The 57,671-nt window shown below is 72.6% G+C and carries 51 protein-coding genes (2 of these 51 cut by a window edge); 25 read left to right on the top strand and 26 right to left on the bottom strand.

The window, feature by feature from the left end:
- Positions 1-836: the 5' portion of a hypothetical protein gene (locus AC0I8G_RS19465; protein ID WP_471731409.1), read on the bottom strand. It extends 1,450 nt beyond the left edge of the window; 836 of the gene's 2,286 nt are visible here — the first part of the coding sequence; its start codon is at positions 834-836; its stop codon lies beyond the left edge, outside the window.
- Positions 837-896: 60 nt separating this feature from the next.
- Here AC0I8G_RS19465 and AC0I8G_RS19460 point away from each other — a divergent pair, with 60 nt between their 5' ends.
- From AC0I8G_RS19460 to AC0I8G_RS19440, 5 genes are all read left to right on the top strand, one after another.
- Positions 897-2,174, top strand: a complete 1,278-nt coding sequence (locus AC0I8G_RS19460) for a glycosyltransferase 87 family protein (protein ID WP_471731408.1) — start codon at positions 897-899, stop codon at positions 2,172-2,174.
- 83 nt (positions 2,175-2,257) lie between these two features.
- The gene (locus AC0I8G_RS19455; protein WP_380159176.1) at positions 2,258-2,563 is read left to right on the top strand and encodes a WhiB family transcriptional regulator; all 306 of its coding nucleotides are present in this window, start codon (positions 2,258-2,260) and stop codon (positions 2,561-2,563) included.
- Between the two features lie 56 nt (positions 2,564-2,619).
- A complete protein-coding gene (gene pheA, locus AC0I8G_RS19450; protein ID WP_471731407.1) occupies positions 2,620-3,564 on the top strand; it encodes a prephenate dehydratase in 945 nt (314 codons plus the stop codon).
- 95 nt (positions 3,565-3,659) lie between these two features.
- Positions 3,660-6,503 carry an EAL domain-containing protein gene (locus AC0I8G_RS19445; protein WP_471731406.1) on the top strand — a complete coding sequence of 948 codons (2,844 nt, stop codon included), beginning with the start codon at positions 3,660-3,662 and terminating at the stop codon, positions 6,501-6,503.
- Entirely contained in the window at positions 6,500-7,939 is a 1,440-nt protein-coding gene (locus AC0I8G_RS19440) for a GGDEF domain-containing protein (protein ID WP_471731405.1), read from the top strand. Before AC0I8G_RS19445 ends, AC0I8G_RS19440 begins: the two co-directional genes overlap by 4 nt.
- Before the next feature lie 90 nt (positions 7,940-8,029).
- Here the strand turns inward: AC0I8G_RS19440 and AC0I8G_RS19435 are convergent, their stop codons facing one another.
- On the bottom strand, positions 8,030-9,136 hold the full coding sequence (locus AC0I8G_RS19435; RefSeq protein ID WP_471731404.1) for a diacylglycerol/lipid kinase family protein: 1,107 nt from the start codon (positions 9,134-9,136) through the stop codon (positions 8,030-8,032).
- A 108-nt stretch (positions 9,137-9,244) separates the two neighbouring features.
- Here AC0I8G_RS19435 and serS point away from each other — a divergent pair, with 108 nt between their 5' ends.
- Positions 9,245-10,519, top strand: a complete 1,275-nt coding sequence (gene serS, locus AC0I8G_RS19430; protein ID WP_471731403.1) for a serine--tRNA ligase — start codon at positions 9,245-9,247, stop codon at positions 10,517-10,519.
- Here serS and AC0I8G_RS19425 read toward each other — a convergent pair.
- Positions 10,503-11,189, bottom strand: coding sequence for a hypothetical protein (locus AC0I8G_RS19425; protein ID WP_471731402.1), 687 nt, complete (start codon positions 11,187-11,189; stop codon positions 10,503-10,505). The two genes, serS and AC0I8G_RS19425, sit on opposite strands and share 17 nt — an antisense overlap.
- Positions 11,186-12,079 (bottom strand): ROK family protein, encoded by an 894-nt coding sequence (locus tag AC0I8G_RS19420; RefSeq protein ID WP_471731401.1) that lies wholly within the window; start codon positions 12,077-12,079, stop codon positions 11,186-11,188. Before AC0I8G_RS19420 ends, AC0I8G_RS19425 begins: the two co-directional genes overlap by 4 nt.
- Positions 12,080-12,237: 158 nt before the next feature.
- Between AC0I8G_RS19420 and AC0I8G_RS19415 the strand changes: the two genes are divergently transcribed.
- The 3 genes from AC0I8G_RS19415 (at position 12,238) to AC0I8G_RS19405 (ending at position 15,219) form a co-directional block, all read left to right on the top strand.
- Positions 12,238-13,029 carry a DeoR/GlpR family DNA-binding transcription regulator gene (locus tag AC0I8G_RS19415; RefSeq protein WP_471731400.1) on the top strand — a complete coding sequence of 264 codons (792 nt, stop codon included), beginning with the start codon at positions 12,238-12,240 and terminating at the stop codon, positions 13,027-13,029.
- 102 nt (positions 13,030-13,131) lie between these two features.
- The gene (locus tag AC0I8G_RS19410) at positions 13,132-14,346 is read left to right on the top strand and encodes a Gfo/Idh/MocA family protein (RefSeq protein WP_471731419.1); all 1,215 of its coding nucleotides are present in this window, start codon (positions 13,132-13,134) and stop codon (positions 14,344-14,346) included.
- Positions 14,347-14,394: 48 nt separating this feature from the next.
- A complete protein-coding gene (locus AC0I8G_RS19405; RefSeq protein ID WP_471731399.1) occupies positions 14,395-15,219 on the top strand; it encodes an HAD family hydrolase in 825 nt (274 codons plus the stop codon).
- A gap of 21 nt (positions 15,220-15,240) precedes the next feature.
- Here the strand turns inward: AC0I8G_RS19405 and AC0I8G_RS19400 are convergent, their stop codons facing one another.
- The 12 genes from AC0I8G_RS19400 to AC0I8G_RS19345 form a co-directional block, all read right to left on the bottom strand.
- Entirely contained in the window at positions 15,241-16,194 is a 954-nt protein-coding gene (locus tag AC0I8G_RS19400; RefSeq protein WP_471731398.1) for a ketopantoate reductase family protein, read from the bottom strand.
- Positions 16,191-17,042, bottom strand: a complete 852-nt coding sequence (locus AC0I8G_RS19395; RefSeq protein ID WP_471731397.1) for an alpha/beta fold hydrolase — start codon at positions 17,040-17,042, stop codon at positions 16,191-16,193. Before AC0I8G_RS19395 ends, AC0I8G_RS19400 begins: the two co-directional genes overlap by 4 nt.
- Positions 17,030-18,772 (bottom strand): DUF885 domain-containing protein, encoded by a 1,743-nt coding sequence (locus AC0I8G_RS19390; protein WP_471731396.1) that lies wholly within the window; start codon positions 18,770-18,772, stop codon positions 17,030-17,032. The genes AC0I8G_RS19395 and AC0I8G_RS19390 overlap by 13 nt, the downstream gene beginning before the upstream one ends.
- A gap of 26 nt (positions 18,773-18,798) precedes the next feature.
- Positions 18,799-19,512, bottom strand: a complete 714-nt coding sequence (locus tag AC0I8G_RS19385; RefSeq protein WP_471731395.1) for an SDR family NAD(P)-dependent oxidoreductase — start codon at positions 19,510-19,512, stop codon at positions 18,799-18,801.
- A complete protein-coding gene (locus AC0I8G_RS19380; RefSeq protein WP_471731394.1) occupies positions 19,509-20,387 on the bottom strand; it encodes a MurR/RpiR family transcriptional regulator in 879 nt (292 codons plus the stop codon). Before AC0I8G_RS19380 ends, AC0I8G_RS19385 begins: the two co-directional genes overlap by 4 nt.
- A 36-nt stretch (positions 20,388-20,423) precedes the next feature.
- Positions 20,424-21,371, bottom strand: a complete 948-nt coding sequence (locus AC0I8G_RS19375; protein ID WP_380257556.1) for an isoaspartyl peptidase/L-asparaginase family protein — start codon at positions 21,369-21,371, stop codon at positions 20,424-20,426.
- Positions 21,371-22,204, bottom strand: coding sequence for a M55 family metallopeptidase (locus AC0I8G_RS19370; protein WP_328294171.1), 834 nt, complete (start codon positions 22,202-22,204; stop codon positions 21,371-21,373). Before AC0I8G_RS19370 ends, AC0I8G_RS19375 begins: the two co-directional genes overlap by 1 nt.
- A complete protein-coding gene (locus tag AC0I8G_RS19365; protein WP_471731393.1) occupies positions 22,201-23,328 on the bottom strand; it encodes an oligopeptide/dipeptide ABC transporter ATP-binding protein in 1,128 nt (375 codons plus the stop codon). Before AC0I8G_RS19365 ends, AC0I8G_RS19370 begins: the two co-directional genes overlap by 4 nt.
- Complete coding sequence (locus AC0I8G_RS19360) at positions 23,325-24,341, bottom strand: ABC transporter ATP-binding protein (protein ID WP_471731392.1); 1,017 nt, start codon at positions 24,339-24,341, stop codon at positions 23,325-23,327. The genes AC0I8G_RS19365 and AC0I8G_RS19360 overlap by 4 nt, the downstream gene beginning before the upstream one ends.
- A 2-nt stretch (positions 24,342-24,343) precedes the next feature.
- Entirely contained in the window at positions 24,344-25,228 is an 885-nt protein-coding gene (locus AC0I8G_RS19355) for an ABC transporter permease (protein WP_328294174.1), read from the bottom strand.
- Positions 25,225-26,184 carry an ABC transporter permease gene (locus tag AC0I8G_RS19350; RefSeq protein ID WP_471731391.1) on the bottom strand — a complete coding sequence of 320 codons (960 nt, stop codon included), beginning with the start codon at positions 26,182-26,184 and terminating at the stop codon, positions 25,225-25,227. Before AC0I8G_RS19350 ends, AC0I8G_RS19355 begins: the two co-directional genes overlap by 4 nt.
- Before the next feature lie 78 nt (positions 26,185-26,262).
- Entirely contained in the window at positions 26,263-27,831 is a 1,569-nt protein-coding gene (locus tag AC0I8G_RS19345) for an ABC transporter substrate-binding protein (protein ID WP_471731390.1), read from the bottom strand.
- 358 nt (positions 27,832-28,189) lie between these two features.
- Here AC0I8G_RS19345 and AC0I8G_RS19340 point away from each other — a divergent pair, with 358 nt between their 5' ends.
- From AC0I8G_RS19340 to AC0I8G_RS19320, 5 genes are all read left to right on the top strand, one after another.
- A complete protein-coding gene (locus tag AC0I8G_RS19340; RefSeq protein WP_471731389.1) occupies positions 28,190-29,515 on the top strand; it encodes an extracellular solute-binding protein in 1,326 nt (441 codons plus the stop codon).
- A gap of 49 nt (positions 29,516-29,564) precedes the next feature.
- Positions 29,565-30,581, top strand: coding sequence for a LacI family DNA-binding transcriptional regulator (locus tag AC0I8G_RS19335; protein ID WP_471731388.1), 1,017 nt, complete (start codon positions 29,565-29,567; stop codon positions 30,579-30,581).
- 151 nt (positions 30,582-30,732) lie between these two features.
- Positions 30,733-31,698 carry an aldo/keto reductase gene (locus tag AC0I8G_RS19330; RefSeq protein WP_471731418.1) on the top strand — a complete coding sequence of 322 codons (966 nt, stop codon included), beginning with the start codon at positions 30,733-30,735 and terminating at the stop codon, positions 31,696-31,698.
- A 12-nt stretch (positions 31,699-31,710) separates the two neighbouring features.
- Complete coding sequence (locus tag AC0I8G_RS19325) at positions 31,711-32,130, top strand: RbsD/FucU domain-containing protein (RefSeq protein ID WP_471731387.1); 420 nt, start codon at positions 31,711-31,713, stop codon at positions 32,128-32,130.
- A gap of 44 nt (positions 32,131-32,174) precedes the next feature.
- On the top strand, positions 32,175-33,671 hold the full coding sequence (locus AC0I8G_RS19320) for an alpha-L-fucosidase (RefSeq protein WP_471731417.1): 1,497 nt from the start codon (positions 32,175-32,177) through the stop codon (positions 33,669-33,671).
- Here AC0I8G_RS19320 and AC0I8G_RS19315 read toward each other — a convergent pair.
- Complete coding sequence (locus AC0I8G_RS19315; protein WP_471731416.1) at positions 33,616-34,719, bottom strand: LacI family DNA-binding transcriptional regulator; 1,104 nt, start codon at positions 34,717-34,719, stop codon at positions 33,616-33,618. The two genes, AC0I8G_RS19320 and AC0I8G_RS19315, sit on opposite strands and share 56 nt — an antisense overlap.
- A gap of 237 nt (positions 34,720-34,956) precedes the next feature.
- Between AC0I8G_RS19315 and AC0I8G_RS19310 the strand changes: the two genes are divergently transcribed.
- From AC0I8G_RS19310 to AC0I8G_RS19285, 6 genes are all read left to right on the top strand, one after another.
- Positions 34,957-36,540: an alpha-N-arabinofuranosidase gene (locus AC0I8G_RS19310; protein WP_471731386.1), complete on the top strand. Its 1,584-nt coding sequence runs from the start codon at positions 34,957-34,959 to the stop codon at positions 36,538-36,540.
- A gap of 87 nt (positions 36,541-36,627) precedes the next feature.
- Entirely contained in the window at positions 36,628-37,920 is a 1,293-nt protein-coding gene (locus tag AC0I8G_RS19305) for an ABC transporter substrate-binding protein (protein ID WP_471731385.1), read from the top strand.
- The gene (locus tag AC0I8G_RS19300) at positions 37,920-38,885 is read left to right on the top strand and encodes a carbohydrate ABC transporter permease (RefSeq protein ID WP_328294184.1); all 966 of its coding nucleotides are present in this window, start codon (positions 37,920-37,922) and stop codon (positions 38,883-38,885) included. The genes AC0I8G_RS19305 and AC0I8G_RS19300 overlap by 1 nt, the downstream gene beginning before the upstream one ends.
- Positions 38,882-39,757 carry a carbohydrate ABC transporter permease gene (locus tag AC0I8G_RS19295; RefSeq protein WP_380257582.1) on the top strand — a complete coding sequence of 292 codons (876 nt, stop codon included), beginning with the start codon at positions 38,882-38,884 and terminating at the stop codon, positions 39,755-39,757. Before AC0I8G_RS19300 ends, AC0I8G_RS19295 begins: the two co-directional genes overlap by 4 nt.
- A gap of 9 nt (positions 39,758-39,766) precedes the next feature.
- Positions 39,767-40,603 (top strand): phytanoyl-CoA dioxygenase family protein, encoded by an 837-nt coding sequence (locus AC0I8G_RS19290; RefSeq protein ID WP_380257584.1) that lies wholly within the window; start codon positions 39,767-39,769, stop codon positions 40,601-40,603.
- A gap of 38 nt (positions 40,604-40,641) precedes the next feature.
- Positions 40,642-41,505, top strand: coding sequence for an HAD family hydrolase (locus AC0I8G_RS19285; protein WP_471731384.1), 864 nt, complete (start codon positions 40,642-40,644; stop codon positions 41,503-41,505).
- Here the strand turns inward: AC0I8G_RS19285 and AC0I8G_RS19280 are convergent.
- The 7 genes from AC0I8G_RS19280 to AC0I8G_RS19250 all read right to left on the bottom strand — a co-directional run bounded on the left by AC0I8G_RS19280 (position 41,486) and on the right by AC0I8G_RS19250 (position 46,652).
- Positions 41,486-41,722 (bottom strand): hypothetical protein, encoded by a 237-nt coding sequence (locus AC0I8G_RS19280; protein WP_471731383.1) that lies wholly within the window; start codon positions 41,720-41,722, stop codon positions 41,486-41,488. The genes AC0I8G_RS19285 and AC0I8G_RS19280 overlap by 20 nt on opposite strands.
- Positions 41,719-42,702 carry a chymotrypsin family serine protease gene (locus AC0I8G_RS19275; RefSeq protein WP_471731382.1) on the bottom strand — a complete coding sequence of 328 codons (984 nt, stop codon included), beginning with the start codon at positions 42,700-42,702 and terminating at the stop codon, positions 41,719-41,721. Before AC0I8G_RS19275 ends, AC0I8G_RS19280 begins: the two co-directional genes overlap by 4 nt.
- A gap of 123 nt (positions 42,703-42,825) precedes the next feature.
- Complete coding sequence (locus AC0I8G_RS19270) at positions 42,826-43,155, bottom strand: hypothetical protein (protein WP_471731381.1); 330 nt, start codon at positions 43,153-43,155, stop codon at positions 42,826-42,828.
- A gap of 80 nt (positions 43,156-43,235) precedes the next feature.
- Positions 43,236-43,853 carry a bacterial proteasome activator family protein gene (locus AC0I8G_RS19265; RefSeq protein WP_471731380.1) on the bottom strand — a complete coding sequence of 206 codons (618 nt, stop codon included), beginning with the start codon at positions 43,851-43,853 and terminating at the stop codon, positions 43,236-43,238.
- A 15-nt stretch (positions 43,854-43,868) separates the two neighbouring features.
- On the bottom strand, positions 43,869-44,714 hold the full coding sequence (locus AC0I8G_RS19260; RefSeq protein WP_471731379.1) for a phosphatase PAP2 family protein: 846 nt from the start codon (positions 44,712-44,714) through the stop codon (positions 43,869-43,871).
- A gap of 79 nt (positions 44,715-44,793) precedes the next feature.
- Positions 44,794-45,726, bottom strand: coding sequence for an aldo/keto reductase (locus AC0I8G_RS19255; RefSeq protein WP_471731378.1), 933 nt, complete (start codon positions 45,724-45,726; stop codon positions 44,794-44,796).
- Between the two features lie 101 nt (positions 45,727-45,827).
- Positions 45,828-46,652, bottom strand: a complete 825-nt coding sequence (locus AC0I8G_RS19250) for an oxidoreductase (protein WP_471731377.1) — start codon at positions 46,650-46,652, stop codon at positions 45,828-45,830.
- 76 nt (positions 46,653-46,728) lie between these two features.
- Between AC0I8G_RS19250 and AC0I8G_RS19245 the strand changes: the two genes are divergently transcribed.
- Entirely contained in the window at positions 46,729-47,958 is a 1,230-nt protein-coding gene (locus AC0I8G_RS19245; protein ID WP_471731376.1) for a VWA domain-containing protein, read from the top strand.
- On the opposite strand, the gene AC0I8G_RS19240 is transcribed toward AC0I8G_RS19245, so the two are convergent.
- The gene (locus AC0I8G_RS19240; RefSeq protein ID WP_471731375.1) at positions 47,951-48,925 is read right to left on the bottom strand and encodes a carbohydrate kinase family protein; all 975 of its coding nucleotides are present in this window, start codon (positions 48,923-48,925) and stop codon (positions 47,951-47,953) included. The genes AC0I8G_RS19245 and AC0I8G_RS19240 overlap by 8 nt on opposite strands.
- 113 nt (positions 48,926-49,038) lie before the next feature.
- On the opposite strand from AC0I8G_RS19240, the gene AC0I8G_RS19235 reads away from it, so the two are divergent.
- The 4 genes from AC0I8G_RS19235 to AC0I8G_RS19220 all read left to right on the top strand — a co-directional run bounded on the left by AC0I8G_RS19235 (position 49,039) and on the right by AC0I8G_RS19220 (position 57,415).
- A complete protein-coding gene (locus tag AC0I8G_RS19235; RefSeq protein ID WP_471731374.1) occupies positions 49,039-50,400 on the top strand; it encodes a 6-phospho-beta-glucosidase in 1,362 nt (453 codons plus the stop codon).
- 66 nt (positions 50,401-50,466) lie between these two features.
- Positions 50,467-53,553 (top strand): alpha-mannosidase, encoded by a 3,087-nt coding sequence (locus tag AC0I8G_RS19230; RefSeq protein WP_471731373.1) that lies wholly within the window; start codon positions 50,467-50,469, stop codon positions 53,551-53,553.
- The gene (locus AC0I8G_RS19225; protein ID WP_471731372.1) at positions 53,550-56,411 is read left to right on the top strand and encodes a glycoside hydrolase family 2 TIM barrel-domain containing protein; all 2,862 of its coding nucleotides are present in this window, start codon (positions 53,550-53,552) and stop codon (positions 56,409-56,411) included. Before AC0I8G_RS19230 ends, AC0I8G_RS19225 begins: the two co-directional genes overlap by 4 nt.
- The gene (locus tag AC0I8G_RS19220) at positions 56,408-57,415 is read left to right on the top strand and encodes an alkaline phosphatase family protein (RefSeq protein ID WP_471731415.1); all 1,008 of its coding nucleotides are present in this window, start codon (positions 56,408-56,410) and stop codon (positions 57,413-57,415) included. The genes AC0I8G_RS19225 and AC0I8G_RS19220 overlap by 4 nt, the downstream gene beginning before the upstream one ends.
- Here the strand turns inward: AC0I8G_RS19220 and AC0I8G_RS19215 are convergent.
- A protein-coding gene (locus AC0I8G_RS19215; RefSeq protein ID WP_471731371.1) for a DeoR/GlpR family DNA-binding transcription regulator crosses the window boundary here: on the bottom strand, positions 57,403-57,671 show its 3' end. The gene runs 517 nt beyond the window's last position; only the last 269 of its 786 coding nucleotides appear in the window; its start codon lies beyond the right edge, outside the window; the stop codon is at positions 57,403-57,405. The two genes, AC0I8G_RS19220 and AC0I8G_RS19215, sit on opposite strands and share 13 nt — an antisense overlap.

Below are 57,671 nucleotides of genomic sequence, written 5' to 3'. Positions count from 1 at the left end.
CCGAGGGAGACGGCGAGGACGGTCGTGGCATCGGCGCCCGTGGCGGCGGCGACCGCCTGCTGGACCGCGGCGACGACGTCGTCGACGGCCTTCACCTGGTCGGCGCGGGACAGGGTGGGGGCGCTCTCCCGGGCGGGCAGGTCGGCGGCGTCGCGGACCGTGCCGGCGTCGACGACGACGACCTGGGTGCCGGACTCCAACGCGTCCTGGACGTAACCACCGATCACGTCGGGCTGAGGGCCTTCCGGGGCGTACTTGCCGGTGATCAGCCCGCTGGTGGCGGGGGAGCCTCCGTTGGACGTGGCGTAGTTCCCGACGGTCCCGTCCTCCCGGGCCAGTGCCACAGCGGCGCCCGGCCCGATCGCCAGAGTGTTCGTCCCGGCGTCCGCGAGCGCCTGCCCGAGCGTCCCGGGGACGGCGCTGAAGGTGCCGGCGTCGGCGATTCGCCGGTACTCGGCGAAGCCCGGCTGGATTCCGTCGACGGGTTCGTCGACGGGCTCGCACGCGGCGCTCGCGTGCTGCTGCGACGTCCCGTCGAAGCCCGTCGCGCGCCGCCCGGCCGAGAGTCCGAGCCAGCCGTCGACGGGGCAGGCGGCGGTGAAGACGCTGCGCACGGCGACGGTCCCGATCGCGCCGGAGCTCATCGAGGCCAGCGCGGGGGTGGCCGTGGTGGAGACGTCGGACCAGCGGACCCCGGAGAACCCGACGACGACCAGCGGGGCGCGCTGGTCGGCGGCCTGCGCGGGGAGCGCGCCGACGACCAGTCCGGCCAGGATCACCAGGATCCCGATCAGGGCGGTGACGGCGGGTGGTCGGCGGGTGATCAGGGACGGCACCGTCACAGGCTAGGGGCGTCGGTGGTCGGGACCTGTGCGTCGCTGGGGGAGGATCGGGGCGTGCTGAGCGAGGGGACCCCGCGGAACGGTGCTGCGCTGTGGCGGTGGGTCGGGGTGCTCGTCCTGCTCGTCGCGGCCGCGCCCATCGTCCACCGCTACCTGATCGCCTACCCCGACGACCAGTGGCAGGTCGACCTCGAGGTGTACCGGGAGGCCGGGCGATCGCTGCTGCTGGGGCGTCCGGTCTACACCTTCGAGACCGAGGTCCCGCAGCTGCTGCCGTTCACCTACCCGACGTTCTCGGCGGTGCTGTCGATCCCGTTGGCGCTGCTGCCCTGGGCCGTGGCGGGGTGGGTGTGGACGGGCGTCCAGCTCGGGCTGCTCTACGCGATCGTGGGGATGGCGTTCCGGCCGCTGCTGGTGCGGGCCGGTCGCTTCACGGGGCTCGCGCACGGGGTCGTCGCGGCGCTGTGCGTGTGGATCTCGCCGGTGGGGGAGAACATCCGCTTCGGTCAGGTCAACGCGATCCTGGTGACGCTGTGCCTGCTCGACCTCCTGAAGGGCGCGGAGCGTCTGGGTGTGAAGGGGACCGACGGGCTGCGGGTGGGCCGGTTCACGATCCGCTGGCCGCGCGGGGCCCTGGTCGGGATCGCGGTCGCGATCAAGCTGACCCCGGGGGTCTTCCTCGTCCACTTCGTCGTGACGAGGCAGTGGCGGGAGCTGCGCAACGCGGTGCTGGCCGCGGTCGGGGTGACGGTCGCGACGTTCTTCGTGGCCCCCGAGGGGTCGCTGGAGTTCTGGACGTCGGCGTTGCTGAACTCCGACCGGCTCGGGCCGAACGCGGGGTCGTCGAACCAGTCGCTGCGCGGGTTCGTGCTGCGCCTCTACCTCTCCGACGGTGCGACGACGGCGGTGTGGGGGGTGCTGGCGCTGATCGCGGCGGTCGCGGGGTACTCGGTGGCCCGGGCGATGCACCGGCGCGGTTCGCTGGTCGGGGAGGTCGCGGCCTGCGGGATGGTCGCGATCCTCGTCTCGCCGGTGTCGTGGCTGCACCACCTGCTGTGGGGGGTCGTCGTGCTCGGGGCGGTCGTCGGCGACGGTCGGGTCCGGCGGCGGGCGGTGGCCGCTGCGGTCGGTCTGCTGCTGCTGTGGATCGCGTGGCCGTGGTGGGGCGCGAACCTGCTGGCCTCGCGCAGCGTGCCGACGCCGGTGGCCCGTCTCGTGCAGAACGGGGACCTCTGGTGGGCCTGTCTGTCACTGCCGGTGATGTGGCTGTTGGTGGCGCGACACGCCGAACGTCAATCACAGGTAGTGACGGATCGGTCGCATAGCGTTTAGATTTCTCACCCTTGGGGCAAGACGGGTCCACGTGATGAGCACGGGGAGCACCACGTCGAGCACCACACACCTAGGGGGATTCCGTGAGCGAGACGAGTCGAGGCCTGCGGCCGACGATCGACGCTTGGGAGTGGCAGCTCCTGGGTTCCTGCCGAGAGGCTGATCCAGAGCTCTTCTTCCACCCGGAGCTGGAGCGGGGAGCCGCCCGCCAGCACCGCGACGCAGCGGCGCTCGCCGTCTGCGCTGAATGTCCGGTCCTGCGCCAGTGCCGGCAGCACGTCCTCACCCACCGTGAGAACTACGGGGTCTGGGGCGGTCTGACCGAGGACCAGCGGGACACGATCTGGAGCGAACGCACCGAGCGCCGCAAGCTGCGCAAGGCGGGCTGACCCCCGCGGCGTCGAGCCCTCCAGCGCCGGGGGGCGAGACGCTACTGTGCAGCACCGTGCTGCGCTACGCGTTCTTCGGTCCCGTCGGGACCTTCTCCGAAGCGGCCCTGCGGACCGTCGTCGCCGACGTCCCCGCGGTCGCGATGCCCAGCGTCGACGCGACGATCGAGGCGGTCCGCAGCGGGGCCGCCGACGTCGGTTGCGTGCCGATCGAGAACTCCGTCGAGGGTGGCGTGCCCGCCACCCTCGACGGCCTCGCCGTCGGTGAGCCCCTGGTCGTCGTCGCGGAGGTCGTCCTCGCCGTCTCCTTCGTGCTGGCGGTCAAGCCGGGGGTGCGCCTCGAGGACGTCAAGCGGGTGAGCACGCACTCCCACGCCCACGCCCAGGTGCGCAAGTGGCTGCACACCCACCTGCCCGACGCCCTCTACGTCCCGGCGACGTCGACGGCCGCGTCCGCGCAGGCGCTGGCCGACGAACTCGCGGGCGGAGAGCCCGCCGGGTTCGAGGGCGCCATCTGCGCGCCCTTCGCCGCGGAGAGCCTCGGGCTGGACGTGCTCGCCGAGCGGATCGAGGACCGCGACGGCGCCCAGACCCGCTTCGTCCTGCTCTCCCGCCCGGGCGTGGGCGAGCTGCCCGCCCCGACGGGCCAGGACAAGACGTCCCTCGTGGTCTTCCTGCGCGAGGAACGCCCGGGTGCGCTCGTCGAGGCCCTCGAGCAGTTCGTCACCCGCGGGATCAACCTCACCCGGATCGAGTCGCGCCCCTCCGGTGACGCGCTCGGTCGGTACTGCTTCTCCATCGACTGCGACGGCCACGTCACCGACGCCCGCGTCGGGGAGGCCCTCATGGGGTTGCACCGCGTCTGCGAGCAGGTCCGGTTCCTCGGCAGCTACCCGCGCTCCGACGGCGGTCGCACCGTCGTCGGCGACGGTCCCAGCGAGGAGGACTTCACCACCGCCCAGGGGTGGCTCGACCGTCTGCGCGCCGGCGTCGGCGCCTGAGGTCCCTGCGCCCCGGTCGGTCACGGGCGGGTCCGGGCCACCGCTCACCCGGTCGGCGCATGGAGTCCGCGACGGGCCGCCCCGATGTCTAGAAGGTGATCAGCCAGCCGCCCGCGCGCGCCCTCGACCTCGGCGCCGACGGGCCCGAGCGGCGCGTGGTCGCCGTCGGGTACCTGCTGACCAGCCTCGTCAGCGCCTCCGTCGCGCTGCTGCCCGTCTGGCCCGGCGTGCACGACGGCCCGGTCCTCGCCGTCGCCGCGTTCGGGGTGCTCAGCGGACTCGGCCTGCTGCTGGTGCCCGCCTGGCCGATGGCCGGTCCCCGCACCGCCATCGTCGGCGCGGCCCTGTGCACCTCCGTCAGCGTCTACGCCGCCGACGGCTCGCCCGGGGTCGGCGTCCTCGTCACCCTGTACTGCGCCACCGCCTCGCACATCCCCTTCCTGCGCTCGGGACGGGCCCTCGTCGCCGCCACCGCGCTGCCGTTCGCGCTGCTGCCCACCGCGCTCATCGCCTCCGGGCACCCCGGCCAGGTGCTCGGCTGGCTGCTGGTGCTGCCCGTCACGACCGTCGTCCCCGTCCTCGGCGTGCGCTCGCTGCTGCGGCTGGCCGCCCGGCGCGCCCGCCACGACGCCGGCTCCGACCTCCTCAACCGCACCGGGCTGCTCGAGAGCTGCGCCCGGCGGCTGCAGGAGGACGACGGCCTCGACGGGCGGGCGACGGTGAGCGTCGTCCACGTCGACGACCTGCGCGACCTGCGCCTGGCCCTGGGGCCCGCCGCCGCCGAGGAGGTCCTGGCCGAGTGCGCGCGCCGCGCCGCCGCCCTGCCCGGGGCGGTCGTCGCCCGCATCGACCTCGACTCCCTGGCCGTCGTGCGTCCCGCCCTCCCCGGCGCTGCCGCCACGACGGGCGCCGAGGCGGGTCGCGACCTGAGCGAGGTGCTGCTCGCCCCCGTCGTCCTGGCCGGAGCCGGCCCGGGTCGGGGCCTGCAGGTGCGCCCCGACGTCTCGATCGGCGTGGCCTGCGCCCCCGAGCACGGCCGCGCCATCGAGGACCTGCTCGCCCTGGCCGACGTGGCCGCCGTGCGCGCCGCGGCCGACCAGCAGCGCGTCGCCGTCAGCGGCGGCGAGGCCGTCTTCGACGCCGACGCCCTGCGCCTGCACGCCGAGCTGCCCGCCGCCGTCGAGGCGGGCCAGCTGCGGGTGCACTACCAGCGCCTGGTCACCGCCGGCACCGGCCGCACCGTCGGCGTGGAGGCCCTCGTGCGCTGGCAGCACCCCGAACGCGGGCTGCTCGGCCCGGGCGCGTTCATCCCCCTCGCCGAACGCAGCCAGGCCATCGTCGGCCTCACCCGCTGGGTGCTGCGCACCGCCGTCGACCAGTGCGCCGCCTGGCGCGCCGCCGGTCGTGACGTCGGGGTGTCGGTCAACGTCTCCCCGGTCGTGCTCGCCGACCCCAGCCTGGTCGAGGACGTGCGCCGGCTGATCGCCGAGCACGGGCTCGAGCGCGGCGTCCTGACCCTGGAGGTCACCGAGAGCGCGCTGCTGGCCGACCCCGCGGGTGCCGCCACCGTGCTGTCCACCCTGCGCGAGGCCGGCGCCCGCATCTCCCTGGACGACTTCGGCACCGGCTACACGTCGCTGACGATGCTGCGCCAGCTCGAGGCCGACGAGCTCAAGGTCGACCGCTCCTTCGTCGCCGCCGCCCCGCAGGCCCCCGCCGACGCCGCCATCGTCCGCACCCTGGTCGACCTCGCCCACCGGCTCTCGATGGAGGTCGTCGCCGAGGGCGTCGAGGACGCCCGCACCGCCGACCTCGTCCGCGGCCTCGGCGCCGACGTCCTCCAGGGCTTCCACTTCGCCCGCCCCGTCCCGGCGGAGGAGGTCTTCGCCGCGCTCCCCGCGCCGCCCACCGCGCTGGGCGGTGGGACCGACGGGGAGCCGGTGCCGGCCCCCCGGGGTGTCGACGAGGGGGAGCGGGTCCGCCTCGCGCACGCCGTCCTGGCCGCCACGGTCCGTTCCCAGGGTCTGCTGCGCAGCGTGACCGCGCTGGCCGCCTCCGTCTGCGGAACACGGTTCGCCAGCTTCAACGTCGTCACCGAGGAGCACGTGCACCTGCTGGCCGGCCACGGCCACGAGCGGGACGTCGTCCCCCGCGACGGGACCCCCTGCGCGTGGACGGCCCAGCAGCGCGACGTCCTCCAGTTCGACCCCTCGACCGACCCGCGCACCGCGGGCGGGGCCGCCGACCGCGCCGGGGTCCGGAACTACGTCGGAGCCCCCGTCACCGACGCCGCCGGGCGGGTCCTCGGCGTCCTCTGCGCCTACGACGACCGGCCGCTGCCCCTCACCGGCCTCCAGCGCACCCAGGTGCAGGCCCTCGCGCGCCTCGTCGCCGACCACCTCGCCGGGGTCGACGCCGCCGGTCAGCTCGACCGCGTCCACGGGCTGCTGCAGGCGATGGCCGAGCTGGAGGGCACCGCCGACGAGCAGCGCCTCGTGCTGGGCTTCGGTGCGGCCGTGCACGACCTGCTCGCCCCCGACTTCAGCTTCGTCGTGCGCCCCGCCTGCCCGGGCGGGCGCTGGGAGCTGCTGGGCCACCGCGGCGACGTCGACCCGGCCCTGGTCGATCAGATCGGCTTCGACGCCGACGGGCGCAGCGCCGTGGCCCGCTCGGTCGCGACCGGGCGCTCGGTGTGGGTGCCGGACGCGACGACCAGCACCGTCATCGCCGCCGAGCTGGCCCGGCAGGTCGGGGTGGGGTCCGTGCTCACCGTCCCCGTCGTCGCCGCCGACGGGGTGAGCCACGTGCTGTCCTGCGTGTGGCGCGAACCGCAGCAGGAGCTCAGCCCGGTCCTGCGCGACGCCGCCGTCGCGGCCGCCACCCGCACCGCGCGCCAGCTGCCCCGGACGGCGGTCCCCGCCCCCCCGGTGCCCGCGTGAGCCCCCGTCGCGACGGGCCCGTCCTCGCCGGCGCCGGCGTCCTCGTCGTCGGGTACGTGCTGCTGCCCGGCGGGCGGGCGGAGCTGGTCGGCTACGCCGTCCTGGTCTGGTGCTCCGCGCTGGTGCTCCTCCACGCCGTCGCGACCTCCCCCGCGCTGCGCGCGTGGCGCCCGCTGGTCGCGACGCAGCTGCTCTTCGCCCTGGGGGAGAGCGTCTCCGTGGCCCAACGCTGGGACGGTCGGGCGGCGTTCCCCACCAGCGCCGACGCGCTGTTCCTCCTCGCCCAGGTCCTGCTGTTCGTCTCGGTGCTGGGTCTGCTGCCCGCCCCGCGCGGGGGTGTGCGGCGCGGGGCGCTGCTGGACACCGTCATCGCGACCACCAGCACCGCCCTGCTCTTCGTCGTCTACACCGTGCTGCCCGCCTTCGTCGGCGAGGGGCACCTGGCCGCCCGACTGGTCGCCGCCGCCTACCCGCTGTGCGACGTCGCCGTGGTGTTCCTGCTGGTGCGCGTCACCGGCTGGCGCAGCAGCCGGCCCCGCGCGTTCTGGCTGCTGGCCGCGGGTCTGAGCGCCAGCGTCGCCGCCGACGTCACCTTCGCCGTCCTCACCGCGGTGGGCGAGGACGGTGCTCCGCGGTGGGTGCGGGTGCTGTGGCTGGTGTTCTACGGCTGCGTCGCCGCCGCCGGGCGCGACCCCTCCGCGGCCGACCTGGGCCACCCGCCGCTCGAGCGCCGCACCGAACCGGAGCTGGTGCGGCTGCCGCTGCTGGCCGTCGCCGCGCTGCTGCCGCCGGCGGCCCTCGTCGTCGAGCACCTGCTGCCGAAGGACCAGGACCACGGGCTCACGCTGGGCCTGGCCACCCTCGTCGTCGTCGCCCTGGTCCTGGTCCGCGTCGCGGACCTGCTGCGGGTCCTGCGCGGGCAGGCCGTCGTCGTGGCGCGCCAGGCGGGGACCGACCCGCTGACCGGGTTGCCCAACCGCCGCGCCTGGAACGCCGAGGTCGACCACGTCTTCACCCGCGCCGGCGGCGACCCGCGCCTGCCCCTCACCGTGGCCATCGTCGACCTCGACCACTTCAAGGCCTACAACGACGCCCACGGCCACGAGGGCGGCGACGACTTCCTCGTCGCGGTCGCCCGCGCCTGGCAGCGCGTCCTGCCGGGGGTGTTCCTGGCCCGCTGGGGCGGGGAGGAGTTCACGCTGCTGCTGCCCGGGCTGGACGCCGCCGCCGCCGTCGCCGTGCTGCGCGCCGTGCACGAGTCCGTCCCACACGGGCAGACCTGCTCGATCGGCGTCGCGACCTGGGACCGCTCCGAGGTCCCGCCCGCCGTCCTGGCCCGCGCCGACGCCGCGCTCTACTGGGCGAAGCGGACCGGGCGCGACCGGACGGTCGTCGCCGGGGACCACGACGCCGCCGCGTCCCCCCTGGCGAGCTGATCCCCGAGTCCACCGCCCCCGACCACCCGTGATCTCGTGGGGTTTCCCAGCGGGATCACGGAGCGGTGGGACGCCGGACGCCGCGCACCCTCAGCGCTGCGACGGCAGCGGGGGACAGCGCACCAGCAGCGCCCCGGGCTCCACGGTCAGCGTGATGCGGAGCGCCTCGCCGATGGGGTCGCCGTCCAGCTCGACCTCCTGCGCCTCACCCGTCGTCACCTCGAAGCGACGCCCGCGCAGGTGGCGCACCCGACGCTGACCGCGCCGGTCCCGCGTCGCGATGGCCCACGCCACCTCGCCCCAGCCGATCCCGCCCCGGGGGGAGATCACCACGGCGTCCAGGTGGCCGTCGTCGATCTCGGCGTCCGGCATCAGCACCAGCTGCTTCGTGAGCTTCCCGCAGTTGCCGACGATGACCGCGCGGGTGCGGACGGCCAGGGGTTCCTCGTCGTCGACGCGGACCTGCACCTTCGCCTGCGGACCCCACAACGCCCGCGCCCCCGAGACGACGTACGCGCCGTAGCCCAGCCGCTGCTTCAGCCGGTCCTCGACCCCGGCCATCATCGCCGCGTCGAAACCCAGCCCGGCCATCACCAGGAACAGGTAACGCTCGGGCTCGTCGTCGTGACCCGAGCGGTCGACCTCCAGCCAGCCGACGTCGATCCGCTGGTCCTCCTCGGAGAACACCAGGTCCAGCGCCGCCGCGAGGTCGGTGTGCGGGACGTCCAGGTTGCGCGCCAACAGGTTCCCGGTGCCCGCCGGCAGCAACGCCATCGGCGTCGACGTCCCCGCCAACGACTCCGCCACCGCGCGGACCGTCCCGTCGCCCCCCGCCGCGAGCACGATGTCGACCCCCTCGGCCACCGCCCGCCGCGCCTGCGGACCACCGGGTTCGTCGATCGTGGTCGGCAACCACAACGGGTCGGCCCAGCCGTGGGACCGGAACACCGCCGCGACGTAGGCCTGCCGGCGCCGCAACGCGTGCTGGTCCAGGACGCTGAACTTCGTCGGGTTCACCACGATCGCCGCCCGCCGCTGCCGGGGCGGCTCGTCGTGCGGCTCGACCGCCGGGACCACCTGGGCGCGCAGAGCCCGCGTCGACCGGCGCTCGCGGGCCAGCAGCGTGAACGTCACGACGAACGCGACGGCGAGCAGGACGGCGAGGGCGCCGGTGCCGAAGAGGTCCGCCACCGTCATCCGGTCAAGCTACCTGCTCGCCGGTCCCTCCCCGCCCGGGTGGTGGTGTCCGCCGGTGGTCGCGGAACGGGGTCGGGGGTCAGGGGGGTGACCCGTTAGTGTCGAGACGTGATCGACCTGCGACTGCTGAGGGACGAACCGGACCTCGTCCGCGCGAGCCAGCGTGCCCGTGGTGAGGACGAAGGTGTCGTCGACCGGGTGCTCGACGCCGACGCGCGCCGCCGCGCCGCCATCGCCGAGTTCGAGCAGCTGCGCTCCGAGCAGAAGTCGCGCGGCAAGGAGATCGCCGCCGCGAAGGGCGAGGAGAAGCAGAAGCTCGCCGCCGCGGTGAAGCAGCTCTCCGAGCGCGTGAAGGCGGCCGACGCCGCGTCCGGCGCGGCCGGCGAGGAGTTCGAGACGCTGCTGCGCTCGATCCCCAACGTCGTCGAGGACGGTGTCCCCGCCGGTGGTGAGGACGACTACGTCGTGCTCGAGGAGATCGGGTCCCACCCGGAACTGCCCGAGGGGCTCGACGCCTGGCGCGACCACCTCGAACTGGGCGAGAAGCTCGGTGCCATCGACATGGAACGCGGCGCCAAGGTGGCGGGTTCGCGGTTCTACTTCCTCACCGGTGTCGGTGCGCTGCTGGAACTCGCGCTGCTGAACCTGGCCGTGGCGAAGGCCGTCGGCAACGGTTTCACCCCGATGATCACCCCGACCCTGGTGAAGCCCGAGGTGATGGCGGGCACCGGGTTCCTCGGTGCGCACGCGGCCGAGGTCTACCACCTCGAGGAGGACGACCTCTACCTCACGGGGACCTCCGAGGTCGCCCTGGCCGGCTACCACGGTGACGAGATCCTCGACCTGTCGGCGGGCCCGAAGCGCTACGCCGGCTGGTCGGCCTGCTACCGCCGCGAGGCCGGTTCCTACGGCAAGGACACCCGCGGGATCATCCGCGTCCACCAGTTCCACAAGGTGGAGATGTTCTCCTACTGCCGGCCGGAGGACGCGAGCGCGGAACACCAGCGGCTGCTCGGTTTCGAGAAGGACATGCTGGCCGCCATCGAGGTCCCCTACCGCGTGATCGACACGGCCGCAGGGGACCTCGGTTCCTCGGCGGCCCGGAAGTTCGACTGCGAGGCGTGGGTGCCGTCGCAGGGCGCGTACCGCGAACTCAGTTCCACCTCGAACTGCACGACCTTCCAGGCCCGCCGCCTCGGGGTGCGCGAACGTCTCGAGGAGGGTTCCGGGACCCGTCCCGTGGCGACGCTGAACGGCACGCTGGCCACGACCCGCTGGATCGTCGCGATCCTCGAGAACCACCAGCAGGCCGACGGTTCCGTGCGGGTCCCCGCTGCGCTGCAGCCGTACCTGGGCCTGGAGGTCCTCACCCCCGTGCGCTGAGCGACCCCCTCGGCTCCGACCAGTGCCCGCCTGCGCGCAGGTGCCCGACCACCAGGCGTTCCAACCGCGTCCGCGGTTCGACGAGGTCGAGCACCTCGCGCAGCGGCCGGCGGAACACGAACTTCGCGACCGCGCGGTCGCCCTCCTCCCCGCGCTCGACGGGTCCGCGGGCGAACCTCTCCGCGAAGCGCACGATCCCGCTGTCCGGACCGAGAGCCGGGGGCAGCAGCGGGTCCAGCAACCACGACGTGCAGTGGAACGCGCGGGCGCCGAGGACCTCGACGGCGCGGGTGAGGGAGTCCTCGACGGCCTCGTCGCTCAGCGGGCCGGCTTCGGGGAGGTGCACGGCGTGCCCGTCGGTCCCGGCCACGCGTTCGAACTGCAACCGCCCCAGGGCGACGACGTCCGCCCGGGCCAGGCCCAGCAACCACGGGACGTCGATCCCGTCGCCGTAGGCGGCGACCTTGCGCGGGACGTCGGCCAGCGTCGCCTCCGCGGTGTCGGCGTCCAGCCCGAGGTGCCGGAACCGCGCCAGCACCTCCTCGTGAAGCTGGTCCAGGGCGCGCGTGAAGCGGGGGACGGGCAGGTCGAGGGCCGGTGCCTGCGGGGCGAGCAGGGCGGAGCGGACCAGCTCCACGTCACCGACCAGGTCGCCCACCACGTCGTTCACCGCGACACCTCCGCGAGCATCGCCGCACCGCGGGCCGCAGCGGTGTCGCCGTGCCGGGCGGCGACGATCCGGGGCTGACGCACCCCCGGGAGGCGGTCCGCCAGCGCGGTGCGCAGGGGGTCCAGCAGCAGGTCGCCGGCGAGCGCCAGCCCTCCGCCCACGACGAGGACCGACGGGGCGACGGTGGCGACCAGCCCGGCCAGGGCGTGCCCGAGGACGTCGACCGTCTCGCGCCAGACCTGCTGCGCCGCAGGGTCTCCGGCGCGGACCGCGGCGGCGACCTCGTGGGCCCCGGTGGTCCCCGCGCGGCGGGCGGTGGCGGCCGCCGACGCCACCTCCTCCACCCGGAGCCCGCGGAAGGGGCCCTCGGTGAGGACGAGCTGGCCGATCTCGCCGGCCCACCCGCCGGCCACCAGCGGTACCCCGTCGACGAGGACCGCGGCGGCGATCCCGGTGCCGACCGGCACGAAGGCGACGACGCCGTCGGCTCCGCGGGCCGCTCCGGTCCGGGCCTCGGCGACGGCCCCGGCCCGCACGTCGTGGCTGAGGACGACCCCCGCCCCGAGCGCCGCGGTGAGCAGGGCGGCGAAGGGGACGTCGGTCCAGCCCAGGTTGGTGGACAGGACGCCGGTCCCGCTCGTCTCGTCGACCACCCCCGGCAGGGCGACGCCCACGGGGTCGCCGGGGCGGTGGCCCAGCCGGGCGGCGAGGGCGGCGACGGCGGAGACGACTCCCCGGCCGGTGGGGTCGGGGCGCGGCGTCGGGATCCGCTGGTCGTCGAGGACGGTCCCGTCGGCGGCCGGCCGCAGGCCCTTGACGGTGGTGCCCCCGACGTCGATGCCGATCGGCGGTGCGGGAGCGGTGCGGGAGGGTGGTGGGGTGGGGGGCATCGGCTTCTTCCCGCGAGGCCCGGCTCCGGCTCGTCGCCGGCAACGTCCAAGACCGCTGCTGATCGTTGTTGATCTGTGCGGGGTCATCTTGAGCAGGATCGTGCACCGACGTCAATCCCCGACGTGCCATCCTGGGAGCCCCAGTGGAGGAGCCGCACATGACCGCCCAGCAGCGCCTCAACCAGGTGCTCGAGTACGTGACCGAGCGCGGGAACGTCTCCATCGCCGAGGTCGCGCAGACGCTGGGCGTCTCGACCGCCACCGTGCGCCGGGACCTGAACCTCCTCGCCGAGCAGCGCCTGGTCACCCGCACCCACGGTGGTGCGGCCGTGCTCGGCACGGGGTACGAGCTCCCGCTGCAGTACAAGATCGCCCGCCAGGCGGACGCGAAGCTGGCCATCGCCCGGGCCGTGGTCGAGCTGGTGCAGCCGGGGGATTCCGTGGGCCTGAACGGCGGGACGACGACGACCGAGGTGGCCCGGGCCCTGGGCGCGAGCGAGCGGCTGCGTCCCGGCGGGGGTGCGCCCGGGGTCACGATCGTGACGAACGCGCTGAACATCGCCTACGAGATGTCGGTGCGCGAGCACGTGAAGATCGTGGTCACGGGCGGGGTGCCGCGCCGGCAGAGCTACGAGCTGGTGGGTCCGCTGGTGGGGTCCTCGTTGCGCGACTTCAGCCTCGACCTCGCCGTCCTCGGGGTCGACGGCCTCACCGGTCGGTTCGGGGTGACGACGGTGCACGAGGGGGAGGCGGAGGCGAGCCGGCAGATCGCGGCCGTGGCCGGCCGGGTGGTCGTCGCGGCCGACGCGACGAAGCTGGGCCGCACGACCTTCGCCCGGATCTGCTCGCTGGAGCGCCTCGACGTCCTGGTGACCGATGCCCCGGTGGCGGGGGACGTCGCAGCGGAGCTGGCCGCGGCCGGCGTCGAGGTCGTCGTCGCCGGGTCCTGAGCGCCCTCCGCCCTCCCTGGTCCTGTCGTGGTCTGCGAGCTAGTGTCACTTCATGCTCATGTGGACCCGTTTTGTGACAAGTTCGCTCACGAGGGCGGCGTGGTGATCACCTCGGACCTCAGGGTCGCCCTCATCGGTGCCGGGGCCCGCTCCGAGATCGGTCAGCACGTGCCGGTCGTCCGTCCCGGCGCGCGCATCGTCGCGGTCGCCGACACCACCCCCGCCGGCCGGGAGCGCGCCGCGACGAGCTTCCCCGGCGCCGTCCTGCACCCCGACCACCGGGCGCTCGTCGCGGCGGGTGGCGTCGACGCGGCCATCGTCACCACCCCCGACGACACCCACGCCGCGATCGCGGTGGACCTGCTGCGCGCCGGGATCGCGGTGTACCTGGAGAAGCCGCTCGCGACGACGCTCGCCGACGCCGACCGGGTGCTGCTCGCGGCCACGGAGACGGGGACCCCGCTCTACGTGGGGCACAACTTCCGGCACGCGGAGGTGGTGCGGACCATGCGGGACGTCATCGCCCGCGGCGAGATCGGCGAGGTGAAGGCCGTCTGGGTGCGCCACTTCGTCGGGCACGGCGGCGACTACTACTTCAAGGACTGGCACGCCGACCGTCGTCGCACGGGCACGCTGCTGCTCCAGAAGGCCAGCCACGACATCGACGTCATCCACCACCTGGCCGGCGGGTACACGCGCCGGGTCGTGGGCATGGGTGACCTGATGGTCTACGGCGCGATCCAGGACCGGCGGGAGCGGCCGGGGGAGACGATGCCGGACTGGTTCTCGATGGACAACTGGCCGCCGGCGGCGGCGACGGGACTGAACCCGGTGGTGGACGTCGAGGACCTCTCCATGGTCCTCATGACGTTGGACAACGGGGTCCAGGCCAGTTACCAGCAGTGCCACTTCACCCCGGACTACTGGCGCAACTACACGGTGATCGGCACCGAGGGCCGGTTGGAGAACTTCGGGGACACCGCGGGCGGCGTGGTCCGGGTCTGGAACCGCCGTCACGAGTTCTCCGCGGCCGGGGACCGGGAGCACCCCATCGCCGGCGTCGAGAGCGGTCACGAGGACGCCGACGTCCTCACGATGGCGGAGTTCCTGGCCCACGTCGCCGACGGTTCGCCGACGGTGGTCTCCCCGGTCGCGGCGCGGGAGGCGGTGGCCGCGGGTTCGCTGGCCGCGGAGTCGCTTCGTTCCGGCTCGCTCCCGCAGACCGTCCCCGACCTCCCCGACGACGTCCGTCGCCACTTCCAGGAGCGGGTCACGGCGGGAGGGGCGCCACCGGCAGACCGCGGTGGCGAGGCGTGACCCACGTGGTGGCGAGCTCCGAGCTGGGGTGACCTTAGGCTGGAGGACGTGAGTGGTGGCCTGGAGGGCGTGCTGGTGGCGCTCGACGTCGATGGAACCGTCGTCGACCTGGACGAGGCGATGTCCGACCGGGTCCGGTCGGCCGTGCGCCGGGTGGCGGAGGCCGGTGCGCACGTCGTCGTCGCGACCGGACGCTCGCTGCACGGGACGCTGCCGGTGCTGCAGCGCCTGGGTCTGCACGACGGTTTCGCGGTGTGCTCCAACGGCGCCGTCACGGTCCAGCTCGACGCCACCGAACCGCAGGGCTACCGCGTCGTCTCGCTGCACACCTTCGACCCGTCGGGGGTGGCCGAGGCCCTGCGCGAGCACCTGCCCGCGGGGTTGTTCGCCGTCGAGGTCCTGGGGCGTGGTTTCAAGCTCACCGCACCGTTCCCGGACGGGGAACTCACCGGGGAGATGGAGGTCGTGCCCTTCACCGAGCTCTTCACCGAGCCGGTGATGCGGGTCGTCGTCCGCAGCCCCGAGCACACCTCCGCGGAGTTCTCCTCGCTGGTCGAGGCGGTCGGTCTGCACGGCGTCGCCTACTCCGTCGGGTGGACGGCCTGGCTCGACCTCGCCCCCGACGGCGTGACCAAGGCCAGTGCGCTGGAGGAGGTCCGGGTGCGGTTGGACGTCGAACGCGCCGCGACCCTCGCCGTCGGCGACGGCCGCAACGACGTCGAGATGCTGCGCTGGGCCGCCCGCGGCATCGCCATGGGCAACGCCCCGGCCGAGGTCCAGGCCGCCGCCGACGCGGTCACGGGCCACGTCGACGACGACGGGCTCGCGATGGTGCTCGAGGACCTCGTCACCGCGGGGTCGTCGGCGGTCTGACCCCTCGGGCCGGTCGCGGGCTCAGCTCGCGCGGGCCGCGACGAAGCGGGCCAGCTCGTCGAGGTTCGCCACCTCGCACGTCCGGCGGCCCTCCTCGATGTCGTGGATCATCTCCACCACCCTGTCGAAGACGGGGCCCTGGATGTCCTTGTGGACCTCGTCGACCTCGGTCTTGCGCTTGCGGACCATGAGGTCGCGGTAGATGCCGGAGTGCGTCTTGGCGCTGCGGCGGTTGAAGGCGGCGAGGCGGTCGAAGGACCCGGGGAGGTCGTCCGGCTCGAAACCGTCGAACCCCTCGACGGTGACGGGCGCCTGGGCCAGCACCTCCTCGGAGATCGCGGTCATGACCCCGCGGTACTCGGGACGTTCGAGGGTCTCCGCGATCGGGAGGTCGGACACGGCTCCCGCCCACATCATGGCGCCGTAGACCTCCTTCCCCCAGAGGTAGCCGAGCACGTTCTCGGTGGCCTCGGCGTAGGGGAGGACCTCGGCGAGCCGGGCGACGCGCGGCGTGACCGGGCCGCCGGCCAGTTCCCCGATCCGGAAGGTGGCGACGTTGCCCTGGAGGACGACCCCCGGCGCCATCAGGTCGGCCCCGATGTTGACGAAGCTCGCGAGCACCCGTTCGCGGCCGACGGCCTCGATGAGGACGTCGGCGGTCAGCCCGTTCTGGACGGTCAGGACGTAGCCGTCCGGGGCGAGGCGGTCGCGCAGCAGGTCGGCGACGGCGGCGGTGTGCAGGCTCTTCACGGCGACGACGGCGTGCTCGACGGTGTCGGGCAGTTCCTCGGGCAGGATCGCCGGGACCCGGACGACGAACTCCTCGACCGGGCCCTCGATGCGCAGCCCGTCGCGCCGGATCGCGGCGACGTGCGCCGCGTCCGCGTCCACCAGGGTCACGTCGTGGCCGTCACGGAACGCGCGGGCCCCGAGGGTCCCGCCGATGGCGCCGGCGCCGATGACGAACAGCTTCACGACCGCACCTGCCCCGGCACGGCGCGGTCGACGAAGTCCCGCAGCACGCGCTGGAACTCCTCGCGTTCCTCGTTCTGGGGCGAGTGGCCCGAGTTCTCGAACACCACGAGTTCCGCCCCGGGGACGAGACGCGCGATGGTCTCGGACGCGCTGACCGGGGTCACCCAGTCGTGGCGGCCGACGGTGACCAGCACCGGGACCGCCACGTGCGGCAGGTCGGCCTTGAGGTCGTAAGTCGGGAAGTTCTCCTGGAAGCACGCGTTGTGCGCCTCGTGCCGGTAGATCCCGGCCTCGACCGCGGCCGTGGACCGCGCCTCGTCGTAGTCGGCGTCGTAGAGCGGGATGAGTTCCCGCCACAGTTCCTTGAGCTCCTCGTCGCTGCGGACGGTGCCGCCCCAGTAGCGGTCGAAGTGCTCCCAGTCGATCTCGACGCGGGTCTGCTCCCGGGCGTTCCGGAACGCGAGTTCCAGGTTGGACCCGTCGGCGGAGGTGTCGCGCAGGACCACGGCCTGCACGTGCCGGGGGTAGCGCACGGCGTACTCCAACGCGATGAACCCGCCGTAGGAACCTCCGGCGACCGTCACCCGCTCGGCCCCGGCCCACTGCCGCAACCCGTCGACGTCGGCGGCCCACTGCTCGTGGGAGTAGGGCCCGACGCCTTCGCTGCGCCCGCACCCGCGGGCGTCGAACACGACGACGCGGAACCGGTCGGCGAGCGGCCCGAACGTGGAGCGCGGTTCGGCGAGGGAACCGATCCCCCCGCCGCCGTGGTGGGCGATGAGCACGGGCCCGTCCTCCGGGCCGAGCACCTCGACGTTCAGGCGTGCCCCGTTGATCAGGACGTCCACGGTTCTCCTCCGGTGCTGGTGTGCCCGTCCGCGAGCACGGACTCGATGTGGTGCTCGACGACGTCGCCGAGCACGGTGAGCGGAACGGCCCCCGAGGACAGGACTGCGCGGTGGAACTCCACGACGGAGAACCGGTCCCCGAGGCGCTGTTCCGCCACTCCGCGCAGCCGCAGGATCTCCCGGCAGCCGATCATGTAGGCCAGCGCCTGGCCGGGCCAGGCGGTGTAGCGGTCGACCTCGCTCTCGACGTGACCGCGGGTCGTGGCGGTGTTGTCGTACATGAACTCCACCGCCCGTTCCCGGGTCCAGCCGAAGTGGTGGATGCCGGTGTCGACGACGAGCCGGCAGGCGCGCAGCGCCCGGAACGACAGCATGCCGAGGCGGGAGAGGTCGTCGCTGTAGAGCCCCATCTCCTCGGCCAGCTGCTCGGAGTAGAGCCCCCAGCCCTCGTTGAAGCTGCAGGCCTCGACGTCGAGCGAGCGCCGGTAGCGAGGGATGTCGAGGAGTTGCGCCGTCGCCAGTTGCAGGTGGTGACCCGGGACGGCCTCGTGGAAGGACAGCGACTCGTACTCGTAGCGGAAGTGGCTCGGGGCGTCGGCCGCGAGCACGCAGTACGCCCCGGGTCGGCTCCCGTCGAGGGCCGGCGGGCGGTAGTAGCCCAGGGCGCTGCCGGCCGCGTCGATCGGGTTGATCTCCTCGATCGCGCAGTCCGGGATCGCGAGCGCCGGGAACCAGGCGTCGCGGACGGCCTCGGCCCGCTGCAGGGCACCCCGGGCCACCGCGACGATCTCCGCGCTGGTCTCGAAGCGCAGCGCGGGGTCGCTGCGCAGGCGGTCGGCGATCCGGGGGAACTCGGTCTCCCCGAGGGCGCGGCCGCCGACGACGGCCCACTCGGCGCGCATCTCCTCGAGGACGTCGAGGCCGATCCGGTGGATCTCCGGGGCGGTGAGCCCCGTCGTCGTGTGCCGGCGGATCGCCGCGGCGTACCCTTCGGTCCCTCCCGGCACGGCGTGGATCCCGATGTCGCTCCCGGTGCGGCCGAGGGGCAGCAGTTCCGTGCGCAGCCGGGCGGTGAGCGCGCGCAGCGCCGGCCGGACCCCCTCGCCCACGAGGCGCGTCGCGTCGCGCAGGGTGTCCGGGTCGCCGGACCCGCGGGCCGGGGCGAGCAGCGCGTCGTCGTCGAGGGCGACCGCGAGGTGCCCCTCCAGCTGCTCGATCGCGTGCTGGACCCCGAGGCGGGTCGGGACCCGGCCGGCGGCGGCCTCCTCGGCGTAGCGCTCCCCGAGGGCCGTGAAGAAGTCGGGGAGTCCGGCGAGGCGGCGCAGGTAGCGCTGCGCGGCCTGTGGTTCGGTCGCCGTCATGGCCGGTACGGCCTGGAAGACGAGGCCCTGCCGGCTGACGTACCCCTTCGCCGAGGCGTTCGCCGCCCACAGCGAGTGGGCGGCGTCGTCCGCGGCGCCCCGGGCCAGGGCGATGAGGACGCCGCGGTCGACCACGTCGTCCTGGTCGAGTCCGGCGGGGTCGATCGCCTCGGCCTCACGGGCCACCTCGTGCAGCTGCGCGGCGGCGCGTTCGCTCGCGGCGCGGGAGGGGTCGCCGGGGAGGTGGTCGAACTCGCTGAGTCCGAGCAGGGTCGCGTTGTAGGGGTCGTAGGTGTGCTGGAGGTGGAAGTACCGCTCGCGCAGCGCGGCCAGCCCCGTCCCGGGAGCCGGGTCGGTGGTCGTTCTCACGTGGTGCCGTCCTTGCTGCGGGTCCCTCAGAAGAGGGAGTGCCCGCCGTCGATGGAGATCGTCTGGCCGCTGACCCAGGAGGCGTCGGGGTCGGCGAAGAACAGCACGCCGCGCGCGATGTCGTCCGGGGTCCCGGTGCGCCGCACGGCGATCCGTTCCAGGAGGGCCTGCTGACCGGCGGCGCCGTAGGAGTCCCACTGCGCCTGGGTGGTGGGGTTGGACAGCACGAACCCCGGGGCGATGCAGTTGGCGGTGATGCCGAACGGCCCGAGTTCGTGCGCCAGCTGCCGGGTGAGACCGATCTGGGCCGCCTTCGCGGTCGTGTAGGCCTGGACGCCGGTGAGGCTCACGCTGCGCCCGGCCCCGGAGGAGATGGTGACGATGCGCCCGTACCCCGCGCGCTTCATGGCGCGGACGGCGGCGCGGCTGCAGTTGCGCATCGTCGTGAGGTTCGCCCGGACGACGGCGTCCCAGGCCGCGTCGTCGAGCTCGTCGAGGGGGGTGTGGGTCTGCCCCACGACCCCGCCGGCGCAGTTCACGAGCACGTCGACGGCACCGACGGCGGTGAAGAACTCCTCGACCGCTGCGGTGTCGGCGAGGTCGACCTCGTCCCGGTCGACGCCGTGCACGGTCGCGCCCGCCTCCCGCAGCCGGTCGGCGATGGTGCGCCCGATCCCCTGGGCGGTGCCGGTGACGACGGCCACCCGGCCGGCCTGCGTTCCCACGCTCACTCCGCTCATTCCGTTCCCTCCGGTCCGGCGATCGCGCTCACCCGGTGGGCGCGGGCGATCTGGACGGTGTTCTCCCACTCCTTCATGCGGTCGATGCCCCGGCTGCCGCTGGCGAGGAGGACCGCCTCGACGAGCGCCTCGACCAGGACGACGGTGCCGACCATGGAGTCGAAGGGGATCCCGTCCACGGCCACCGGGAGCACGATGTCGGCGCTCTCGGTGGCGGGGGACAACCCCTGGTCGGTGATGACGACGACCGTCGCGCCGCGGCTCTTGGCGATGCCCGCGGCCTGCTTCGAGCTCAGCTCGTAGCGCCGGAAGTCGAAGATCACCGCGACGGCACCGGAGCACAACCGCAGGAGCCGCCCGATGTCGTGCCCCAGGGGTTCGGGGACGAAGTCGACGCAGGGGATCGCCTGGTCGAGCTCGGCCGCGAAGAGCTGGGCCGGGAACCGGCTGAAGTAGCCGCCCATGACGGCGACCTGCTTCGGTCGCCGGGCCAGGGCCTCCACGGCGAGGTCGAACTCGCTGGGGGGCACCGAGGTGGCGAGCTGCTCGAGCAGCCCGACCCGTTCGCTGACGGCCGTCTGGAAGACGGGCTGCTCGGCGAGTTCCCGGGCTCCCTGCTCGGTGCGTCGCACCGGGCTGTTCATGTGGTGGGTGACCTCGTCGCGCAGGCGCCGCTGGAACTCGGGGTAGCCGCTCATGCCGAGCCGGGTCACCAGCCGCAGCACCGTGGGGGTGCTGGTGCCGGCGGCCTTCGCGACCGTGGCCGCGCTCTCCAGCCCGGCGCTGGGGTAGGAGGCCAGCAACGTGCGGGCCACCTTCTTCTCGGCCGGGGTCAGCTCGCCCATGCGGGCGAAGATCTCGTCGTCGATCTTCATGCCGTCCACTCTCTCGTCTGAGCGCGCCGCGGACCCTCAGGTCAGCAGGACGACCCCGTCCTGACCCTCGAAGGCGGCGAACATGGTCGGGGAGTTGTGCGCCACGACGACGGTGCCGTCCGGGGCGACGGCCACCAGCCCGCCGCTGGCGTCCTTCGCGGTCAGCTCGGCGAGGACGGTGTCGCGCACGGCGTCGGCCAGCGGGGCTCCGAGGTAGCGCATCCGGGCCGCGATGTCGTAGGACACCACCCCGCGGATGAACGCCTCCCCCTCGCCCGTGCAGGACACCGCGAGGGAGTCCCCGCGGGCGTAGGTGCCGGCGCCGATGACGGGGCTGTCCCCGACCCGGCCGGTGCTCTGGGCGGCCATCCCCCCGGTCGAGGTGGCCACGGCGATCCTGCCGTCACGGTCGCGGGCGACGGCGCCCACGGTGCCGTGGCGGGGGGCGGCGAGGCGCAGGGCGTGGATGCGTTCCAGCTGGACCTTCCGCGCCTCGGTGATGAAGTACTCCTGCTCGCGCACCTCGAGGTCCCACCCGGTCGCCAGGTCGCGGGCGGGGTCGACGAGCAGCACGTGCGAGCTGTTCTCCAGCACCGCGCGGGCGAGGCGGACGGGGTTCTTGGCGTGGCGCGAGACGGCGATCGCCCCGGCGCGGCCGTCGTCGTCCATGACCGCGGCGTCGTGCTCGACCGATCCGTCCGCCGCCAGCGCGGCACCGCGGCCGGCGTTGAACAGCGGGTCGTCCTCGAGCTGCTCCACCGTGGCGCAGACGGCGTCGAGCGCCGACCCGCCGTCCTCGAGCACCACGCGACCGGCGAGGTAGGCGCGCCGGAGCCCGGCCTCGAAGGACTCGCGGCGCTCGGTGGAGAGTTCCTCGATCCGCCCACCCGCCCCGCCGTGCAGGGCCAGGGAGTACTCGCGCAACGGCGGCGTGGCCCAGAGCCGGGTCTCCCGCGGCCGGGCGATGGATTCCTCGTCGGCCATCAGCGGCCACCTGCCTGTCGGGTGATGTAGTTGACGGCGACGAACGAGCGGAAGACGTCGAGCAGGTCGTCGCCGGTGATGCGCACCTCGCGCACGCCGGTGCGCTCGGCCCGGCGGGCCCAGGTCGCGACGTCGGCCATGTCCGCCGTCTGCATCTCCAGGTCGAGGGCGACGGGACGTTCGATGCCCGGGGTCGACACCTTCCCGGCGGCGACCCGGCGGACGGCCTCCTCGGCCCCGGCGCGGATGCGGCGGCACGACTCCGTGGGGTGCAGGTTCTCCGCGCTGGCCCGGGTGATCGAGTGCTTGGTGACCACGTTCACGGCCCCGCGGGCGAACGGTTCGGTCTCCTCCCAGGTCACCTCGTCGCCGGAGACGAAGGCGATCGGCACGCCGTGGTGCTCCGCGACGAGGGCGTTGATGCCGGACTCGCCGACGTAGCGGCCGTTGAGGCGGGCACCGGAGAACACCTCGGGGTTGTAGGTGTGCGACATCGTCGACGCCGCACCGGAGATCGACCCGTGGTAGCCCACGAAGAAGATCGCGTCGACGGTCTCGTCGAGCCCCTGCATCATGTACAGGGGTTTGTGCCGGCCCGAGATGTACCGGGCCTCCCCGGCGATCGCGCGGGGGTCGAGGTTCGCCATCCGGCTGTGCGAGTCGTTGAGGACGACCTCGGTCGCCCCGCCGGCGATCGCCCCCTCGATGGCGGCGTTGACCTCGGCCTGCAGGAGTTCGCAGCCCAGGGCGTACGAGGGGCTGCCGGGGCGGCACTGGTCCCAGTCGACGATCCCGGCCACCCCCTCCATGTCCAGTGACATCCAGACCTTCATCGGGTGGTGCTCCTCGGTTCGCGGACGGGTGTTTCGTCGAGCAGTTCAGGACGGACGTCGACGCGGTCGATGCTCGACGCGGGGTCGGGCGGGGCCTGGAAGTCGGGGAGTTCCGCGGCCCGCAGGCAGGCCGACACGTGGCTGGCGGGACCGGTCCCCACCGCGCCCACCGGTTCCAGCGCGGGGTCCACGGTGCGGCAGGCGTCGACCGCGTAGGGGCAGCGCGGGTTGAACCGGCAGCCCGCGGGGACGTCGAAGGGGCTGGGCGGTTCGCCCTCGAGCACGAACTCCTCGTTGACGCTGCCGGCCGTCATGCGCGGGATGGAGTCGATCAGCGCCCGGGTGTAGGGGTGGCGGGGGTTGGCGAAGAGTTCCGCCGTCTCGGCGACCTCCACGATGCGCCCCAGGTACATCACGGCGACGCGCTGGCTGAGGTGCTGCACGACGGCGAGGTTGTGGGCGACGAAGAGGATGCTGAGGCCGAGTTCGCGCTGCAGCCGCGCGAACAGTTCGAGGATCGTGGCCTGCACCGAGACGTCCAGGGCGGAGACGGGTTCGTCGGCGATGAGCACGTCCGGGCGCACCGCGATGGCCCGCGCGATGGCCAGGCGCTGGCGCTGCCCCCCCGAGAACTGGCTGGGGTAGGCGTCGAGGGCGTCCTCCTCCAGGCCGACGAGGTTCAGCAACCGGACGCTCTCGGCCCGGACCTCCGAGCGCGCCACCACTCGGTGCAGCAGCAGGAGCTCACGGAGCATCGACCCCACGGAGATGCGGGGGTTGAGCGAGGAGTACGGGTCCTGGAACACCATCTGGATGCGTCGGCTCGCCTCCTTGTCCCGGCGCGGGGGCACGGGTTCGCCCTGGTGCTCCAGGGCACCGGAGGTCGCGGTCGTCCCGCCCACGAGGACCTTGGCGAGGGTCGACTTGCCCGATCCCGATTCCCCGACGAGGGCCAGGATCTCCCCCCGGCGCAGTTCGAGGTCGATCCCGTCGAGGGCCTTGAGGCTCGTGCGGCCGTCCTCGGTGCGGGACAACCTGGTCGCCAGCGAGGGCCGGAGCCGGTACGTCTTGGTGACGCCGGTGGCCCGCAGCACCGGCAACGGCAGCGCGGTCGGACTGCTCACGCGGGTGCTCCCTCGAAGATGCGGTGGGTCTCGATGCAGGCGGCGTCGTGTCCCGGGGCGACGACCTCGCGCGGGGGGACGGCGGCGGTGCAGGCGTCCACGGCGAACGTGCACCGGGGGGCGAAGGGACATCCCGGGGGCCGGGCGGCCAGGTTCGGCGGGAAACCCGGGATGGGGACGAGGCGCCGGTCGGGCTGGTCGAAGTCCGGCGCGGAGTCCAGCAACCCCTTCGTGTAGGGGTGGCGGGGGTCGCCCAGGACGTCGCGGACGGTGCCGGACTCCACGATGTGCCCGGAGTACATCACCGCCATGTCCGTGCACGTCTGGTTGACCACGGCCAGGTCGTGCGTCACGAAGGCCAGGGCGGTGCCGGTGTCGGCGCAGAGCCCCTCGAGCACCTTCAGCACCTGGTGCTGCACGGTCACGTCCAGCGCGGTGGTCGGTTCGTCGCAGAGCAGGAGCCGGGGCCCGCAGGAGACCGCCATCGCGATCATGATGCGTTGGCGCAGACCGCCCGAGAGTTCGTGCGGGTAGGCGCGGGCCCGCCGCGCCGGGTCGGGGATCCCCGTCTTCGCCATGAGTTCCACGGCGAGGCGGCCCGCGTCCTTCGCGGACAGACCGAGGTGGCGACGGGGCCCCTCGGCGATCTGGTCCCCGACGCGGACGACGGGGTTCAGCGCGGTCATGGGTTCCTGGAAGATCATCGCGATCTCGGGTCCCATGAGGCGGCGTCGCGCGGCGCTGGGCATCCCGACGAGTTCACGCCCGTCGTAGACGATGCTGCCGGAGAGCACCTCGACGCCGCGGGGGAGCAGGTCGGCGATCGCCCGCAGGGTCAGGGACTTCCCCGACCCGGACTCCCCGACGACGCCGAAGCGTTCTCCCGGGGCGATCTCGAGCGACAGGTCGTCGACGATGACGGTGTCCGGCCGGTTGCGGTGCCGGATGCCGAGGCTGAGCGAGGAGACGCTGAGCAGGGGACTGAGCGGGGGACTGAGCGGGGGAACGGTCACGGTCACTTCCTCCTCTCGGGGCTGAGCAGGTCGGAGACCCCGTCCCCGAGCCACGAGAGGCCGAGGCTGGTGAGGACGACGACGAGACCGGGGATGGTGGCCTGCTGCCACTGGGTGGTGATGAACTCCTGGCCGTCGCTGATCATGGAGCCCCACTCCGCGGTGGGCGGGGCGATGCCGAGCCCGAGGTAGCCGAGGGTGACGATCGCCATGATGTCCATGACGATGTCGCTCATCCCGTAGATGATCGCCTGCGACAGGACGTTCGGTCCGATGTGGCGGACCAGGATACGGGCGTGCGACATCCCGCCCAGGCGGGCCGCGACGACGTAGTCCTGCTCCTTGGCGACCAGCACCTCCCCGCGCACGATCTTGGCGTAGGAGACCCACGACACCGCGGCGATGGCGAGGTAGATGCTGAACTCCCCGGAACCGAGGACGAAGACCAGCACGATCACCATGACGTAGAACGGGAACGCGAAGAACACGTCGACGATGCGCATCAGCACCGTGTCCAGCCACCCGCCGGCGTACCCGGCGATGCCGCCGACGACGGTCCCGACGACGAAGGGGATCAGCACCGCGAGGAACCCGACGCGCAGGTCGACGCGGGCGCCCCAGATCAACCGCGACAGCACGTCACGCCCGTACTTGTCGGTCCCCAGCGGGTGGGCGCCCGAGGGCGACTGCAGCGCGTTGAGCAGGTCCTGCTTCACCGGGTCGTACGGGGCGAGGACGGGGGCCAGCAGCGCGACCAGGACGAGGAACCCGACGATGACGATGCCGGCCACCAGCGTGCCGCTGCGGTACCAGGGCCGCAGCGTCCGGGAGCGGGCGGCGCGACGTCGCTGGCCGCGTTCGACGAGGAGGGCGGTGGGGGTGCTCATGCGCGGGCCGTCCTGCCGAGGTCGACGCGGGGGTCGAGGGCCGTGTAGACGACGTCGGTGAGGATGCCGACGACGACGACGAACAGCGCCACGAAGAGGGTGACGCCCTGGATGGTCGGGAAGTCCCGGGTGAAGATCGAGTTGATCATCAGCGAGCCCAGGCCGGGCAGGGCGAAGACGCGCTCGATGACGAGCGAGCCACCCACCAGGTACCCGAGGTTGACGCCGACGATGGAGACGGTGGGGATGGCGGCGTTGCGCAGCACGTGGCCCCGGAACAACTGCACCCCGTAGGAACCCTTGGACTTCGCGGTGCCCACGTACTCCGAACCCAGCACCGAGATCATCGACGAGCGGAGGCTGCGGATGATGGTGGGGGACATCGCGATCGCCAGGGTGAGCGCGGGCAGGAACAGGTAGTAGACGTGGCCGGCGGCGTCCTCGCCGTACCCGCCCACGGGGAAGGCCCGCATCCCGACCCCGAGCAGCAGGATGAGCATGATGCCGACCCAGAACTGCGGCATCCCCTGGCCCAGGAGGGTGAAACCCCGGACCCCGAGGTCGCGCGCCCCACCCGGGCGGAAGGCGGCGAGGGCGGCCAGCGGGATGCTGATGAGCAGGGCGATGACGAGGGCGTAGAGCAGCAGGGACAGCGTCACCGGGATCGCCTGCAGCACCAGCTGGGCGACGGGGGTCTGGTAGGTGAGGCTGGTGCCGAGGTTCCCGTGGGCGAGTTGTCCCAGGAACGTCAGGTACTGCCGCCACAACGGCTCGTCGAGGCCGAGCTGGGCGGTCAGGGCCGCGACGCTCTCCGCCGTGGCGCGCTCGCCGAGCAGGGCGACCGCGGCGTTGCCGGGCAGCAGGTGGGCCAGGAGGAAGACGATGAGGGTGACGCCGAAGGCGACGGGGATCGACTGCACGAGGCGGCCGGGGATGAATCGCAGACGGTGCAGCACCGTCTCACCTCCTTGTTCGCGCGGGGTTCGCAGGGGGAGGGGCGTCCGCCGCGTCGGCGGACGCCCCCGGTACGACGGCTACTTCGTCTTGGAGACGTCCTGCAGCAGGTACCCGCCCAGCGGGGTCACGTGGAAACCCTGGACCTTGTCGGTCGAGGCGTACACGTAGGGCGAGTAGTACAGGTACGCGAGGAACGCGTCCTCGCTCGTCTTCTGCTGCAGCTCGGTGTAGAGCTCCTGACGCTTGGCGCTGTCCGTCTCCTTCTGCGCCCGGTTGTTCAGGTCGATGACCTCGGGGTTGTCGTAGGAGGTGAACGCCGACTTCGCCCCACCGGTCGGGACGACCGCGAACGACGTCCACTGGTCGGGGTCGGGGATGTCCATCGTCCAGGCCGAGATGGCCATGTCGAAGTCGGAGGCGAGACGCGCCTGCTTGTTCGCCGTCGGGTCGAGCTGCTTGATCTCCATCGTGATGCCGATGTCCTTGAGCTCCGACTGCATGATCTGCGCGACGGAGGCCTGGTTCGGGTTCCCCGAGGAGATCAGCAGGGTCGTGGTGAAGCCGTTCGGCTGGGAGGACTGGGCGAGTTCCGCCTTCGCCTTCGCGACGTCGAGCGACGCCCCGCCGGCGTTCTCGTCGTAGTACGGGGTCCCGGGTGAGAGCAGCGAGTTCGCCTCGGTGCCGTTGCCGAACAGGACGGCCTTGACCATGGCCTTGCGGTCGATGGCGTAGGAGATCGCCCGGCGCACGTGGACGTCCTGGAAGGGCGCCCGCGCCTGGTTGAACGCGACGTAGTCGATCTGGGTGGAGGGGAACGTCTCGGCCTTCACCCCGCTCGCCGACTTCAGCGACGCCAGGCTGGACCAGTCCGGGGTGTCGTCGATGTCGATCTGACCGCCCTGGACCTGCAGCTTGCGGGTGTTGGCGTCGGGGACGACGTTCCACTGCACGCTGGAGAGGTAGGGCTTGTCCTTCTGCCAGTACTTGGTGTTGGCGGTCAGCTTGAGCGACTGCCCCTGCTTCCAGCTGTCCCAGACGAAGGGTCCGGTGCCGACGGGGGCCTCGTAGAACTGCTCGGAGGTCTTGCCGCCGTAGCCGTCGGGGATGATCCCGTTGGCGAAGAGCGACAGGTCGGCGATGAGGGGCGCCCACGCGTACTTGAGCTTGATGGTGACCGTCGCGTCGTCGGTCGCCTCGACGGAGTCGATGGCCGCGTTGATGTAGCCCCAGCCGGACTCACCGGTCTTGGTGTCCTCGTCGAGGGAGAACTTCACGTCCTTGGCGGTCATCGGGGTGCCGTCGGAGAACGTGACGTCGGTGCGGAGCTTGATCGTGTACGTCAGACCGTCGTCGGAGATCGTGTAGCCGCTGGCGAGCCAGGGTTCGAGTTCGCTGCCGTCCGCGCTGGAGTGGAACAGCGGCTCCATGATCTGCTCCATCACGCGGATGGAGTTGTTGTCGAAGGTCGTCGTCTTGTCCATCGAGATGATGTCGGCCGACCGCGCGATCGTGAGGTCACCCCCCTTGGTGGGTGCACCGCCCGTGGCGGAGCCGCCGTCACCGCTGTCGTCGGCGGCACCGCACCCGCCGAGGGCGAGTGCCATCGTGAGCGCCAGGGCTCCGACGACTCCAGTCCTTCTTCTCATGGAGAGCCTCGCTCGTCTCTGCACCCGTGGGTGCGCCTGCCGTGGGGTGGATCGGGGGACCGTGCCAGGGCGTCGGTGCCGCTGTACTGATAATTACAGTAGTCCCCATCTGGACAGCAATTGTTACGTTTGTGATAACTCTGACGCAACCGTCCGGGGACCTCTCGGCGCGGGAGTCCGCGGTGATCCGGGCCGTATAACGATAAATTAACGATGGGGGCGGGGTTCGCCCGAGCTCGTTCCCCGCACCGGCTCCGCGACGTAGCGTTCCCGCCAACCGGGTGCAGAGCAGCGTCCGGCGCGCACGACCCCAGCTCGCCCGGACGCCGCACGGTCGCGGCTCGTCGACGGAGACACCATGAACGAGCAGTTCACCACCCGACGCGCAGTCCTCACCCTCGCCCTGGCCGCCCCGTTGGCCGTCGGTCTGGCCTCGTGCGGCGGCTCGTCGGGCCCCGGCCAGGCCGCCGGGGACGGCGCCACGATGTGGATCCTCACCGGGCAACCGGCGGAGGGCATCCGCACCGACGCGGTCGACGCCTTCAACAAGGCGAACCCGGACGGCGAACTCACCCTCTCCTCGTTCCAGAACGACGCCTACAAGGCCAAGATCCGCACCGCCATCGGCGCCGCCCAGGCCCCCACGATCATCCCGACCTGGGGTGGCGGGGGCCTGCGGGACTACGTCGGCAACAAGCAGGTCGAGGACCTCACCGACTTCTTCACCGAGAACGCGGAACTCAAGGACAAGCTGTTCAGCAGCGCGTTCGCCGCGGCCACGGTCGACGACAGGATCTACGCCGTCCCGTGCGAGGTCGTGTCCCCGATCGTGTTCTTCTACAACAAGAAGCTGTTCGAGCAGGTGGGGGCTCAGCCCCCCACGACCTGGGACGAGCTGATGGCCCTGGTCCCGGTCTTCGTCGACGCGGGCGTCGCGCCGCTGTCGCTGGGCGGGCAGTCGCGGTGGACGAACATGATGTGGCTGGAGTACCTCTACGACCGCATCGGCGGCGCGGAGCTGTTCACCTCGATCTACGACGGCGAACCCGGGGCCTGGTCGAAACCCGACTCGATCGACGCCCTGACCAAGGTGCAGGACCTCGTCAAGGCCGGCGGGTTCGTCAAGGGCTTCGCCTCCATCACCGCCGACTCCAACGCCGACCAGGCCCTCCTCTACACCGGCCGCGCGGCCATGATGCTGCACGGCTCCTGGGTCTTCGGCTCGATGAAGACCGACGGCGGGGACTTCGTGACCGGCGGCCACCTGGGGTGGTCGACGTTCCCCACCGTGACCGGCGGCAAGGGTGACCCCACGTCCACCGTCGGGAACCCCTCGGGCTACTACGCGATGTCCGCGAAGGCCTCGGAGAAGGCCAAGACCGCGGCCAAGAAGTTCCTCGCCGAAGGTCTCGTCACCGACGCGACGACGAAGGCCTGGATCGACTCCGGCGGGGTGCCGATCGTCGTGGGCTCCGACAGCGGGTTCGCAGGCTCCGAGGACGCCGACTGGCTGCAGTTCGTCTACGACCTGGCGTCGAAGGCGGCGACGTTCCAGCAGTCCTGGGACCAGGCGCTCTCACCGACGGCCGCGGACGCCCTGCTGGAGAACATCGAGAAGTTGTTCGGTCTCACCCAGACCCCGCAGGAGTTCGCCACCGCCATGGAGGCCGCCAGCGCCGGCTGAGACCCCCTGTACTGTCGGAGCGGCAACGGTCCGACGGTGGGGGAGTGGCGTGCGCGCGACCTACAAGGACCTCCAGCGGGCCACGGGCCTCTCGCTCGCCACCATCTCCAAGTACTTCAACGGCGGCACGGTCCGCGAGGAGAACCGCGCGGCACTGGACGTCGCGGCGCGCGACCTGGGCTTCCGGGTGAACGCCGTGGCCCGCAGCCTGCGCACCCGCCGCTCGCAGACGGTGGGCGTGCTGCTGCCGGAACTCGACAACGACTTCCACCTCTCCGTCATCGCCGGGGTGGAGGAGGTGCTGGCCGCGGACGGGGTCGGGGTCCTGGTCCGCTCGAGCCGCTCGCGGAGCGGCGGCGCGGCCGACGACGCGGTCGCGGACCTGCTGGATCGTCAGGTCGACGGCATCGTCGCGGTCCCCTCGCCGCGGGACACCACCGCGCTGGCGGCGGCCGCGGCGCGTGGCGTCCCGCTGGTGCTGATCGACCGCCTCGTCGACGGGCTGGTGTGCGACGCGGTGGTCCTGGACAACGCGGAGGTCAGTGCGGGGGTCGTGGCCGACCTCGTCGCCCGGGGGCACCGCCGGATCGCCGTGCTCGCCGGCCCGGACGAGGTCTGGAGCCTGCGAGAGCGGCTGGCCGGTTTCCGCCGGGCGATGCGCCGTGCCGGGCTGCCCGTCCCGCGGGGCGTCGTCGTCGGCGGGCCGCTGACCGTGGCGGCGGGCCGGGAGGGGATGGCGCGGCTGCTCGCCCTGGAACCCCGGCCGACCGCGGTGTTCGCCCTCAACCAGGAACTCACGGTCGGCGCCCTCACCGTCCTCGCCGAGTCCGGTCTCACCGTCCCGGACGACGTGTCGTTCGTCGGGTTCGACGCCCGGGACGTCGCAGCCCTCACCCGGCCGCGGACGGCGGTGGTCGTCCAGCCCGTGCGCGAGATCGCCCGCGCCGCAGCGGAGATGGTGCGCGACCGGCTGCGCGAGGCCGCGGGTGGGCAGTCGCCCCCGCGGCGGGTCGTGCTGCCGGGGGAACACCGCCCCGGCCCCTCGGTGGGTCCGCCGCCGCGCTGAACCGGGCCGGCGCCGCGGTCTCCCCCTTGTTGGAGCGAATCGTTTCGTCTATCGTTCCGCAGGCCAGGATCGAAGGAGAACCGTGAGCCGTCCGAACGCCCCCGTCCACCCCGCCGACGTGCCCTTCCGCACCCTGAGCGGCGGTGCCCGCATGCCCGCGATCGGGCTGGGCACCTTCGGTTCCGACCGCTACGGCCCGGCGGAGGTGTCGAACGCCGTCGCCGGTGCGCTGCGCGCCGGGTACCGCCTCGTCGACTGCGCCGCCGTGTACGGCAACGAGGACCGCATCGGCGAAGTCCTGACCGAGGCGATCTCCGAAGGGATCCCGCGGGAGGAGTTGTTCGTCGTGTCCAAGGTCTGGAACGACGCGCACACCCCGGAGGCCGCGGTCGCCTCGGTCCACCGGTCGTTGCGCGACCTGCGCCTGGACCACCTCGACGCGGTCTTCGTGCACTGGCCCTTCCCCAACCACCACCCCCCGATGGCCGACACCTCGGCGCGCGACCCGTACGCCCGCCCCTACGACCACGACGCCTACCTGGCGCTGTGGCAGGCCCTGGAGGGCCTCGTCGACGCCGGGTTCGTGCGCCACCTGGGGACCTCCAACACGACGATCCCGAAGCTCGAACTGCTGCTGCGCGACGCCCGGATCGCCCCGGCGCTGAACGAGATGGAACTGCACCCCTGCTTCCAGCAGCCGGAGCTGTTCGACTTCTGCGTGGCGCACGGCGTCCAGCCGGTGGGGTACTCGCCGCTGGGTTCGCCCTCGCGGCCGGAACGGGACCGGACCCCCGACGACGTCGTCGACGTCGAGGACCCCGTGGTGGTGCGCATCGCGGCGGCGCACGGCGTCCACCCCGCCCTGGTCTGCCTCAAGTGGGCGGTCGCGCGGGGCCAGGTCCCCATCCCGTTCGCGGTGAAGCCGGAGCAGTACACCGCCAACCTGCGCGCCGTGGTCGAGGACCCCCTCACCGCCGCGGAGGTCGAGGAACTGCGCGCCGCCGACCGCGGGAACCGCCTCATCAAGGGCCAGGTGTTCCTCTGGCCGGGGGCGGAGTCCTGGGAGGACCTCTGGGACCTCGACGGCCGCATCGCCGTCGCACCGATCACCGACTGAACCGGAGGAACCGTGCTGGAGACGGAACTGCTGCACCCGCCGCTGCTGGCCGCCCTGGCCGCCGCCGGCCACGGCGACCACATCGTGATCGCCGACGCGAACTTCCCGCTGCGGACGGCGACCGACCGCGCGGTCGACGTCGTCCACCTGAACCTGCGTCCCGGGCTCGTGGGAGTCCTCGACGTGCTGGAACCCGTGCTGCGCGCCGTCCCCGTCGAGGCGGCCACGTTCATGGCCTCCCCCGACGGGGCCGAGGTCGAGGCGCACCACGACTACCGGCGGGCCCTCGGGCCGGACGTCGCGATCGACGTCGTGGACCGCTGGGCCTTCTACGACTGGACCCGGGCCGCGGGTGTCGCGGTCGTCGTCGTGACCGGCGACCAGCGGTTGTGCGCCAACGTCGTGCTCACCGTCGGCGTGCGCACCGCGTGAACGAGTCAGGAACCGGACGGAACGAGGAGATCGTGGTGGAGAACGTGGTCGGCAGGGACGACGAGGAACTCGCCCGGGTCCGCTCGGTGGCGACGGCGGGGCCGTACCAGCCCGAGTGGGAGTCGCTGCAGGGGTACCGGGCCCCGCGCTGGTACGAGGACGCCAAGTTCGGCATCTTCATCCACTGGGGCGTCTACTCCGTCCCGGCCTTCGGCAACGAGTGGTACGCCCGCACGATGTACCGCCAGGGAACCCCGGAGTACGAGCACCACCGGGCCACTTACGGACCGCAGGACGAGTTCGGGTACAAGGACTTCGTCGAGCGGTTCCGGGCCGAACGGTTCGACCCGCAGGCCTGGGCGGCCACGTTCCGCCGGGCGGGAGCGCAGTTCGTCGTGCCCGTCGCCGAGCACCACGACGGGTTCGCCATGTACGCCACCCAGCGCTCGCGCTGGAACGCGGCCGAGATGGGCCCGCAGCGCGACGTGCTCGGGGAGCTGGGCGCCGCGGTCCGCGAGTCCGGGATGGTGCTGGGGGCCTCCTCGCACCGGGCCGAGCACTGGTGGTTCATGAACGGCGGCCACGAGTTCCCCTCCGACGTCCGCGACCCCGCCTTCGCCGACTTCTACGGGCCGGCGATGCGCGAGGAGACCGCGCCGAACGAGCAGTTCCTCGAGGACTGGCTGCTGCGCACCGTCGAACTCATCGACACCTACCGTCCCCAGGTCCTCTGGTTCGACTGGTGGATCGAGCAGCCCGCCTTCGAACCCTCGCTGCGCCTGCTGGCCGCCTACTACTACAACTCCGCCGCGCGGTGGGGGCGTGAGGTGGTCATCAACTACAAGTGGAAGGCGTTCGCCGACGGCAGCGCCGTCTACGACGTGGAACGCGGGGCGCTGTCCGGCATCCACCCGCGGGTCTGGCAGAACGACACCTCCGTCGGTCGCACCGCGTGGAGCTGGGTCGAGGGGCACTCCTACAAGTCCGTCGCGGAACTCGTCGGGGAACTCGTCGACGTCGTCGCCAAGAACGGCGTGCTGCTGCTGAACGTCGGGCCGAAGGCCGACGGCACGATCGACCCGGCGGAGGTGGAACTCCTGGAGTCGCTGGGGGAGTGGCTCGCGCGCAACGGGGAGGCGATCTACGGGACCCGGCCCTGGACGATCCCGGGGGAGGGCCCCACCCACCTCCCGGCGGGGTCGTTCGTCGACACCACGGCCCGCGCCTACACCGCGCAGGACGTCCGGTTCACCGTCCGCGACGCCCCGGGGGAGAGCGGCACCCGGCTCTACGCCACGGTGCTGGCCCGACCGGACGACGGCGTCGTGCGCGTCCGGTCCTGGGGCCGGGCCGCCGGGCTGGTCCCGCGCGAGCTGACCGACGTCCGGGTCCTCGGCAGCCGTGCCGACGTCGTCGTCCGCCAGACCGACGCGGCCTTCGAGGTCGACCTCCCGGACGACCTGCCCGGCGACCTCGCCGTGGTCGTCAGCGCCCGGTTGCCCGAGGAGGCCGTCGTCCCGCGGAACGACGACCTGCACTGAGGCGACCTGCACTGACACGATCCGCACCGGGACGACCTGCACCGACCCGCGTCGTCGACTCCCGCTCGACGATCCCGTAGGACACCGTCACGTCCTGCGGGACCGCCGAGGGGTCGGCGATGCGCCGCGCCAGCAACCGCACCGTCTCGTCGACCAGACCCTGCAGGTCGGGCGCCACGGAGGTGAGCGAGGGGATGTGGAAGCGGGCGTCCTCGACGTCGTCGAAGCCGACGACCAGCACGTCGTCGGGCACGCGCACCCCGTGGTCGGCGAGCCCGCGGACGACGCCGAAGGCGAGGGTGTCGGTCACGCAGACGATGCCGTCGGGCACCTCGCCGCGGCTCAGGAGCTCGTGGGCGCACTCCACGCCGGCGGCCTGGGTCACCCCGGCGTAGGCGGCGCTCGCCGGGATCCCGGCCTCCCGCACCACCCGCGCGAACCCCTGGGCGCGCAGGACGAACGCGGCCCCCTCGGGGAGGGTGACGTCGTCCAGGTCCTCCAGGGTCGGGAACCCGACCAGGGCCAGGTGGCGGCACCCCCGGTCCAGCAGCAGTCGCGTCGCCGCTTCGGCGCCCTCGACGTTGGGCATGCTCACGTGGTCGACGCTCTGGTGCAGTTCCTGCTCGCCGAGGACGACGACGGGCACCTCCCGGCTGAGGGCGTTGATCTCGCGTTCGGTGAGGCCGAGCGCGGCGATGACCAGACCGTCGTAGGCGTTGAGCCGGGAGTCGCGGAACGCGGCGATCTCGCCCTCGCGGCTGGCGTGCGTCTCCTCGACCACCGTCGCCATCCCGGACTGGGCGAAGGCGAGCACGAGGTGGTGGGCGAGGCGGCTGTAGTAGTGGCTGTCCAGGGTGGGGACGGCGATGCCGACGACCCCCGTCCGGCCCTGCCGGAGGCTGCGGGCCGCGACGTTCACCTGGTACCCGAGGCGTTCGACGGTCTCCATCACGAGCCGGCGGGTGGAGTCGCTGACCGGTCGCCGTCCGGTGAGGGCGTTGGAGACGGTCATCGCCGAGACCCCGGCCTCGGCCGCGACGTCGCGCATGGTGACCACGTCGCTCTCCCCTCCGCACCGCCTCGTGACCGCACCGCCGCGGTCTTCCGCAGAAACTACAGCGACCGTCTCCGAGAGGTGCTTGACAGGTCGGCGACCGCCACCCACTATATCGATACACACAACGAGGTGGACACCGATGGAGGTGCCCCACCGGTTCTCCCGACACGAGGACGACCGCGGCGCTGTCGCCGCACGGTCACACCCGACGACACCTGCGAGGAACCCGTGCTTCTCGACGACGAGCGACTGGCCCCCGACCCCACCCCGACCTCCACCGTCCCGCAGGTCCGCGCCGTGCTGGACGTCGACCTGCCCGGCGCGTCGATCTCCCGCCACCTCTACGGCCACTTCGCCGAGCACCTCGGGCGCTGCATCTACGGCGGGTTCTGGGTGGGCGAGGACTCCGACCTCCCGCACGAGGGGGGTCTGCGCCTGGACGTCGTCGAGGCGCTGCGGGCGCTGGACATCCCCAACCTCCGCTGGCCGGGTGGCTGCTTCGCGGACACCTACCACTGGCGCGACGGGATCGGTCCCCGCGAGGAACGTCCCGCGATGGTCAACTCGCACTGGGGCGACGTCGTGGAGGACAACTCCTTCGGGACCCACGAGTTCATGGCGCTGTGCGAACTCCTCGGGGCCGACCCCTACGTCTCGGCCAACGTCGGCAGCGGCACGGTCCGCGAGGCCGCCGAGTGGATCGAGTACCTGACCCGCGCCGACGACTCACCCATGGCCCGGTTGCGCCGGGCCAACGGTCGGGACGCTCCCTGGTCGGTCCCGTTCTGGGGTCTGGGCAACGAACCCTGGGGTTGCGGCGGTGGGATGGGTTCCGGCGCCTACGCCGAACTCGCCCGCCAGTACGGGACCTACAGCCTCGACCACGGCGACAACCACCTGTACCGCATCGCCGCCGGTGCCGCCGACGCGGACTACCGCTGGACCGAGGTCCTCATGCAGAACCTCGGCCGCTACCTCGGCGACGGTGAGGTCAGCGGTCACGGCAAGAACACCTACCAGGCGATCTCCTTCCACCACTACACGATCGTCGGGCCGACCTGGGACGCGAAGGGTTCCGCGACGGAGTTCGACGACGCCGAGTACTACCGCACGATGGTGAAGGCCACCGAGATCGAGCGGATCATCGCCGGCCACGCGAACGTCATGGACGCCTACGACCCGGACAAGCGCGTCGGCCTCGTCCTCGACGAGTGGGGCACGTGGTTCGACGTCGAACCGGGGACGAACCCGGGGTTCCTGTTCCAGCAGAACACCCTGCGCGACGCCCTCGTCGCGAGCGTGCACTTCGACGCCTTCCACCGCCACGCCGACCGGCTGGTGATGGCCAACATCGCCCAGACGGTGAACGTCCTGCAGGCCATGCTGCTGACCGACGGGAACTCGCTCGTCCTGACCCCGAGCTACCACGTGTTCGCGATGAACAAGGGCCACCACGACGCGGCGTCCCTGCCGTTCACCGTCCGGGGGACCACCCCCACCGCGACCGTCGACGGGACGGAACTCCCGACCTTCTCGGCGTCCGCCAGCACCAAGGACGGCCAGGTCCTCGTCTCGCTCACCAACCTCGACGCCGAGCGCCCGCTGGACGTCGAGGTCGACGTCCGCGGCGGCGCGAACGGAACCCCGGTCGCCAGGGTCCTCACCGCGCCGGAGATCTCCGCGCACAACACGGCGGAGCAGACTCCGGTCCAGGTGCGCCCGCTGGAGGGCGTCACCCTGCGCGACGGTGTGCTGCGCGCCCAACTGCCCCCGCACAGCTTCGCCACCGTCTCCTTCGCCGCACCGGCCTGAAGACCACCGCACCGACGCACTCCCGTTCCACCGCAGCGGCACCCGTCACTGCGAGACCCGCACGACTCCCCGAAGGAGGGGACCTCCGTGAACACGCTGCCCCCGCTGTCCATGACCCGTCGCCGTGCCCTGGCGATGTCCGCCGTCCTCGGCGGTACCGCCCTCACCTCCGCGGCCTGCTCCTCGGGTTCCGGGGGGTCCAGCGACCCCAACACCTTCGACTTCTGGTCCTTCACCGGCATCGGCCAGAAGGACGACGTCGCGGCGTACAAGAAGCTCGCCCCCGACGTGACCGTCAAGCTCACCGAGGTCGGCAGCAGCGCCGAGACCGCCCAGGCCCTGACCACGGCCCTGGCCGGCGGCAAGGTCCCCGACCTCTGCCTCATCCAGGCCACCGAACTGCCGAAGTTCATCGAGAACGCGGGCAACTTCGTCGACCTCGGGACGCTCGGGGCCGACGACCTCGAGGGCGAGTACCTGGACTGGGTCATCTCCCAGGCCAAGACGAAGGACGACGTCCTCATCGGGATCCCCACCGACGTGGGCGGCATGGGCGTCGCCTACCGCACGGACTTCTTCGCCGCGGCCGGCCTGCCCACCGACCGGGTCGAGGTCGGCAAGCTCTGGCCGACCTGGGAGGACTTCATCGCCACCGGTCAGAAGTACACCGCCGCCACCGGCAAGCCCTTCATGGACAACGCGAACACCTCGGTGTTCCTGCAGGCCGTCTCCCAGGGCGAGGAGCAGTACTACGACGCCTCCGGCAAGCCGGTCTTCGAGACCAACCCGCAGGTCAAGGACTCCTTCGACCTCGCCTTGTCCGCCATCGCCGCCAAGGTGACCGCCCGCCTGGGCACGTTCACCGACGGCTGGACCGCGGCTCTGGGCAAGGGGGACTTCGCCGCGATGGGCGCCCCGTCGTGGATGCTGGGTTCCATCCGCAGCGCCGCGCCGGACTCCAAGGGCAAGTGGGACGTCGCCACCATCCCCGGCGGCAGCGGGAACTGGGGCGGCAGCTACCTGGTCATCCCCGCCCGCGCGGCGAACCCGAAGGCGGCGTGGAAGTACATCTCCACGATGCAGGCCCCGGACCAGCAGCTGCAGCACTTCCTCACCAGCGGTTCGCTGCCGACGACACCGTCGAACTACGACAAGCCCGAGCTCACGAGCTACACCGACCCGTTCTTCGGCAACGCCCCGACCGGGCAGATCTTCACCCAGTCCGTGCTCGGGCTGAAGGCGTTCAAGGTCGGTCCCAACACCGCTGAGATCGGCACCGCGTTCCTGGACGCCCTCACCGGCGTCGAGCAGGACGGGGCTCCGGCCGACGCGGCCTGGGACACCGCGATCAAGAACGCCAACACGGCGATCGGCGCCTGATGAGCGCCACCCTGACGCCGGGGCAGGTGGGGGCGACCGCCCCCACCACCTCGACCCGGCCCGTGGAGACCCGGTGGGAACGGATCGCGCCCTACGGCTACGTCGCGCCGTTCTACCTGCTGTTCGCCGTGTTCGGCCTCATGCCGCTGCTGTTCACGTTCTACGTCTCGCTCTTCGACTGGAACCCCATCGGAGCGCACACCTTCGTCGGGCTGGACAACTTCCGCCAGCTCGCCGGGGACCCGCGGTTCTGGAACGCCTTCCGCAACACGTTCAGCATCTGGCTGATGTCCACCGTGCCGCAGCTGCTCGTGGCGCTGATCCTGGCCCAGGTCCTCAACTCGGCCCGGCTGCGGTTCGCGAACCTCTTCCGCATGTCGATGCTGCTGCCCTACATCACCTCGGTGGCGGCGACGACGATCGTGTTCTCCCAGCTCTTCGACCGCGACTACGGCCTGCTGAACTGGTTCATCGGCCTGCTCGGCTTCGACCACGTCGACTTCATGTCGACCGCGCTGAGCAGTCACATCCTCATCTCGGTCATGGTCATCTGGCGCTGGTTCGGCTACAACACCCTGCTCTACCTGGCGTCTCTGCAGGCCGTTCCCCGCGACCTCTACGAAGCGGCGGCCGTGGACGGCGCCGGCCCGGTGAAGCAGTTCCGCCACATCACGCTGCCCGCGCTGCGACCCGTCATCGTCTTCACGGTCATCACCTCGACCATCGGTGGTCTGCAGGTCTTCACCGAGCCTCTCCTGCTGGGCGGCGGTCTGCTCACCTGCGGTTCCGCGCGCCAGTGCCAGACCCTCTCGCTGTTCCTCTTCGAGCAGGGGTTCGGGTCGTTCAAGTTCGGGTACGGCTCGGCGATCGGGGTGGCCCTGTTCATCATCATCGTCGTGGTCGCGATCATCAACTACCTGCTCTCCAGCCGCCTGGGGAACCGAGACGTGAAGGCCACCCGATGAGCCAGACGCTGACCCCGCGCAAACCCTCGTCGCGGGTCGCCCGCTCCCGTCAGGTCGGACGGGTCGGCTGGTCGACCTACCTCGTCCTCGCCCTCGCGACGCTGGCCTGCGTGTTCCCGATCTACTGGATGTTCGTGGTGTCCTCGGTCGGTTCGCAGGCCGCCTCGCAGATGCCGCCCCGGGTGATCCCGGGGGGCAACTTCCTCAACCTCCTGAAACTCGTCTTCGACACCATCCCGTTCCTGCGCTCCCTGCTGAACAGCTTCGTCGTGGCGGCGTGCATCGGGATCGGGCAGGCGTTCCTGTGCTCCCTGGCCGGGTTCGCCTTCGCGAAGATGACCTTCAAGGGGCGCGACGCCCTGTTCCTGCTGCTGGTGCTGACGATGACGGTCCCGGCCCAGCTCGGGGTGATCCCGCAGTACCTCATCATCTCCAAGCTCGGCTGGGTCGACACCCTGCAGGCCCTCATCGTCCCGGGTCTGGTCAGCGCCTTCGGCATCTTCTGGATGCGCCAGCACATCAGCGCGACGATCAACGACGAACTCCTGCAGGCCGCGCGGATGGACGGTTGCGGTTCCTGGCAGATCTTCACCCGCATTGCGTTCCCGGTGGTGCGCCCCGCGGCCGCCGTCCTGGGGCTGCTGGGGTTCGTGAACTCCTGGAACGACTTCCTCTGGCCGTTCATCGTCCTGAAGTCCCCCGAGCACTACACCGCCCAGATCGCGATCAAGGCGTTGCAGTCCAACATGTCCATCGACCTGGGACTGGCCATGGCCGGTTCCTTCCTCGTCACCGTCCCGCTCCTGGTGCTGTTCGCCTTCTTCGGCAAGCAGATGGTCTCCGGGATCATGGACGGCGCCTTCAAGGGCTAGGAGAACACCGTGAGCACCACCCCCCTCGACGACCGGCAGGTCCAGCAGTTCCTGGACACGGGCTACGTCGTCCTGGAGAACTGCTTCGACGCCGCGAGCGCGGCCCCGATCGTCGACCGGGCCTGGGACCGGCTCGGCGTCGACCGCGACGACCCCGCCACGTGGGACCGCCCGCGGGTGCACCTGCCCTCGCTCGAGCACGTCGACGCGGCCGAGTTCGCCCCGACGGCGTTCGCGGCCGCGTGCCAGCTCCTCGGGGGCGAGGACCGCGTCCGGACCCCGTGGCACTGGTCGGACGGGATCATCGCCAACCTCGGCGTCGGGGCGGACCGGCCCTTCGACCCGCCCTCCGCCGAGGTCGGCGGCTGGCACAAGGACGGTGACTTCTTCCGGCACTTCCTGGACTCCCCGGAACAGGGGCTGCTCACGATCGTGCTGTGGACCGACGTCCACTCCCGCGGGGGTGGCACGTTCGTGGCCACGGACTCGGTGGGGGTGGTGGCGCGGTTCCTGGCCGAGCACCCCGAGGGCGTCCTGCCGGAGGAGTTGCAGCAGACCCCGCTGATCCGCGAGTGCCGGGAGTTCGTCGAGCTCACGGGCCGCCTCGGCGACGTGGTCCTCATGCACCCCTTCCTGCTGCACGCGACGTCGCAGAACGTGCTGCGGGCGCAACGGCTCATCACGAACCCGCCGCTGAGCCTGCGCGAACCGATGGACCTGGACCGCGACGACCCCTCGACGTCGTCCCCGGTGGAGCAGGCCGTGCTGCGCGGACTGGGGGTCGACCGCTACGCGTTCACGCCGACGCGCCCCCGCGAGGCCGTGGTGCCCGGCCGACGGGGTTGACGCACCGGACTCCCGTCGCCGGGTGACAGGATGGGCGGGTGACTTCCGAACCCCTGGCCGCGCCCCTCACCGACGCGGAGCGGGAGTTCGCCCGCGGCTGGAAGCTCGTCGCCACCGACCTCGACGGCACGGTCATCCCGCGCGACCGGCCCGTCAGCGCCCGCACCCTGGCCGCCTTCGCCGCCTGCGAGCGCGCCGGCATCCCCGTCGTGCCGGTGACGGGCCGCCCGCCGCGCTGGGTCACGCCGCTGGCGGCGGAGGCGGGGCTGCGCGGCCAGGTCGTCTGCGCCAACGGTGCGATCGTCTTCGACCTCGACTCCGAGGAGTTCGTGCGTCAGCACCCGATCCCGGTCGACGTCGTCCGTGAGGTCGCGGCCCGGTTGCGTCCGGCGCTGCCGGGGATCGGGTTCGCCCTGGAGTCCATCGAGGGGTTCCGCCGTGAGGACGCCTACGCGACCCGCTTCGACAGCGGTCTCGAGGAGCGCGTCGCTCCGTTCGGGGAACTGCTGCGCGACGCCCCGCCGATCGTCAAGATCCTGGCCAAGTGCCCGGGGACGCTCAGCGACGAGATGGTCGCGATCGCCGCCCGGGAACTGGGCGACCTGGTGAACGTCACGCACTCCAACGCGGCCGACTCCCTCATCGAGATCATGGCCGCCGGGGTCAGCAAGGCCTCGACGCTGGCCGAGGTCGCGGCCGACCGCGGGATCACCGCCGAGGGGGTCGTCGCGTTCGGGGACATGCCCAACGACCTCGAGATGCTGCGCTGGGCCGGCCGTTCCTACGCGATGGCCGACGGGCACCCCGAGGCGCTGGACGCGGCGGACGCCGTCGCCCCCGAGTGCGGGGACGACGGCGTCGCCCAGGTCCTGGAGCGCCTGCTCAGCTCGCGCGAGCGCTGATCCCGCCCACACCGCTGACCACGACGGGAACCCCGTCGACGGTGTCGGGCAGGTCCGGGTGGTCGGTCTCGTCGACCACGTTGACCTTGACGGCCCAGTCGCCTCCGGCGCGGGTCAGGCCGATGCCGTTGACCCGTGGGTCACCGGCGACGAGGCTCCTGACCTGCGCCTTGGCCGCACGGGCCACGTTCGCGTCCGGGGAAGTGGACTGGCTCACACCACCAGTGTCGCACCGAGCGCGTTCAGCACAAGGCCGATCGGGTTGCAGAACGTGAGGCCGGCGCCGTTGTCCCCGCCGCGCTCGCTACCCGCGAAGAGCAGCCCGACGGCCTCGCGGGTGTCCGGCCGGTAGACCAGCGACCCGGAGTCACCCCCCGCCGAGAACGCGCCGCTCGCCCCGGTGACCTCGATCTGGCCGTCGAAGCTGACGACGCCGACGGGGTACTGGACCGCCACGTCGTCGAGTTCGATGGCGCTGATCCGGCCCTTCGTCCAGCCCGTCGTGCGGCCCACCTTCTCGACGTCGACCTCGTCGTCGGGGTCGGCCCAGCCGGTGAGGCGACCCACGGGGTAGGTGAGGTCGACGCCCGAGGCGTCGGTCACGTCCTCGAGCAGGGCGATCGCGGCGTCGACGGTGTTCCCGCCGCCCGCGTCGAGGTGCACCGCGCGAGCGAGGCGCGCGACCCGGTCACCGGCCTTCCCGCCGTCGAACGGGCCGGGCTGCAGGACCGGGTCCTCGAGGGCGGCCTGGTCGGAGTTCGCGAGGACGTGGTTGTTGGACAGGACGTACAACCCGTCCGAACCCTCGATGGTCACGAACCCGCCGAGGGTTCCCGCCGTGACGTCCCGCTGTGCGATCGACAGCCCCGGGTGCAGCGGACGCACCTTGCGCTGCAACGCCTCCGGCGCCCACGTACCGGGTTCCGTCGGGGCGGTGAGGGCCTGCACGAGGCCGATCTCGCGGATGTCGAGCTCGGCCTGCGCCGCACCCGTGGTGAGCTCCCGCGCGCTGCCGGCCAGGGCCTCCCCGCGGCTGCCGGAGTAGCGGACGGCGAGCCCGTAGCGCGGTCCGTCGGCCCCCCGGCCGAGGACGCTGATCCCGACGCTGGCCACGCCCTGGGGCTGGGCGACCGCAGCCGACCGGATCGACCCGGCGAGCAGCCGGGCCTTGAGTTCACGAGCGTTGTCGATGTGCACGAGACGTCCCCCTGTTGTCGGTACCTGATCACCCGGCGAACCGGGACGAGCACACCGTGCCACCGCCCTCCGACACAACCCCCTCACCCGTGATCTTGCTGGGACTCCCCGCAAGATCACGGATCAGCGGAGGCCGGCGAGGGTTTCGGCCTTGGCGACGGCCCGCTCCACCGACGCGATCGACGCCGGGTCGAACGTCTCCGCGACCCGCACCATCGCGGCCGCCTCCGCGACCTGCGCGCACGCGGTCGCGGTCCGGGTGAGGGAACGGTGGACCTCCCCGGCCGCCCCGCCGGGGACGAGCAGCTGCGAGCTGGGGGAGTCGAGCTGGGCCTGCAGGCACCGGGCCCGCGCGGCCCGGGCCACGAGGTCCACCCGGGGGAGGAACTGCTCCAGCGCGTCCCGGGCGGGACCGGGCGGGGTGCCGTCGACGACCTGCTCGACCCGTCGCACCGCCCGCTCCACCCCGTGGTGGGCGCGCTGCCAGACGCCGTCCCCCAGGGGGTCCGGCGTCCGGCGCCAGAACGCGAGCTTCAGAGGTACTGCCCCGTCCCGGGCGGCTGGATGCGGGGCATGCCGTCGCCGCGCGGGGGGCCGGCGGGGTGCGGAGCCCCCGCCGGCAACGCCCGCCGCATCTCCTGCAGCTGCGCCTGCGCGGCCATCTGCTGGGCGACGAGCGCGGTCTGGATGCCGTGGAAGAGACCCTCCAGCCACCCGACGAGCTGGGCCTGGGCGATGCGCAGCTCGCTCTCCGAGGGCGTCTCACCCTCCGCGAACGGCAACGCGATCCGGCGCAGTTCCTCGACGAGCTCCGGGGCGAGACCGTCCTCGAGCTCGTTGATGGAGCGCTCGTGGATCTGGGCCAGGCGGCTGCGGCCGGCCTCGTCCAGCGGCGCCGAGCGCACCTCCTCCAGGAGCTGCTTGATCATGCTGCCGATGCGCATGACCTTCGCCGGCTGGGACACCATGTCGGCCGGTCCGGGCTCACCGTCCTCGGGCGGTTCGGCGATGCCCATGCCCTGCGGGGTCACCACCACGACGCGCGGTTCGGGGCCGTCGGTGGTCTCACGGGGGGCGTCGGGCGGGGTCGGGTCGCCCGGGAAGGAGGTGGAGTCGGTCGAACCGGGGAATCCGGAGGTGGAGTCGGACATGACCCCATCCTGCCCTCAGCCCCGCCGGTGCACCTCTCGCGGGAGGCTGCGGGCCGCGCTCAGCACCGTCAGCGCCACGACCGCCCCGGCCACGACGTAGGACGTGCGCAACGAGGCGTCACCGGCGTAGACCACGACGAGCGCCGCGGCGCAGGTCACCGGGACGACCAGCGACAGGGCCACCAGCCGGCCGCGCCGACGGTGGTCGCGGCTCGGCAGCACCTGCACCAGGCAGAGCACGATCGAACCGACCAGCGCCGAGGCGAGCACGTCACTGACCCGGTGCCAGCCGTCGGCGATGACGAAGGCCCCCATCGCGCCCGCGGCCGCCGCCCCCACCAACGCGACGGGAAACCGCAGCCAGCGCGGCGACGCCACCAGCAGCCCCAGCGCCAGCCCGAGCACCGCCGACGTGTGACCGCTGGGCAGGCTGTTCGAGGACGCCGCGTAGCTCTCCGCGAGGTGCGGACGTTCCAGCAGCACCAGCTTCAGCAGCTCGGTCAGCCCCAACGTCCCCGCCGCGACGACCAGGCCCTGCACGGCGCGCCCGGGACGTCCCCGGACCAGGGCCAGGACACCGATGGCGACGAAACCGAACACCAGGTGCTGCGGCTGCAGACGTTCCGCGAGGTGGAACGCCCGACCGAGCCAGCCGGCCGCGTCGCCCCGGGTCGCGAGGGCGTCGGTGTGCAGGTGGTTCTCGTGCAGCTGACCCGTCGCCGTCCGCACGCAGACGTAGTAGAGGACCCCGAGGGCCACGACCTGGCCCCACGCCCCGGCGAGCGCGACGAACGACCACGTCCGTCGCGCCCCGGGCGTGCGGGACGGGCTGTGCTGCTGCGAAGGCGCGGAGGTGACCACCCCTCCACTGTGCGGCACCCGCGACGGCGCTGCGCACCCGTGACGTGCAGGGAAGGTGAGCTTCCTGTGTCCTGCCGGGTCAGCGGGACGCGCGGTCCAGCGCCGAGAGTTCCTCGGCGTCCAGGACGAGGTCGAGGGCGGCCAGCAACGCCGGCAGCTGCTCGAGCGTGCGGGCGCTCGCGATCGGTGCGAGCACCGTCGGCTGCTGACGCAACCAGGCCAGCGCGACGCTCGCGACCTCGACATCGTGGGCGGCGGCTGCTGCGTCCAGCGCCGCGAGGACCTTCTCGCCCTTGGGTTCGTCGAGGTACTTCGCCGCCCCCGCCTGGCGCTGGGACTCGGCCAGCCGGCCGGGGCGGTACTTGCCGGTGAGGAAGCCCGACGCCAGAGCGTAGTAGGGGATGGCGGCGAGACCGTTGTCCGCCACGACCTTCGCCGCGTCGCCCTCGTACTCCGCGCGCTCCACGAGGGAGTAGTTGTTCTGCAGCGCGACGTAGCTCGCGAACCCCTCCCGGCGCGACGTCTCCAGCGCCTGCTCCAGGCGCGGGCCGGTGTAGTTCGAGGCCCCGATCGCGCGGACCTTGCCCGCCCGGACGAGTTCGTCGAACGCGCCGAGGGTCTCCTCGAGCGCGGTGTCCGGGTCGTCGGCGTGCGCCCAGTAGAGGTCGATCCGGTCGGTCTGCAGCCGCTGCAGCGACTCGTCGACGGCCGCCCGGATCGTGTCCGCGGCGAGGCCCTCGCGGTCGGGCTTCTTGCCGACCTTGGTGGCCAGCACGACCTGGTCGCGCTTTCCGGACTTCGCGAACCAGCTGCCGATGATCGTCTCGGAGATCCCGGCCCCGCCCGCCGACCAGGCCGAGTAGACGTCGGCGGTGTCGACGAAGTCGCCGCCCCCCTCGACGAAGGCGTCGAGCACCCGGTGCGACTCCGCCTCGTCGGCGGTCCACCCGAAGACGTTCCCGCCGAGGCTGAGCGGTCTCACGTCGAGTTCAGAGGTTCCGATGCGCGTCATGGGCCCAGGCAACCACCCACCACCGCACCCCGCACCCCGCGCCCCCACCCGATCCGTGATCTTGCAGGGATTCCCAGCAAGATCACGGATCGGGGTGGTGGTCAGAAGTCGGTGCTGGTGCTGAGGTCGCGCCAGACGTCCACCTCGGCCGCCCGCGCCTTGAGCACGCCGTCGATCGCGGTGACGGCGTCCGTCCCCAGGAAGATCGAGGCCGGGGCGTTCTCCGCCTCGGCGATCGCGATCATCGCCGCCGCCGCCTTCGCCGGGTCGCCCGGCTGCGTCCCGTGCGCGGTGTCGTTCTCCTTGCGGCGCTTGCCGGCCGTCTCCGCGTAGTCGCCGATCGCCTCGGCGGACTGCGTCAGCGAACGCCCCGCGAAGTCGGTGCGGAACCCGCCCGGCGCGACGATCGTCACCGAGATCCCCAGCGGGGCGAGCTCCTGGCGCAACGACCGCGACAACGCCTCCAGCGCCGCCTTCGCCGCCGCGTAGTACCCCGAACCGGGCGGCGCGACGTGCGCACCGATCGAGGAGATGTTCAGCACCGTCCCGCTGCGGCGGGCCCGCATGCCCGGCAGGACGGCCTTGAGCATCGACGCGGCCCCGAAGACGTGCGTCGCGAAGAGGCGCTGCACGTCGTCGTCGTCACCCTCCTCGACGGCCGCGCGGTAGCCGTAGCCCGCGTTGTTGACGAGGACGTCGATCGCACCGAACCGCTCCTCGGCCGCGCGGACGGCCGCGGCGACCTGGTCGGGGGAGGTGACGTCGAGGGCGAGGGCCAGCGCGTTGTCGGGCTTCGCGTCGGCGATGTCGGCGACCCGCGACACGTCACGAGCGGTGACGACGACGTTGTGACCGCGTTCGAGGACGGCCTGGGCGAGCGAACGCCCCAGGCCGGTGGAGCAACCGGTGATGAACCACGTGGACATGCCCCGACCTTCCCAGGGGTTCGCCCCTCCTGCCAGACCGCGGCAGGGCCCCCCTCCCGTGCGGTAGGAAGAGGAGGTGCCCACGCTCACCGAAGGCGGCAACGCTCCGCTGACCGCGACCTCCGTCCGCGCGCACGTCACCGGCCCGGTCGACGTCACCGCCCTCGTCGTCAGCGCCGACGGCAAGGTCGCCGGCGACGCCGACATGGTCTTCTTCAACCAGCCCACCGCCCCCGGCGTCCGCCTCGACGGGACGGCGCTCGCGCTCGACCTCACTGCGTTGCGCCCCGGGGCGGACAAGGTCGTCGTGGTCGCCAGCCCCGCCGCCGAGGGGGCCACCTTCGCCGGGACGGGCGTGAGCCTGCGGATCGAGGGGGCCGGGGAGGCGGTGGAGTTCACGCCCGCGCGGCTGGGGTCGGAGACCGTCGTCGTCCTCGCGGAGTTCTACCAGCGCGGCGGTGCCTGGAAGGTCCGCGCGGTGGGCCAGGGCTACGACAACGGTCTCGCCGGGTTGGCGGGCGACTTCGGGGTGGACGTCGACGACCCTGGGGCACCCGCGCCGGAACCGGTGGCCCCGAAGGTCTCCTTCACCAAGGGCGAGGACCGGCTCCCGGTCGAGATGCGCAAGAACCTCAACCTGCGCAAGGAGAAGGTCGCACTCGTCCTGACCAAGCACCGGATGACGGGGTTGCGCTGCCGGGTGATCGTGGTGCTCGACGTCTCCGGCAGCACGAGTTCGCTGTACCGCAAGGGCGTGTTCTCGCGCGCGGTCGAACGGGTCGCCCCCGTCGCGGCGCAGGTCGACGACGGCGCCGAGATGCAGGCCTGGGCGATGGGGGGCCGGGCGAAGCAGCTCGAGGACATCACCATCGCGACCCTGCCGCAGTGGATCGAGCGGTACACCAGCAAGCGCTACACCGAGGCCGAGGGCTGGAACAACGAGAAGGCCGCGATCGAGGACGTCGCCCGCTACGTCGCGAAGAACCGCCTCGACATCCCGACCCTCGTCCTGTTCTTCCACGACGGGGGCGTGACCGACAACCGCGGCACCGAGAAGGCGATCCGCGCCGTCGACCGCGAACCCGTGTTCTGGCAGTTCATCGGCATCGGGCGCAGCGACTACGGGATCCTCGAGAAGCTGGACACCCTCGAGGGCCGGGCGCACGACAACACGGGGTTCTTCGCCCTCGACGACCTCGACGCCGTCGACGACGCAGAACTCTACGACCGGATCCTGCAGGAGTTCCCGGCCTGGATGCGGGCCTACTACCCCGCGGGAGCGCCTGCGCTGCAGGGACTCAGCTGAGCACCGCGCGGTCGAGGTGGTCGAGGACCTCGGCCCACGCACCGCTCGGCAGGTCGTCGCGGTCGAGGCCGGCGCGCACGAGCCCGGCGAGTTCGGCGGCGGTCGGGGCGCTGCTCGCCCCGCCGAGCCGCTGCACCGAGACCGACCCGGCGAGGACGGCGAAGGCGACGGCGGTGCGCAGGTCCCAGCCCGCCGTGCGTGCTCCGCAGAAGGCGGCGACGAAGCAGTCGCCGGCGCCGGTGGGGTCGATCGCGGCGACGGGTGGGGCGAGGACCTCGCACCGTTCCCCGGTGCCCGCGTCGAGCGCGACGGCCCCGCGGGCCCCGCGGGTCACCACGACGACCCCGGTCCTGGCCGCCAGGGCCTCCAGGGCGTCGTCGGCGTTCCCCGTCCGGGTGTAGAGCCTCGCCTCGTCCTCGTTGGGGACGAACGCGTCGACGTCGGCGAGACGGTCGAGGGTCGCGGGGTCCCACCGGCCGGTGTCGTCCCAGCCCACGCCGCCGACGACGAACGTGCCGTGCGCGCGCAGGTCGCGGACCCAGGCCGGGATGCCCTCGGCGATCCCGACGTGGCAGGCCGCCACCCACGGCAACGGATGGGGCAGCGACTCGGGCAGCCAGGTGGCGCGTTCCTCGTAGGTGATGAAACTTCGGTCCGCGGCGTTCGTCAGCGCGACCGTGACGGCGGTGTGGGCGTCGGGGAGTTCCGCGAGCCAGTCGAGGCGGAGCCCGGGTTCGGCGCCGAGCTGGGCCCGCACCGCGCCGCCGAAGACGTCCGTCCCGACGGCCCCCACGAGGGCGGTCCCGAACCCGAGGCGGGCACCGGCGACGGCGCGGGTGGCCGTCCCACCGGCGGTCACGGTGAAACCGTCGGCAAACACCTCCGCCCCGGGCAGGGGTGCCTCCACCCCGGACATCACCAGGTCGCAGAACACCCGGCCACCGAAGACGAGGTCGAGCTCGGTCACGGGACACCCCTCGATTCACTGATCGTTCGTGCAGGTCGGTTCGCCAGAGACTAGTCAGGGATGCGCGTTCGGTCATATCCTCCCTGCGTGAACGAGCAACGAGGGGCTGTCGAGTGAAGCTGGCGATCCTGGGCGGGGGCGGCTTCCGGACCCCGTTCGTCTGGCAGGCGCTGCTGCGCGACCGGGGGTTCCCGCGCATCACGACCGTGACGCTGCAGGACACCAGCGAGGCGCGCCTCGCGGGCATGCGCGCCGTGCTGGAGCAGCTGTCCGAGGGCTTTCCCGATCCGCCGCGCCTGCAGACCACGACCGACCTCGACCGTGCCGTCGAGGGCAGCGACTTCGTCTTCGCGGCCGTCCGCGTCGGGGGGCTCGAAGGGCGCTGCGCCGACGAACGGGTCGCCCTCGACCTCGGGGTGCTCGGCCAGGAGACGACGGGTCCGGGCGGGCTCGCCTACGCCCTGCGCACCGTCCCGTTCATGCTCGACGTCGCGGAGCGGGTCAAGCGCCTCGCCCCGGACGCCTACTTCCTCAACTTCACCAACCCCGCCGGCATCATCACCGAGGCCCTCCAGGGCGTCCTCGGGGACAAGGCGCTCGGCATCTGCGACACCCCGTCCGGCCTCGGACGCCGGGTCGCCCTGCTCCTCGGCCACGACCCCGACCACGCCCGCCTCGACTACGTCGGCCTGAACCACCTCGGCTGGCTGCGACGGGTCGAGGTCGGCGGCCGGGACGTGCTCCCGGACCTGCTCGGGGACGACGGACTGCTGGCCCAGCTCGAGGAGCAGCACGTCTTCGGCGCCCCGTGGCTCAAGGCCTTCGGCGCCGTCCCCAACGAGTACCTCTACTACTGGTACCGCAACGCCGAAGCCGTCGCGCGCATCCGGGAGTCCGCGATGACCCGGGGGGAGTTCCTGCTCAAGACCCAGGGCGAGTTCTTCGACGCCCTCCCGCACGCGGGTTCCGGCGCCGCGAAGTTGTGGCGCGACACCGTCCTCGACCGCAGCGCGAGCTACATGGCCGAGGCCAAGGGCGGTGAGCAGGGCGCTCCCGAGAACCCCGAGCCGCCGGAGACCGACCCGTCCCAGCAGGGCTACGCCGGGGTGGCGCTGGCCGTCATGGCCGCCATCAGCCGCGACGAACCCTCGACCGCGATCCTCAACGTGCGCAACGGCTCGACCATCACCGGACTGCCGGCCGACGCGGTCGTCGAGGTCCCCGTGGCCGTCGACGGCAGCGGGGTCCGCCCGTTCGCGACGCCGGCCCCGGACCTGCACCAGCTGGGGCTGATGCAGCAGGTGAAGGCCGTCGAACGCCACGTCATCGCGGCCGCCGTCCACGGTGACCGCTCCGAGGCGTTGCTGGCCTTCGCGACCCACCCGCTGGTCCGTTCCACCGACGTCGCGGAGAAGCTGCTCGCCGGCTACGTCGAGCGGATCCCCGAGGTCGCGGCCGTGTTCGACCGTCCCTGAGCCGGCCCTGATCCGGCCCTGAACCAGCCCCCCGCCGCGCCCAGAAACTCATCGAGGAGAAACCCCGTGCACGACGACCTGACCCTGGTCGAGGGGCGCGTCCACCGCGTCCTGACCCACCGCATCCGTCCCGCCGTCCACTCCCACCGGGTGCCGATGACCCTGTCGGCCTGGCTGGTGCCGGACGAGCCGGTCCCGGCCACCGAGGCCGTCGCCGCACTGGCGGCCGGGGAGTTCGGCGGGTTCGAGATCGGCACGACGTGGGGCCGGCCGTGGTCGACGACGTGGGTGCGCGCGCAGGCCGAGGTCCCCGCGGAGTGGGCCGGTCGCCGGGTCGAGGCCCACTTCGACCTGGGTTTCGTCGGCGACTGGCCGGGCAACCAGGCCGAGGCGCTGGTCCACACCCTCGACGGCGTCCCGATCAAGGGGGTCGCCCCCGACAACCAGGTCGTGCCCGTCGTCCGCGACGCGCAGGGCGGGGAGACCGTCGACTGGCTGCTCGAGATGGCCGCCAACCCCGACGTCATGGCCGACGACATGAAGCCGACCCCGTTGGGGGACAAGGCGACCGCAGGCGAGAAGCACCTCTACACGATGAAGGTCGCCGACCTCGTCGTCCTCGACGAGGAGGTGTGGATGCTGGCCGTGGACGTCGAGGTCCTCGACGACCTCATGCGCCACCTCCCCGGGAACGAACCCCGCCGCTACGAGATCGCCCGCGCCCTCGACCGCGCGCTGGACGCCCTCGACCTCGACGACGTCTCGGGCACCGCGACCGCGGCCCGCGCGCAGCTCGCGGACGTGCTGTCCTCCCCGGCCGTGCGCAGTGCCCACACGCTGTCCTCGGTCGGCCACGCCCACATCGACTCGGCGTGGCTGTGGCCGCTGCGCGAGACGAAGCGCAAGACGTCGCGCACGTTCGCCAACGTCACCGCTCTGGCGCAGGAGTACCCGGAGTTCGTCTTCGCCTGCTCCCAGGCCCAGCAGTACGCGTGGGTGAAGGAGCGTTCGCCCGAGGTCTACGCCCGCATGCAGGCCGCGGCCCACGCCGGGCAGTGGGTCCCCGTGGGGGGCATGTGGGTCGAGGCCGACGGGAACCTGCCCGGGGGTGAGGCCCTCGTCCGCCAGTTCGTCACCGGCAAGTCCTTCTTCCGCGAGGAGTTCGGCGTCGACTGCAAGGGCGTGTGGCTGCCCGACTCCTTCGGCTACTCCGGCGCCTACCCGCAGATCGCCCGCCTCGCCGGGATGGAGTGGTTCCTCACCCAGAAGATCTCCTGGAACCAGACGAACAAGTTCCCGCACCACACCTTCCGCTGGGAGGGCATCGACGGGTCGCAGATCTTCACCCACTTCCCGCCCGTCGACACCTACAACGCGATCTTCTCCGCCGAGGAACTGACGCACGCCGTCGCGAACTACTCCGAGAAGGGCCGCGGCACCCGGTCCCTCGCGCCGTTCGGCCACGGTGACGGCGGTGGCGGCCCCACCCGCGAGATGCTGGAACGGGCCCGGCGCTTCGCCGACCTCGAGGGTTCGCCCAAGGTGAAGGTCGAGGACCCGAACCGGTTCTTCGCCGACGCCCGCGCGGAGTACCCCGACGCCCCCGTCTGGGCGGGGGAGCTCTACCTGGAACTGCACCGGGCGACGTACACCAGCCAGGCCCGCACCAAGGCGGGGAACCGCCGCAGCGAGCACCTGCTGCGCGAGGCGGAACTCTGGGCGACGACGGCCGCGCTGAACGTCCCCGGCTACGCCTACCCCCACGCCGAACTCGACCGGCTGTGGAAGATCGTCCTGCTGCACCAGTTCCACGACATCCTCCCCGGCTCCTCCATCGCCTGGGTGCACCGCGAGGCCGAGGCGACCTACGGGCAGGTCCGCACCGACCTCGAACTGCTCACCACCGAGGCCGTGACCGCGCTGGGCACCGGCTCGCGGGTCCTGCTGAACACCGCCCCGCACGAACGGACCGACGTCGTCGACGGCGCCCTCGTCCGGGTGCCGGCCTCCGCCGCCGTGGTCCTCGCCGACGCGGGCGCGGACGTCGAGGTCCCCGTCACCGTGCAGGCGCAGGACGGGGTCACGACCCTGGCCAACGGCACCCTCACGGTCGTCGTCGACGCCGACGGGTTGCTGTCCTCCGTCGTCGACGAGGTCAACGACCGCGAGGTCCTGGCCCCCGGGACCCGCGGGAACCTGCTGCAGCTGCACAGCGACTTCCCGAACAACTGGGACGCGTGGGACGTCGACCAGCACTACCGCAACCGGGTCGTCGACCTCGTCGCGGCCGACGAGGTGAGCGTGGTCGAGGACTCCCCGCTGCGGGCCCGCGTCCGCGTCGTGCGCACCGTGCGGAACTCGCGCATCGTGCAGGAGTACGTGCTGAGCGCCGGGTCCGACCGCCTCGACGTGCACACCGAGATCGACTGGCACGAGCAGGAGAAGTTCCTCAAGGCGGCCTTCCCGCTCGACCTGCACGCGGCGGTCAGTTCCTCGGAGATCCAGTTCGGCCACGTGCAGCGCTCCACGCACACCAACACCAGCTGGGACTACGCCCGGTTCGAGACGGCCATGCACCGCTGGGTCCACGTCGCCGAACCCGGCTACGGGGTCGCGGTCGCCAACGACGCCACCTACGGACACGACACGACCCGCGCCGCCCGCGAGGACGGCGGGTCCACCACGACGGTGCGGCTCTCCCTCGTCCGCGGCCCACGGATGCCCGACCCGCAGGCCGACCAGGGTGCGCACGTCCTGTCGTACTCCCTCGTCCCGGGAGCGCGGATCGCCGACGCCGTCCGCACCGGCTACGACCTGAACCTGCCGCTGCGCGTCGTCGACGGCCCGGCGGAACTCCCCGCCGCACCGGTCACCGTCACCGGGTCCGGCGCCACGCTGGAGGCCGTGAAGCTCGCCGAGGACGGTTCCGGCGACGTGATCGTCCGGATCTACGAAGCGTGGGGCGCCCGCGCCAAGGGGGAACTGCGGACCTCGTTCGACCTCGCCGAGGTCACCGTCGTCGACCTCCTCGAGGACCCTGCGCAGGACGGGACTGCGGCCGCGCGGGGGATCGCCTCGCTGCTCGAGGACGGGAGCGTCGGCTTCGCCCTGCGCCCGTTCGAGGTCCTCAGCCTGCGGTTGGCCCGCGCGTGAGCCACGGACAGCCCCCGGTGTGGCTCGACCCCGAGCACGTCGGCCGCCGCCGGGAACCGCTGTCGACGCTGCGTCGCGCCGTCCCCGACGACGGTGCGACCTGCGTGGACCTCGACGGTGACTGGGAGTTCCAGCTGCGCCCGCGCCCCGACGCGGCTCCGGGGGAGCGGTGGCTGACGGCGCAGGTCCCCGGCTGCTGGACCACCGAACCCTCGCTGTGGGGTGAGGTCCCCGACCCGCCCTGGTACACCAACGACCAGATGCCGTGGCCGGACCTGCCGCCGACCCCGCCGACGGAGCACAACCCGACGGGGGTCTACCGGCGTTCCGTCGAGGTTCCCGCCGCGTGGGCCGGGCAGCGGGTGCTGCTGCACGTCGGTGCGGCGGAGAGCGTCCTGCTCGTCCGGGTCGACGGCCACGACGTCGGCAGCAGCACCGACTCCCACCTGGCCGCGGAGTTCGACGTCAGCGCGTGGGCCGCGCCCGGTGCGAGCGTGCAGGTCGAACTCACCGTGGTGAAGTGGTCGGCCGCGACGTTCGTCGAGGACCAGGACCAGTGGTGGCACGGGGGCCTCACCCGTTCGGTGCGGTTGGTCACCCGACCCCTGTTGCACCTGTCCGACGTCCGCACCGTGGCCCGGGCCGACGGTCGCCTCGACGTCGACGTGCGGGTCGGTTCCGACGCGGGTCGACTGCCCGACGGATGGCGGGTCGCCGCCCGGTTGGCGGGTTCCGAGCTCGCCTTCGACGCCGCAGCGCACGCCCGCGACCTCGACGACGAGCGGATCTCCCTCTACCGGGGCCGGGCCCGCTTCGCGGGACTCTTCCCCGGGATCGCGACGTGGACCGCGGAGACGCCCGTCCTGCACGAGCTGACCGTCGAACTGCGCGACGCCACGGGGGCCCTCGTGGACTCCGTGGTGCAGCGGGTGGGTTTCCGGACCGTCGAGGTCATCGGGGCGGACCTGCTGGTGAACGGCCGCCGGATCTTCGTGCGGGGGATGAACCGCCACGACCGCGATCCGCTCACCGGCCGGGTCGTCACCCGCGAGCAGGTGCGCGAGGAGCTGCTGACGCTCAAGCGTTTCGGGTTCAACGCGGTGCGGACCTCGCACTACCCGAACGACCCGGTGTTCTACGACCTCACCGACGAGCTCGGGTTCTACGTCGTCGACGAGGCGAACGTCGAGTCCCACGCCTGGGCCCACGAGATCTGCGACGACCCCGCCTACCTGCCGGCGTTCACCCAGCGCGTGGGGCGCATGGTGCGCCGCGACCGGAACCACCCCAGCGTCATCATCTGGTCGCTGGGCAACGAGAGCGACTACGGCGCCAACCACGACGCCGTCGCCGCCTGGATCCGTCGCGACGACCCGACCCGGCCCGTCCAGTACGAGGGGGCGATCAAAGACGACTGGAACGCGGGGTTCGCCGCGAGCGACATCGTCTGCCCCATGTACGCGCACATCGGGCAGATGGTCGACCACGTCACCCAGAACCCGCCGATCCGGCCCGTGATCCAGTGCGAGTACTCCCACGCCATGGGCAACTCCAACGGGTCGCTGGCGGAGTACTGGCAGGCCATCGAGTCGCTGCCCGGTCTGCAGGGCGGGTTCGTCTGGGAGTTCGCCGACCACGGCATCCTGCAGCGCAGCGCCGACGGCCTCCCGGCCGGTCGGGCGGGAGCGGGGGCGTTCGCCGACGGCGTCCCCGCCGAGGGTTTCCGCTGGGCCTCCGGCGGCGACTTCGGCGACACCCCCAACGACGGGGCCTTCTGCCTGGACGGGATGACGTTCCCGGACGGCACCGCGAAACCCGCGATGTTCGAGCACCGTGAGCTGAGTTCCCCCGTCCGGTTGTCCGTCGTGGACGGTGACGTCCGGATCCGCAACGCCCTCGACTTCTCGGGTCTGGGTCACCTGCGGGCGCAGTGGCGCCTCGACGCGACGGACGGGACCTCGCTGACGGTTTCCGCCGTCCTGCCCGACCTCGCCCCCGGGTGCAGCGCCGTCGTCGCCCTCCCCGCCGAGGTCGTCGCGGCCGGGAGCGGCGAGCGGTGGCTGCAACTGCTGCTCAGCCAGGCCGCGGACACCCCGTGGAACCCGGCCGGGGCCGAGGTGAGCCGTCCGGCCGTGCGGTTGGCCGACGTCGCGGTGGCGCAGGACGCCGTCTGGTCCCCGGCGTCCGTGGACGAGGAGGGACGGGTCTCCTTCCCCGGTCTCCCGGGCCGTCCGGAACTCACGCTGTGGCGCGACCCGACCGACAACGACGTCATCGCCGGTGACGCCGAACGGTGGATCGCCGCCGGCCTCGAGCAGACCGGGGCCGTCGTGGAGAGCGTCCGGGCGGACGGTGACGCGACCGTCGTCGTCTCCCGGCTCAAGACCGCCGTGGGCGACGTCGTGCACACCCAGCGGTTCCGGGTGGCCGGCGACGTCCTGGGCTGCGAGGACACCGTCGAGGTCCCCGAGGGCCTCGACGACCTGCCCCGCATCGGGGTCCGGCTCGTCCTCCCCGTCGCCGACGTGGCCCGCTGGTTCGGGACCGGTCCGTGGGAGACCTACCCCGACCGCTGCACCGCCCCGACCGGCTGGCACGAGCTGCCGGTGGCCGGGCTCGGAGTGCCCTACGTGCGCCCGCAGGAGAACGGTGGCCGCACCGGCGTCCGCGAACTCCACCTGGGTGGGGTGCGGTTCTCCTTCGACCAGCCGGTGCACGCCACGGTGACGGCTTCCGGCGTCACCCTCGACGTGCGTCACCGCGGTCTCGGATCAGCGTCGTGCGGTCCGAACGCGCTGCCGCAGTTCCGGATCGGCGCGGGGACGCACGCGTGGTCCTGGAGCGTGCGGGCGCGGTGAAACTGCTGCTCATCGGCCTCGACGGGGTCCGGGTCGACCTCGCCCTGCCGGACGTCGTCGCCGCGGACCCGGGGTTCGCCGAGCCCGACCACCCGGGCGACCCCCGGTTCGCGGCGTCCGGTCCGCCACCGGAACTCGCCCCCGGGAACCCCGGCGCACCGGTCGCGCCGACGCTGGAGCGCCTCGCCGCCGGGGGCCGGGTGGTCCCGGTGTGGATGACCCCGCCGACGGACTCCGGTCCCGGGTGGGCGTCGTTGCTGACGGGCACGACCCACGAGGAGAACAACGTCTGGTGGAACGAGTTCGTCGGTCACCGGCTCGCCCGCTGCCCCGACCTGCTCTCCCGGGTGTTCTTCGCCGATCCGCGGGCCCGCACCTTCGCCGCGTCGACGTGGGCCGGGCTGGTCGACCCGAGCGGTCCGGGGCCGGTGGTCCACACCCGGCCCGACCAGCACGTCGGGGGCCAGCACCAGCTGTTCGCGGCCACCGACTTCGGTGACGGGTGCCGTTCCGCGGACCGGCAGGTGCGCAGCCGCGCGGCGTGGGTCCTGAACCACGAGGGACCCGACGCCGCGTTCGTGTACTTCGAGGGTGTGGACGAGGCCGGTCACCGGTACGGCTCGTCCGGGGCGGAGTACCTCGAGGCGCTGCGCACCGTGGACGAGCACGTCCGGTTCCTCGTGAAGGCCGTCGCGGAACGGGTGGAGCAGCTGGGTGAGGACTGGCTCGTCGCCGTGACGACCGACCACGGGCACAAACCCGAGGGCGGTCACGGTGAGGACGAGACGGTCGTCCGCCGTTCGTTCCTGCTCGTCCACCGCCTCGGCGGCGCGGTCCCCGCGGTGGTGGCCGACGCCACGACGTTGCGCAGCCACGAGGTGGCGCCGCTGCTGCTGGCGGCGGTCGGGGTGGTGCCCGGGGAGTTCCGGGCCGGGCACCCGGTCGGGCAGGTGCGTGACGTCGCGTCGATCGGGCCGACGCGCGACCTGCGCTACGAGTGGTGAACGACCTCGCGCGTGACCTCGCGCGCGACTTCGACGGTGACCCCGCCGAGACCGAGCGCCTCGCTCGTCCGGGTTTCCGGGGCCACGTCCGTGATGAGGTGGTGGTAGGCGCCGACGTCGCAGACGGTCGCCGTGCCGCTGCCGGGGAACTTCGAGGAGTCGGCGAGCATGACCACCTCGTCCGCGGCGGCGATCATCGCGCGTTTCACGGGGACCTCGTCGGTGACGGTGTCCACCGAGTGGCCGCTGCGGCGGA

The sequence above is a fragment of the Kineococcus sp. AC630 genome (assembly GCF_979255925.1).
Note: the sequence above shows the minus strand (reverse complement) of the source record. Positions and strands in the feature narration are given on the sequence as shown.

Excerpts from the sequence above, each read along its gene's own strand:
- AC0I8G_RS19435 (WP_471731404.1), bottom strand. The coding sequence starts at position 9,136 with ATGACGGTGGCGGACCTCTTCGGCACCGGCGCCCTCGCCGTCCTGCTC.
- AC0I8G_RS19420 (WP_471731401.1), bottom strand. The coding sequence starts at position 12,079 with ATGCCCCCCACCCCACCACCCTCCCGCACCGCTCCCGCACCGCCGATC.
- AC0I8G_RS19415 (WP_471731400.1), top strand. The coding sequence starts at position 12,238 with ATGACCGCCCAGCAGCGCCTCAACCAGGTGCTCGAGTACGTGACCGAG.
- AC0I8G_RS19385 (WP_471731395.1), bottom strand. The coding sequence starts at position 19,512 with ATGAGCGGAGTGAGCGTGGGAACGCAGGCCGGCCGGGTGGCCGTCGTC.
- AC0I8G_RS19380 (WP_471731394.1), bottom strand. The coding sequence starts at position 20,387 with ATGAAGATCGACGACGAGATCTTCGCCCGCATGGGCGAGCTGACCCCG.
- AC0I8G_RS19375 (WP_380257556.1), bottom strand. The coding sequence starts at position 21,371 with ATGGCCGACGAGGAATCCATCGCCCGGCCGCGGGAGACCCGGCTCTGG.
- AC0I8G_RS19370 (WP_328294171.1), bottom strand. The coding sequence starts at position 22,204 with ATGAAGGTCTGGATGTCACTGGACATGGAGGGGGTGGCCGGGATCGTC.
- AC0I8G_RS19355 (WP_328294174.1), bottom strand. The coding sequence starts at position 25,228 with ATGAGCACCCCCACCGCCCTCCTCGTCGAACGCGGCCAGCGACGTCGC.
- AC0I8G_RS19345 (WP_471731390.1), bottom strand. The coding sequence starts at position 27,831 with ATGAGAAGAAGGACTGGAGTCGTCGGAGCCCTGGCGCTCACGATGGCA.
- AC0I8G_RS19340 (WP_471731389.1), top strand. The coding sequence starts at position 28,190 with ATGAACGAGCAGTTCACCACCCGACGCGCAGTCCTCACCCTCGCCCTG.
- AC0I8G_RS19330 (WP_471731418.1), top strand. The coding sequence starts at position 30,733 with ATGCCCGCGATCGGGCTGGGCACCTTCGGTTCCGACCGCTACGGCCCG.
- AC0I8G_RS19315 (WP_471731416.1), bottom strand. The coding sequence starts at position 34,719 with ATGCGCGACGTCGCGGCCGAGGCCGGGGTCTCGGCGATGACCGTCTCC.
- AC0I8G_RS19300 (WP_328294184.1), top strand. The coding sequence starts at position 37,920 with ATGAGCGCCACCCTGACGCCGGGGCAGGTGGGGGCGACCGCCCCCACC.
- AC0I8G_RS19295 (WP_380257582.1), top strand. The coding sequence starts at position 38,882 with ATGAGCCAGACGCTGACCCCGCGCAAACCCTCGTCGCGGGTCGCCCGC.
- AC0I8G_RS19265 (WP_471731380.1), bottom strand. The coding sequence starts at position 43,853 with ATGTCCGACTCCACCTCCGGATTCCCCGGTTCGACCGACTCCACCTCC.
- AC0I8G_RS19255 (WP_471731378.1), bottom strand. The coding sequence starts at position 45,726 with ATGACGCGCATCGGAACCTCTGAACTCGACGTGAGACCGCTCAGCCTC.
- AC0I8G_RS19250 (WP_471731377.1), bottom strand. The coding sequence starts at position 46,652 with ATGTCCACGTGGTTCATCACCGGTTGCTCCACCGGCCTGGGGCGTTCG.